Origin of the sequence: Pseudomonas hunanensis (assembly GCF_013393325.1) — a bacterium.
GTDB lineage: Bacteria > Pseudomonadota > Gammaproteobacteria > Pseudomonadales > Pseudomonadaceae > Aquipseudomonas > Aquipseudomonas putida_P.
Window position 1 is genome coordinate 1 of the sequence record NZ_QJRC01000089.1, and the last position, 55,824, is coordinate 55,824.

54 protein-coding genes, 2 pseudogenes and 1 riboswitch are annotated in these 55,824 nt (G+C 62.6%); of the genes and pseudogenes, 34 read left to right on the forward strand and 22 right to left on the reverse strand.

The features are described 5' to 3' along the window. Positions 1-69 precede the first annotated feature (69 nt). Positions 70-558, reverse strand: a complete 489-nt coding sequence (locus DM807_RS14185) for an Hcp family type VI secretion system effector (protein ID WP_179027474.1) — start codon at positions 556-558, stop codon at positions 70-72. Between the two features lie 467 nt (positions 559-1,025). Between DM807_RS14185 and hemA the strand changes: the two genes are divergently transcribed. The 6 genes from hemA (at position 1,026) to DM807_RS14215 (ending at position 6,374) form a co-directional block, all read left to right on the forward strand. Then, a complete protein-coding gene (gene hemA / locus DM807_RS14190) occupies positions 1,026-2,303 on the forward strand; it encodes a glutamyl-tRNA reductase (RefSeq protein ID WP_012270484.1) in 1,278 nt (425 codons plus the stop codon). Next, positions 2,300-3,382, forward strand: a complete 1,083-nt coding sequence (prfA, locus tag DM807_RS14195) for a peptide chain release factor 1 (RefSeq protein ID WP_012270485.1) — start codon at positions 2,300-2,302, stop codon at positions 3,380-3,382. The genes hemA and prfA overlap by 4 nt, the downstream gene beginning before the upstream one ends. Beyond that, complete coding sequence (prmC, locus tag DM807_RS14200) at positions 3,382-4,212, forward strand: peptide chain release factor N(5)-glutamine methyltransferase (RefSeq protein ID WP_179027475.1); 831 nt, start codon at positions 3,382-3,384, stop codon at positions 4,210-4,212. Before prfA ends, prmC begins: the two co-directional genes overlap by 1 nt. After that, complete coding sequence (locus DM807_RS14205; protein ID WP_012270487.1) at positions 4,206-4,961, forward strand: molybdopterin-synthase adenylyltransferase MoeB; 756 nt, start codon at positions 4,206-4,208, stop codon at positions 4,959-4,961. Before prmC ends, DM807_RS14205 begins: the two co-directional genes overlap by 7 nt. Continuing rightward, the gene (gene murI, locus DM807_RS14210) at positions 4,954-5,751 is read left to right on the forward strand and encodes a glutamate racemase (protein WP_012270488.1); all 798 of its coding nucleotides are present in this window, start codon (positions 4,954-4,956) and stop codon (positions 5,749-5,751) included. Before DM807_RS14205 ends, murI begins: the two co-directional genes overlap by 8 nt. 104 nt (positions 5,752-5,855) lie before the next feature. Continuing rightward, positions 5,856-6,374, forward strand: coding sequence for an acyloxyacyl hydrolase (locus DM807_RS14215; protein ID WP_041166373.1), 519 nt, complete (start codon positions 5,856-5,858; stop codon positions 6,372-6,374). A 56-nt stretch (positions 6,375-6,430) separates the two neighbouring features. Here the strand turns inward: DM807_RS14215 and DM807_RS14220 are convergent, their stop codons facing one another. The 5 genes from DM807_RS14220 to DM807_RS14240 all read right to left on the reverse strand — a co-directional run bounded on the left by DM807_RS14220 (position 6,431) and on the right by DM807_RS14240 (position 11,504). Further along, entirely contained in the window at positions 6,431-7,129 is a 699-nt protein-coding gene (locus DM807_RS14220; protein ID WP_069943240.1) for an SDR family oxidoreductase, read from the reverse strand. An 11-nt stretch (positions 7,130-7,140) separates the two neighbouring features. Continuing rightward, a complete protein-coding gene (gene phrB, locus DM807_RS14225) occupies positions 7,141-8,568 on the reverse strand; it encodes a deoxyribodipyrimidine photo-lyase (protein ID WP_060494164.1) in 1,428 nt (475 codons plus the stop codon). Beyond that, entirely contained in the window at positions 8,559-9,458 is a 900-nt protein-coding gene (locus DM807_RS14230; protein ID WP_179027476.1) for a MerR family transcriptional regulator, read from the reverse strand. The genes phrB and DM807_RS14230 overlap by 10 nt, the downstream gene beginning before the upstream one ends. After that, positions 9,448-10,416: a YbgA family protein gene (locus DM807_RS14235; RefSeq protein ID WP_012270493.1), complete on the reverse strand. Its 969-nt coding sequence runs from the start codon at positions 10,414-10,416 to the stop codon at positions 9,448-9,450. Before DM807_RS14235 ends, DM807_RS14230 begins: the two co-directional genes overlap by 11 nt. Before the next feature lie 101 nt (positions 10,417-10,517). Then, positions 10,518-11,504 (reverse strand): NAD(P)/FAD-dependent oxidoreductase, encoded by a 987-nt coding sequence (locus DM807_RS14240; protein WP_012270494.1) that lies wholly within the window; start codon positions 11,502-11,504, stop codon positions 10,518-10,520. 186 nt (positions 11,505-11,690) lie between these two features. Between DM807_RS14240 and DM807_RS14245 the strand changes: the two genes are divergently transcribed. Next, positions 11,691-12,596, forward strand: coding sequence for a TIGR01777 family oxidoreductase (locus DM807_RS14245; protein ID WP_069943243.1), 906 nt, complete (start codon positions 11,691-11,693; stop codon positions 12,594-12,596). A gap of 13 nt (positions 12,597-12,609) precedes the next feature. Further along, positions 12,610-13,623, forward strand: coding sequence for a ferrochelatase (gene hemH, locus DM807_RS14250; protein WP_060515592.1), 1,014 nt, complete (start codon positions 12,610-12,612; stop codon positions 13,621-13,623). A 118-nt stretch (positions 13,624-13,741) separates the two neighbouring features. On the opposite strand, the gene DM807_RS14255 is transcribed toward hemH, so the two are convergent. Together DM807_RS14255 and upp are read right to left on the reverse strand one after the other, a co-directional pair. Next, entirely contained in the window at positions 13,742-15,016 is a 1,275-nt protein-coding gene (locus tag DM807_RS14255) for a uracil-xanthine permease family protein (protein WP_012270497.1), read from the reverse strand. A gap of 2 nt (positions 15,017-15,018) precedes the next feature. Beyond that, positions 15,019-15,657: a uracil phosphoribosyltransferase gene (upp, locus tag DM807_RS14260; RefSeq protein WP_003247366.1), complete on the reverse strand. Its 639-nt coding sequence runs from the start codon at positions 15,655-15,657 to the stop codon at positions 15,019-15,021. Positions 15,658-15,819: 162 nt separating this feature from the next. On the opposite strand from upp, the gene DM807_RS14265 reads away from it, so the two are divergent. The 4 genes from DM807_RS14265 to DM807_RS14280 all read left to right on the forward strand — a co-directional run bounded on the left by DM807_RS14265 (position 15,820) and on the right by DM807_RS14280 (position 17,734). Continuing rightward, the gene (locus DM807_RS14265; RefSeq protein ID WP_012270498.1) at positions 15,820-16,377 is read left to right on the forward strand and encodes a hypoxanthine-guanine phosphoribosyltransferase; all 558 of its coding nucleotides are present in this window, start codon (positions 15,820-15,822) and stop codon (positions 16,375-16,377) included. A 2-nt stretch (positions 16,378-16,379) separates the two neighbouring features. Continuing rightward, on the forward strand, positions 16,380-16,853 hold the full coding sequence (locus DM807_RS14270) for a WbuC family cupin fold metalloprotein (protein WP_012270499.1): 474 nt from the start codon (positions 16,380-16,382) through the stop codon (positions 16,851-16,853). Positions 16,854-16,904: 51 nt separating this feature from the next. Next, positions 16,905-17,375, forward strand: coding sequence for a hypothetical protein (locus tag DM807_RS14275; RefSeq protein WP_012270500.1), 471 nt, complete (start codon positions 16,905-16,907; stop codon positions 17,373-17,375). Between the two features lie 68 nt (positions 17,376-17,443). Next, positions 17,444-17,734, forward strand: a complete 291-nt coding sequence (locus DM807_RS14280) for a PA4642 family protein (RefSeq protein WP_012270501.1) — start codon at positions 17,444-17,446, stop codon at positions 17,732-17,734. 56 nt (positions 17,735-17,790) lie between these two features. On the opposite strand, the gene mqo is transcribed toward DM807_RS14280, so the two are convergent. Both mqo and DM807_RS14290 read right to left on the reverse strand, forming a co-directional pair. Next, positions 17,791-19,299 (reverse strand): malate dehydrogenase (quinone), encoded by a 1,509-nt coding sequence (gene mqo, locus DM807_RS14285; protein WP_012270502.1) that lies wholly within the window; start codon positions 19,297-19,299, stop codon positions 17,791-17,793. A 600-nt stretch (positions 19,300-19,899) separates the two neighbouring features. Then, positions 19,900-20,133, reverse strand: coding sequence for a hypothetical protein (locus tag DM807_RS14290; protein ID WP_012270503.1), 234 nt, complete (start codon positions 20,131-20,133; stop codon positions 19,900-19,902). Positions 20,134-20,278: 145 nt separating this feature from the next. Here DM807_RS14290 and DM807_RS14295 point away from each other — a divergent pair, with 145 nt between their 5' ends. Beyond that, the gene (locus DM807_RS14295; protein ID WP_012270504.1) at positions 20,279-20,863 is read left to right on the forward strand and encodes a YajG family lipoprotein; all 585 of its coding nucleotides are present in this window, start codon (positions 20,279-20,281) and stop codon (positions 20,861-20,863) included. A gap of 57 nt (positions 20,864-20,920) precedes the next feature. Here DM807_RS14295 and DM807_RS14300 read toward each other — a convergent pair whose 3' ends face one another. After that, complete coding sequence (locus DM807_RS14300) at positions 20,921-21,127, reverse strand: hypothetical protein (RefSeq protein WP_012270505.1); 207 nt, start codon at positions 21,125-21,127, stop codon at positions 20,921-20,923. Positions 21,128-21,286: 159 nt separating this feature from the next. Between DM807_RS14300 and DM807_RS14305 the strand changes: the two genes are divergently transcribed. Then, positions 21,287-21,547: a hypothetical protein gene (locus DM807_RS14305; RefSeq protein WP_060494159.1), complete on the forward strand. Its 261-nt coding sequence runs from the start codon at positions 21,287-21,289 to the stop codon at positions 21,545-21,547. Between the two features lie 120 nt (positions 21,548-21,667). Here the strand turns inward: DM807_RS14305 and DM807_RS14310 are convergent, their stop codons facing one another. Next, a complete protein-coding gene (locus tag DM807_RS14310; protein WP_171577254.1) occupies positions 21,668-22,837 on the reverse strand; it encodes a 1-acyl-sn-glycerol-3-phosphate acyltransferase in 1,170 nt (389 codons plus the stop codon). 121 nt (positions 22,838-22,958) lie between these two features. Here DM807_RS14310 and DM807_RS14315 point away from each other — a divergent pair, with 121 nt between their 5' ends. From DM807_RS14315 to DM807_RS14330, 4 genes are all read left to right on the forward strand, one after another. Further along, positions 22,959-23,141 (forward strand): CPXCG motif-containing cysteine-rich protein, encoded by a 183-nt coding sequence (locus tag DM807_RS14315; RefSeq protein ID WP_012270508.1) that lies wholly within the window; start codon positions 22,959-22,961, stop codon positions 23,139-23,141. Beyond that, a complete protein-coding gene (locus DM807_RS14320; protein WP_012270509.1) occupies positions 23,141-23,401 on the forward strand; it encodes a putative signal transducing protein in 261 nt (86 codons plus the stop codon). The genes DM807_RS14315 and DM807_RS14320 overlap by 1 nt, the downstream gene beginning before the upstream one ends. 15 nt (positions 23,402-23,416) lie before the next feature. Beyond that, on the forward strand, positions 23,417-24,037 hold the full coding sequence (locus DM807_RS14325) for an SOS response-associated peptidase (RefSeq protein ID WP_060515594.1): 621 nt from the start codon (positions 23,417-23,419) through the stop codon (positions 24,035-24,037). A 76-nt stretch (positions 24,038-24,113) separates the two neighbouring features. Beyond that, complete coding sequence (locus tag DM807_RS14330; RefSeq protein WP_012270511.1) at positions 24,114-24,932, forward strand: M48 family metallopeptidase; 819 nt, start codon at positions 24,114-24,116, stop codon at positions 24,930-24,932. A 42-nt stretch (positions 24,933-24,974) separates the two neighbouring features. Here the strand turns inward: DM807_RS14330 and DM807_RS14335 are convergent, their stop codons facing one another. The 3 genes from DM807_RS14335 to DM807_RS14345 all read right to left on the reverse strand — a co-directional run bounded on the left by DM807_RS14335 (position 24,975) and on the right by DM807_RS14345 (position 27,844). Then, positions 24,975-25,559 carry a TMEM165/GDT1 family protein gene (locus DM807_RS14335; protein WP_012270512.1) on the reverse strand — a complete coding sequence of 195 codons (585 nt, stop codon included), beginning with the start codon at positions 25,557-25,559 and terminating at the stop codon, positions 24,975-24,977. Positions 25,560-25,645: 86 nt separating this feature from the next. Continuing rightward, a riboswitch (yybP-ykoY riboswitch) is annotated at positions 25,646-25,786 on the reverse strand. A 39-nt stretch (positions 25,787-25,825) separates the two neighbouring features. After that, a complete protein-coding gene (locus DM807_RS14340; protein ID WP_012270513.1) occupies positions 25,826-26,824 on the reverse strand; it encodes a methyltransferase in 999 nt (332 codons plus the stop codon). Between the two features lie 54 nt (positions 26,825-26,878). Next, positions 26,879-27,844, reverse strand: coding sequence for a 2-hydroxyacid dehydrogenase (locus DM807_RS14345; RefSeq protein ID WP_012270514.1), 966 nt, complete (start codon positions 27,842-27,844; stop codon positions 26,879-26,881). Positions 27,845-28,005: 161 nt separating this feature from the next. On the opposite strand from DM807_RS14345, the gene DM807_RS14350 reads away from it, so the two are divergent. The 8 genes from DM807_RS14350 (at position 28,006) to DM807_RS14385 (ending at position 40,537) form a co-directional block, all read left to right on the forward strand. Further along, positions 28,006-29,688 carry a fatty acid--CoA ligase gene (locus DM807_RS14350; RefSeq protein WP_060515595.1) on the forward strand — a complete coding sequence of 561 codons (1,683 nt, stop codon included), beginning with the start codon at positions 28,006-28,008 and terminating at the stop codon, positions 29,686-29,688. Positions 29,689-30,019: 331 nt separating this feature from the next. Continuing rightward, positions 30,020-31,906, forward strand: a complete 1,887-nt coding sequence (locus DM807_RS14355; RefSeq protein ID WP_012270516.1) for a DUF1302 domain-containing protein — start codon at positions 30,020-30,022, stop codon at positions 31,904-31,906. Positions 31,907-31,931: 25 nt separating this feature from the next. Then, the gene (locus DM807_RS14360; RefSeq protein ID WP_012270517.1) at positions 31,932-33,296 is read left to right on the forward strand and encodes a DUF1329 domain-containing protein; all 1,365 of its coding nucleotides are present in this window, start codon (positions 31,932-31,934) and stop codon (positions 33,294-33,296) included. Positions 33,297-33,588: 292 nt separating this feature from the next. After that, positions 33,589-36,306 (forward strand): winged helix-turn-helix domain-containing protein, encoded by a 2,718-nt coding sequence (locus tag DM807_RS14365; protein WP_179027477.1) that lies wholly within the window; start codon positions 33,589-33,591, stop codon positions 36,304-36,306. Between the two features lie 159 nt (positions 36,307-36,465). Next, a complete protein-coding gene (locus tag DM807_RS14370) occupies positions 36,466-38,073 on the forward strand; it encodes a tetratricopeptide repeat-containing response regulator (RefSeq protein WP_012270519.1) in 1,608 nt (535 codons plus the stop codon). Then, positions 38,070-38,762, forward strand: coding sequence for a sensor histidine kinase (locus DM807_RS14375; protein ID WP_012270520.1), 693 nt, complete (start codon positions 38,070-38,072; stop codon positions 38,760-38,762). Before DM807_RS14370 ends, DM807_RS14375 begins: the two co-directional genes overlap by 4 nt. A 298-nt stretch (positions 38,763-39,060) precedes the next feature. Continuing rightward, positions 39,061-39,705, forward strand: coding sequence for an MBL fold metallo-hydrolase (locus DM807_RS14380; RefSeq protein ID WP_060515248.1), 645 nt, complete (start codon positions 39,061-39,063; stop codon positions 39,703-39,705). A gap of 109 nt (positions 39,706-39,814) precedes the next feature. Continuing rightward, positions 39,815-40,537 (forward strand): YiaD family glycine zipper/OmpA-like lipoprotein, encoded by a 723-nt coding sequence (locus DM807_RS14385; protein ID WP_012270522.1) that lies wholly within the window; start codon positions 39,815-39,817, stop codon positions 40,535-40,537. 37 nt (positions 40,538-40,574) lie between these two features. Here DM807_RS14385 and pta read toward each other — a convergent pair whose 3' ends face one another. Both pta and DM807_RS14395 read right to left on the reverse strand, forming a co-directional pair. Further along, positions 40,575-42,662, reverse strand: a complete 2,088-nt coding sequence (gene pta / locus DM807_RS14390) for a phosphate acetyltransferase (RefSeq protein WP_012270523.1) — start codon at positions 42,660-42,662, stop codon at positions 40,575-40,577. A 31-nt stretch (positions 42,663-42,693) separates the two neighbouring features. Then, positions 42,694-42,996 carry a DUF3565 domain-containing protein gene (locus DM807_RS14395; RefSeq protein WP_041166374.1) on the reverse strand — a complete coding sequence of 101 codons (303 nt, stop codon included), beginning with the start codon at positions 42,994-42,996 and terminating at the stop codon, positions 42,694-42,696. On the opposite strand from DM807_RS14395, the gene DM807_RS14400 reads away from it, so the two are divergent. After that, positions 42,995-43,480, forward strand: coding sequence for an FKBP-type peptidyl-prolyl cis-trans isomerase (locus tag DM807_RS14400; RefSeq protein WP_012270525.1), 486 nt, complete (start codon positions 42,995-42,997; stop codon positions 43,478-43,480). The two genes, DM807_RS14395 and DM807_RS14400, sit on opposite strands and share 2 nt — an antisense overlap. Before the next feature lie 145 nt (positions 43,481-43,625). Further along, positions 43,626-44,108 (forward strand): glutathione peroxidase, encoded by a 483-nt coding sequence (locus tag DM807_RS14405; protein WP_012270526.1) that lies wholly within the window; start codon positions 43,626-43,628, stop codon positions 44,106-44,108. 127 nt (positions 44,109-44,235) lie between these two features. On the opposite strand, the gene DM807_RS14410 is transcribed toward DM807_RS14405, so the two are convergent. Beyond that, on the reverse strand, positions 44,236-45,426 hold the full coding sequence (locus DM807_RS14410; protein WP_060515250.1) for a glycosyltransferase family 4 protein: 1,191 nt from the start codon (positions 45,424-45,426) through the stop codon (positions 44,236-44,238). 307 nt (positions 45,427-45,733) lie between these two features. On the opposite strand from DM807_RS14410, the pseudogene DM807_RS28125 reads away from it, so the two are divergent. After that, positions 45,734-46,333 (forward strand): annotated as a pseudogene (locus DM807_RS28125) (PAS domain-containing protein); the annotation flags it as partial. Between the two features lie 174 nt (positions 46,334-46,507). Next, positions 46,508-46,921 (forward strand): annotated as a pseudogene (locus DM807_RS28130) (methyl-accepting chemotaxis protein); the annotation flags it as partial. A gap of 36 nt (positions 46,922-46,957) precedes the next feature. Here DM807_RS28130 and cysZ read toward each other — a convergent pair. Beyond that, entirely contained in the window at positions 46,958-47,686 is a 729-nt protein-coding gene (cysZ, locus tag DM807_RS14420; RefSeq protein ID WP_012270529.1) for a sulfate transporter CysZ, read from the reverse strand. A gap of 322 nt (positions 47,687-48,008) precedes the next feature. Here cysZ and trxB point away from each other — a divergent pair, with 322 nt between their 5' ends. Beyond that, complete coding sequence (gene trxB / locus DM807_RS14425; RefSeq protein ID WP_003247318.1) at positions 48,009-48,971, forward strand: thioredoxin-disulfide reductase; 963 nt, start codon at positions 48,009-48,011, stop codon at positions 48,969-48,971. Positions 48,972-49,029: 58 nt separating this feature from the next. On the opposite strand, the gene nadC is transcribed toward trxB, so the two are convergent. Next, positions 49,030-49,878 (reverse strand): carboxylating nicotinate-nucleotide diphosphorylase, encoded by an 849-nt coding sequence (gene nadC, locus DM807_RS14430; protein WP_012270530.1) that lies wholly within the window; start codon positions 49,876-49,878, stop codon positions 49,030-49,032. Between the two features lie 242 nt (positions 49,879-50,120). On the opposite strand from nadC, the gene DM807_RS14435 reads away from it, so the two are divergent. The 3 genes from DM807_RS14435 (at position 50,121) to ampE (ending at position 53,767) form a co-directional block, all read left to right on the forward strand. Beyond that, complete coding sequence (locus DM807_RS14435) at positions 50,121-52,280, forward strand: DUF1631 domain-containing protein (protein WP_179027478.1); 2,160 nt, start codon at positions 50,121-50,123, stop codon at positions 52,278-52,280. 87 nt (positions 52,281-52,367) lie between these two features. Continuing rightward, positions 52,368-52,940 carry a 1,6-anhydro-N-acetylmuramyl-L-alanine amidase AmpD gene (gene ampD, locus DM807_RS14440; protein WP_179027479.1) on the forward strand — a complete coding sequence of 191 codons (573 nt, stop codon included), beginning with the start codon at positions 52,368-52,370 and terminating at the stop codon, positions 52,938-52,940. Then, positions 52,937-53,767, forward strand: a complete 831-nt coding sequence (ampE, locus tag DM807_RS14445) for a regulatory signaling modulator protein AmpE (RefSeq protein WP_179027480.1) — start codon at positions 52,937-52,939, stop codon at positions 53,765-53,767. The genes ampD and ampE overlap by 4 nt, the downstream gene beginning before the upstream one ends. A gap of 39 nt (positions 53,768-53,806) precedes the next feature. Here the strand turns inward: ampE and DM807_RS14450 are convergent, their stop codons facing one another. Both DM807_RS14450 and cra read right to left on the reverse strand, forming a co-directional pair. Beyond that, positions 53,807-54,583, reverse strand: a complete 777-nt coding sequence (locus tag DM807_RS14450) for a TatD family hydrolase (protein ID WP_060493631.1) — start codon at positions 54,581-54,583, stop codon at positions 53,807-53,809. A 2-nt stretch (positions 54,584-54,585) separates the two neighbouring features. Then, positions 54,586-55,581: a catabolite repressor/activator gene (gene cra / locus DM807_RS14455; protein ID WP_012270535.1), complete on the reverse strand. Its 996-nt coding sequence runs from the start codon at positions 55,579-55,581 to the stop codon at positions 54,586-54,588. Positions 55,582-55,824 lie beyond the last annotated feature (243 nt).

Here is a 55,824-nt window from a genome sequence, read left to right on the forward strand (position 1 = left end):
GCCTTGAGTGTGTGGTAGTTCTGCATTTTGGGGTTGATGAACGCGCGAGCTTCGGTCATGGCAATTTCCTCACGCGTATTTCTTGTTGCCGATCCGGTCCCAACCGCCGGCAATATTGCCGCCGCCCGAACCGTCGATACGCTTCTGTAAGGTGTAGGTGGTCTTGATCCTTCCGTAATCGAGGCGAACCACCTCGATCGGCACGCCATCGGCAGCACTCTGTGTGTAGTCTGCAATGATTACTTCTTCGAGAATAATCTCGTAATACTTGAGCTTGTCGCCGCCCGCGCGGCACAGTGCGAGTTTGACCTCCTTGAGATGCTGCCCTGCGCAGCTGGCCTCCATGAGCTTGCAACTGGCGCTGTCGAGAAACTTGGTAAAAGTGAAGTGGCTCACCTCGGCGCGCCCCGAAGTGGCGCCCCCTGCCGAGCTGGCAGTGGCGGAAGTGCTTTGGCTTACACCGAAATCGTAACCGGTGACTTCAATCCATTTGCTGTGCTTTTCATCCAGAGCTTCGCCCGCGATGTCGTCGATTTTTATATAAGCGTCAAATGCCATGCTTATCTCTCTTTGGCAATCATTTTCAGGGGGGCTGGTGGGGAACTTGACCCGGTCAGTGATTGGCAAGGCTAGGTACGGATATTGGGCAAGGCAATAGAGAGGGCTGACTTTAGGAAATGGACTACAAGGTTGTGGATAACTTTGCCAAGGGTGTATCGCTAAGTTTAATTAATAGGTGTTTTTTGTAGGAAATTTGTCCACATTACCAGCGCGCAGGTCGAGGAGCGCGGCGCGGGGAGGTGACCGGAGATAATCGCTTTGCCTGCCCTGGCCTCTTCGCGGGCAAGCCCGCTCCCACAGGATTCGTGCTTGCATCGGCTGCGGCGCTCTGCCGAGAGGGCTGCGGACAGAGCTGCCTTGGAGCCCGGTCGGCCTGGGCTATCACGACAATAGCGAACGGTGGTTGTCCTAAAACCTGCGAAAGAGGACAATTATCGGCTTCCCGTCACAACCAGCGACCTTGCATGGCCTTTCTTGCACTTGGTATCAACCATAAGACTGCCTCGGTAGACGTACGCGAGCGCGTGGCGTTTACCCCAGAGCAGCTGGTAGACGCCCTGCAGCAGCTCTGCCGACTGACATCCAGCCGCGAAGCGGCGATCCTGTCGACCTGCAACCGCAGCGAGCTTTATATAGAGCAGGACCACCTGTCCGCCGATGCCGTGCTGCAATGGCTGGCCGACTATCACCGCCTCAGCCTCGACGAGCTGCGTGCCAGTGCCTACGTGCACGAAGAGCACGATGCCGTGAAGCACATGATGCGCGTGGCCTCTGGGCTGGACTCGCTGGTACTCGGCGAACCACAGATCCTCGGCCAGATGAAGTCCGCCTACGCCGTGGCCCGCGAAGCCGGTACCGTCGGGCCGTTGCTCGGTCGCCTGTTCCAGGCCACCTTCAGTGCCGCCAAGCAGGTGCGTACCGACACCGCCATCGGCGAAAACCCGGTGTCGGTGGCGTTTGCCGCGGTCAGCCTGGCCAAGCAGATCTTCGCCGACCTGGGCCGTAGCCAGGCCTTGCTGATCGGCGCCGGCGAAACCATCACCCTGGTCGCCCGCCACTTGCACGAGCAGGGCGTACGCCGAATCGTGGTGGCCAACCGTACCCTGGAGCGCGCCAGCATCCTGGCCGAGCAGTTCGGCGCGCATGCGGTGCTGCTGGCAGACATCCCCCAGGAACTGGCCAACAGCGACATCGTCATCAGCTCCACCGCCAGCCAGCTGCCGATCCTGGGCAAGGGCGCGGTCGAAAGCGCACTGAAACAGCGCCGGCACAAGCCCATCTTCATGGTCGACATCGCCGTACCACGCGACATCGAAACCGAAGTAGGCGAGTTGGACGATGTCTACCTGTACACCGTCGACGACCTGCACGACGTGGTGGCGGAAAACCTCAAGAGCCGCCAGGGCGCAGCCCAGGCCGCCGAAGAGCTGGTTACCGTGGGGGCAGAGGACTTCATGCTGCGCCTGCGTGAACTGGCGGCGGTGGATGTACTCAAGGCCTACCGCCAGCAAAGCGAGCGCCTTCGCGACGAAGAACTGCAAAAGGCCCAGCGCCTGCTGGCCAACGGCGGCAACCCCGAAGACGTGCTGGCCCAATTGGCCCGGGGCCTGACCAACAAACTCCTGCATGCCCCCAGCGTGCAGTTGAAAAAGCTCTCGGCCGAGGGGCGCGTCGATGCGCTGGCCATGGCCCAGGAACTCTTTGCCCTCAACGAGGGCTCGACGGACAAATCCCCGCAATGAAAGCGTCGCTGCTGAACAAACTGGATATTCTCCAGGACCGCTTCGAAGAACTCACCGCACTGCTCGGTGATGCCGAGGTCATTTCCGACCAGACGCGCTTTCGCGCGTATTCCCGCGAATACGCCGAAGTCGAGCCGGTCTACGCTGCTTATAAAGAGTGGTGCAAAGTCCAGGGCGACCTTGAAGGTGCCCAGGCGCTGCTCAAGGACAGTGACCCGGACCTGCGTGAAATGGCCGTGGAGGAAGTGCGTGAAGCCAAGGAACAACTGCTGACGCTGGAGTCGCAGCTGCAGCGTATGCTGCTGCCCAAGGACCCCAACGACGGCCGCAACGTGTTCCTCGAAATCCGCGCCGGTACCGGTGGCGACGAGGCGGCAATCTTCTCCGGCGACCTGTTCCGCATGTATTCGCGCTACGCCGAGAAACGCGGCTGGCGGCTGGAGATCTTGTCCGAAAACGAAGGCGAGCACGGCGGCTACAAGGAAATCATCGCCCGCGTCGAGGGTGAGAACGTCTACGGCAAACTCAAGTTCGAGTCCGGCGCACACCGCGTCCAGCGTGTGCCCGAGACTGAATCCCAAGGCCGTGTCCATACCTCCGCGTGCACGGTCGCGGTGCTGCCCGAGCCGGACGAGCAGGCAGCCATCGAAATCAACCCGGCCGACCTGCGCGTGGACACTTACCGTGCCTCCGGTGCTGGCGGCCAGCACGTCAACAAGACCGACTCGGCGATCCGTATCACCCACTTGCCCACCGGTATCGTGGTCGAGTGCCAGGAAGAGCGCTCGCAGCACAAGAACCGCGCCCGCGCCATGTCCTGGCTGTCGGCCAAGCTGAACGACATGCAGACCAGCGCCGCGCAGAACGCTATTGCCAGTGAGCGCAAGCTACTGGTGGGCTCCGGTGACCGTTCCGAACGCATCCGCACCTACAATTATCCACAGGGCAGGGTGACCGATCACCGCATCAACCTGACCTTGTATTCCCTGGACGACATCCTCAGCGGTGGCGTAGAGGCGGTGATCGAACCGCTGCTGGCCGAATATCAGGCCGATCAACTGGCCGCCCTGGGGGACTGATGACTATCATCGCCAGCCTGCTGCGCAACGCGCAGTTGCCCGAATCGCCTTCTGAGCGGTTGGATGCCGAACTGCTGCTGGCTGCTGCCATCGGCAAGTCGCGCAGTTACCTGCACACCTGGCCTGAGCGTATCGTCAGCAGTGAAGATGCCGAGACCTATGCCGGCTACCTGCAGCGCCGTCGTGGCGGTGAGCCTGTGGCCTATATCCTTGGGCAGCAGGGCTTCTGGAAGATCGACCTGGAAGTGGCGCCGCATACCCTTATCCCGCGGCCCGATACCGAGCTGCTGGTCGAGACGGCCCTTGAACTGCAACCCGCTGCGCCAGCCAAGGTGCTGGACCTGGGGACCGGTACCGGTGCCATCGCGCTGGCGCTGGCCAGCGACCGCCCGGCCTGGCAGGTCACGGCGGTGGACCGGGTGGAGGAGGCTGCAGCCCTGGCCGAGCGCAACCGCCAGCGCCTGGGGCTGGACAACGCCCAGGTGCGGGTAAGCCATTGGTTCGACAGCCTGGCCGGCGAGCGTTTTGACCTGATTGTCAGCAACCCGCCCTACATCGCTGCCGAAGACCCGCACCTGGTGGCCGGGGATGTGCGCTTCGAGCCCAGCAGCGCGCTGGTGGCCGGTGCCGATGGCCTGGACGACCTGCGCGTGATCGCCGCGCAAGCCCCCGCGCACCTTTTGCCGGGTGGCTGGCTGCTGCTGGAGCACGGCTACGATCAGGCCTCTGCAGTACGTGCCTTGCTGGCTGAACAAGGCTTTGTCGAGGTGGCCAGCCGCACGGACCTGGGCGGCCATGAACGCATTACCTTGGGGCGCTTGCCATGCTGACTGATCAGGAATTGCTGCGTTATAGCCGCCAGGTATTGCTGGCTCAGATCGACATCGACGGCCAGCTGCGGCTTAAGAAGAGCAAGGCGCTGATCGTAGGGCTCGGTGGCCTGGGCTCCCCGGTTGCCCTGTACCTGGCCGCCGCCGGGGTGGGGGAGCTGCACCTGGCGGACTTCGACACCGTCGACCTGACCAACCTGCAGCGCCAGGTGATCCATGACAGTGCCAGCGTCGGCATGACCAAGGTCGATTCGGCCTTGCAGCGCCTGCAGGCGATCAACCCGGAAATCGCCCTGGTCGCTCACCGTCAGGCCCTGGACGAGGATTCGCTTGCGGCCGCCGTGGCGGCGGTCGACCTGGTACTGGACTGCTCCGACAACTTCTCTACCCGTGAGGCGGTCAATGCGGCCTGTGTCGCCGCCGGCAAGCCGTTGGTCAGCGGGGCGGCAATCCGCCTGGAAGGGCAACTGTCGGTGTTCGACCCACGCCGTGACTACAGCCCTTGCTACCACTGCTTGTACGGGCACGGCAGCGAAGCCGAACTGACCTGCAGCGAAGCCGGTGTCATCGGCCCGCTGGTGGGGCTGGTGGGTAGCCTGCAGGCGTTGGAGGCCATGAAGCTGCTGGCCGGCTTCGGCGAGCCGCTGGTCGGCCGCCTGCTGTTGATCGATGCACTCGGCACCCGTATCCGCGAGCTGCGCGTCAAGCGCGACCCGGCTTGTGCTGTCTGTGGCAAGCGCGATGGCTGAGCGCTCGGCGCCGGTCGGCGTGATGGACTCGGGGGTCGGCGGCTTGTCGGTGCTCGCCGAGATCCAGCGCCTGCTGCCCAACGAGACGCTGCTGTATGTGGCCGATTGCGGCCATGTGCCTTACGGCGAGAAGTCGCCGGATTATATCCGCCAGCGCTGCCGACACATTGCCGGGTTCTTCCATGAGCAAGGCGCCAAGGCCATGGTGCTGGCCTGCAATACCGCCACCGTGGCGGCGGTAGCAGACCTGCGCGAGTTGTACCCAACCTGGCCTTTGGTGGGCATGGAACCGGCCGTGAAGCCTGCTGCGGCTGCTACCCGTTCGGGCGTGGTCGGTGTACTGGCAACCACTGGTACCTTGCAGAGTGCCAAGTTCGCAGCTTTGCTCGACCGCTTCGCCAATGATGTGCAGGTGATTACTCAGCCTTGTCCGGGGCTGGTCGAATTGATCGAGACCGGTGACCTGACCAGCCCGGTGTTGCGCCAGATGCTGTGGGGGTACGTGCAGCCACTGCTGGCTGCAGGTTGCGATACGCTGATCCTCGGCTGCACCCATTACCCTTTCCTTCGCCCGTTGCTGGCCGGCATGGTGCCGGCGGACGTGGCTGTCATCGATACGGGCGCTGCCGTAGCACGCCAACTGCAGCGGCTGCTGGGGGCAAATGATCTGCTGGCCGAAGGCCCGGCCGGCGATGCCCGCTTCTGGACCAGCGCTGATCCAGAAATCCTAAGAAAAATCCTACCTGTGCTGTGGCATAAGTGCGGCGATGTGCAAAGCTTTGCGTTGTGAAAAAAACGTGAAAAACAGCTGAACTATCGTTCCACTGCCGCTTTCTACCGCTTTGCCTGACATGAGGCGGACTAATAACAGCATCAGGAAGAAGGATGTTTCTCATGAAGAAACTGCTGGGCTTGGCGGCGGCTGCCGCTTTTACCTTGGGGCAAGTGGTATCGGCGCAAGCAGCCGATGTGTCGTTCTCGGTGGGGCAGACCGGTGACTCGACCATGGTCTACCGTCTGGGGCTGCAATCGAATTGGGATGCCAGCTGGTGGCAGACCAGTGTCGGCCGCCTGACCGGCTACTGGGATGGGGCCTACACCTACTGGGATGGCGACAAAACCGCGAGCAACCATAGCCTGTCGTTCGCGCCAGTGTTCGTCTACGAATTTGCCGGGGAGTCGGTGAAACCCTATATCGAAGCGGGGATCGGCGTGGCGGCGTTCTCCAGCACCGAGCTGGAAAGCAATGAGCTAGGCTCGGCCTTCCAGTTCGAGGACCGCATTGGTTTTGGTCTGCGCTTTGCCGGCGGGCATGAGATCGGAGTGCGGGCGATTCACTATTCCAACGCGGGAATCAAGCAGCCCAACGATGGCGTAGAGAGCTACAGCCTGCATTACCGCATGGCGCTTTGAATTCGCCTGCACCGGCCTCTTCGCGGGCTTGCCCGCGAAGAGGCCGGTTTGAGGCCTTATCGCGTCAAAGGCCACAGGCTACTGATGTCCAGCGTCTCCAGTACCAGTTCTGGTTCTTGCTGCGGCAACCGTCGCAGCAACTCCTCAGCGACACTCTGTGCCGTCCACTCCTCCGGTATCGCCTGTGCCGACGTCACCGGCACCTTGAGCGACTGTGGCGCCACGATGGTCAACGCTATCCCTTGGTCCATCAGGGCCTTGCGCTGCTCGCGCAGCCACTGCGGTGTGTTGTTCCACCCTGCGGTCGTTTGGGTGGGCGCATACAGCTGCAATGCCGAATAACGGTTGAACACCGCCATCACTTGCGCTGAGACGCCCTTCGCCAGCAAAGGCAATGCCTGTGTGAGGCAATGCTCGCCCGCTAGTTGGTTGCTGGTGACGATGGCCTCTATCAGTTCGCTATCGGCCAAATTGTCTGCCAGGTAATCGCAGGTACCGGCGTTGATGATCAACCCATCCAGCGAACACCACGCATGGCATATTTGTTGGCAGGCCGCTACTGCTTGTCCTTCGGCATGCAACTGCCAGGGCAGGCGCAAAAAGTGCCGACCATGCCGTGCTGCCAAAGCATTCAACTCATCGCTTTCCTTTGCGCTGGCGGCAACGCGATGCCCTTGTTCGAGCAAACGTTCCACCAAAGCCAGACCAAGTCCGTTGCTGGCGCCTGTAACCCAAAAACTTCGTGAGTTAGCCAAGACGTTGTCCTCTAATCCTGCCGACGTGGTAGGCCTTTGAAGGCTTCCAGTGCACGCTGGCGACTGCTGCCGAGATTGACCATTGGACGGTGATACGAATTATTAGCAAAAAGATCATCAGATTTCATCGGCTCATGGATAGTTTTCTCATCCATGTCGCGTAATTCGGGCAGCCAGTGCCGGATGAAGCGCCCCTGTGGGTCGAAACGCTGAGACTGAGAAACTGGGTTGAAAATGCGGAAATAAGGCACAGCGTCGGTGCCGGTGGACGCGCTCCACTGCCAGCCGCCGTTGTTGGCGGCCAGGTCGCCGTCTATCAGGTGGCGCATGAAGTGTCGCTCGCCCTTGCGCCAGTCGATCAGCAGGTTCTTGCTGAGGAACATGGCCACGACCATGCGCAGGCGGTTGTGCATCCATCCGGTGTGCAGCAGTTGGCGCATGGCCGCATCGATGATCGGGAACCCGGTGCGGCCCTGTTTCCAGGCTTCCAGGTCCGCCGGGGCGTCACGCCAGGGCAGGGCTTCGGTATGGGCGCGAAAGGCGCGGTGGCGCGAGACCTGTGGGTAACCGTTCAGGATGTGCTTGTAGAACTCGCGCCAGAGCAGCTCGTTGATCCAGGTCTGCACGCCCGTACTGCCGCTGTCGAACTCGCCCCGGTTGCTGGCCAGTGCGCCGTGCAGGCATTGGCGCGGCGAGATCACGCCAGCGGCCAGGTAGGTGGAGAGTTGGCTGGTGCCGGGCTTGGCAGGCAGGTCACGCAATTGTTGGTAGTCGTCGATGGTTTCGTCCAGAAAGCGGGACAGGCGCGCCTGCGCTTCGGCCTCACCCGCCGGCCAATGCTCACGCAAGGCGCGCGTGGGGGTTTCAAAACCGTCTACGTGTTGTGGAATCGGGTCACTTTGGATTTGCAGCGGTGCCTGACGCTCCACCCGGCGGGCCAGGGCAGGCAGGCTGCGGTGCAGGTGTTCCAGGCAGGTCTTCTTGAACTGGCTGAAGACCTGGAAGTAGTCGCCGCTGCGGGTAAGGATGGTGCCAGGGCGGAACAACAGCTGGTCGAGGTGGCTGCAGGCCTGGATGGACGACTTCTCCAGCAGCGCGCGGGTCGCATCGTCGCGTTGCTGTTCGTTGATGCCGTACTCTTCGTTCCAGTGCACGCTTTGCACCTGGTGTTGGCGGCATACATCGAGCACCGCCTGGGGGGCCTGGTCCCAGGTGTCGATCTTGCGGATCAGCAGGGGGATATTCAGGCCTTCGAGCGATTGGCGCAGGGCGCGCAAGTTGCGCAGCCAGAAGTCGACCTTGCAGGCGGCGTCGTCATGGGCTTGCCATTGCCCTGGGCTGACCAGCCACAGGGCGATGGTCGGCCCGCGCTCGGTGGCGGCGCTGAGTGCAGTGTTGTCATCGATGCGCAGGTCGCTGCGCAGCCAGGTCAGGTGCATGGGGTATTCATCTCTACAGGCTGACGGTCATGGGCTTGAAGCAAGCGCAATGCCGCCTGCGGGGTATCGAACAGAAAAACATCGGGCAGCGCGCAAGCCTGCAAGCGGGCTTCGTGCAGGGGCAGCGTAGCGCCGCCCAGCAGCGTGATACCGGGCATGCCTTGCAGGGTGCGTAGCAGCGCCTTGTCATCGATGCGTGGGCCCAGATGCAGTAGCACGGCCCGTGGCTTGAGCGCATTGACCGCGTGGTGCAGTTGCGGGCCGGCGACTGGGTGCTCGAACACTTCGACCGGCACGCCGTTGCTGGTGAACAGCCAGGCGCACAACCACAGGCCTGGGCTGAAGGCCCGCTCGCAGTCCTCCACCAGCAATACGGCGGGGCCTTGCAGCAATTGGTTGTCGTGGTAAATGCGGGCGCCGAGCTTGCTGCGCAGCCAGCTGTGGAAAAACACTTGCTCAAGCCGCGCATTGAAGTAGTTGCGCCACCGCAGGTCGAGCAGATCGAGCAGTGGCAGCAGCAATTGCTCGCACAGGGTGACGGCCGGGTACAGGGCCATGGCCTGGTTGAGCTGTTGGTCCAGCGTGCGCTGCGACAGGTTGGCGATGGCCTCGGTCAATTGGAACTGCCTGGCCTGCCAGTCGCCTTTGGGTGGCGTGCTGGAGGGTTTGTCGAGCAGCTCGCGTACTTGACCGACCGATGCGCCTCGCTGCAACCAGCCAAGGATCGCCTCGACCCGCTCGAGCTGTTCCAAGGGGTACAGGCGATGCCCCTTGGCGGTGCGCTGGGGTTTGAGCAGGCCATACCGGCGTTCCCAGGCGCGCAAGGTGACCGGATTGACGCCGGTACGGCGGGCCAGTTCACCGATGGGCAGCAAGGTTTCAGACTGCATTGCGCAAGCCCAGGCTTTCAGGGTGCGGTTGCAGGTAGGCCTGCTGCTGCAGGTACGGGTCAGGGTGCTTGCGCAGATGGTGCTTGAGCAGGGTCAGGGGCACTACCAGCGGCACGACGCCCTGTTGGTACTGGCCGATGACCGTCTGCAACTCGGCCTTGTCCTGCTGCGTCAGGGCATCCTTGAAGTAACCGCTCAGGTGCTGCAGCACGTTGCAGTGGGTGCCGCGGCTGGCGCAGCGGCGCAGGGCCTGCATCAGTTGGCTGAAATAGCGCGGGCCGAAGCTGAGCGGGTCGTCATCCTTGCTCATGCTGCCAAGCAGGCGGCCGAGGGTGCGATAGGCCTGCGGGTTGTTGGCCATCAGCAAATACTTGTAGCGCGAGTGAAAGCGCACCAGGGCGCCACGGCTCAGCCCTTCGGCCAGCAGGCGCTGCCAGTCGGCGTAGGCGTATACGCGGCTGATGAAGTTCTCGCGCAGCACGGGGTCATGCAGGCGGCCTTCTTCTTCAACGGGCAGGTCCGGGCGCAGAGCGCAGAAAGCGTGGGCATAGACGCCACGCCCGCCATGCAAGGCTGGGTGGCCGTTGGCCTGGTAAACCTTGACCCGTTCCAGGCCGCAAGAAGGTGACTTCTGCATGAAAATGTAGCCGCAGATGTCGTCGAGCTCAGCCGCCATTTGTTCGCCATAGGTGCGCAGCGGGCCGGTCAGGTCCATGCCAGGGTCGCGGGTGCCGACCACTTCGGGTTGTTCGGGGTTGCCTACCAGGCGAATGGGGTCACGCGGAATGCCCAGGCCGATTGCCACTTCCGGGCACACGGGCAGCCATTCGAAGTGTTGTTCCAGCTGTGTACGGCAAAGATCGGAGGCCTTGTGGCCGCCGTTGTAGCGCACGCTGTGCCCAGTCAGGCAGGCACTGATGGCGATACGCGGCTTGCTGCAGGCGAAAGAGTCGAGCATGGCTGCCTCCGAAAAAACCTGTACATTACTAAAAACTTGTACAGGTTTATTCCAGCACAGCCCAGCCGTTATGCAAACCAGTATTTTTGTATAGCGCTACATCACTCAAGGTGTTCGAGCAAACGTCGCGCGGCTTCCTGGCCACTGAGCCACGCGCCTTCGACACGCCCGGAAAGGCACCAGTCACCGCAGGCGTACAAGCCCTGATCGGCATCGGCCAATGCGCCCCATTCATGGTTGCTGCTGGGGCGGGCGTAGAGCCAGCGGTGCGCCAGAGCGAAGGTGGGCGCCGGTACCACGCAGCCGACCAGTTCGGCGAATTCGCCCCACAGCTGTTCGATCACTTCTTCCTTGGACAGGTCGATGTGCTGCCGGCTCCAGTCCGAGGTGGCGTGCAGTACCCAGGTATCCAGGTGCTCGTCGCGGCCGGGTTTGCTGCGATTGCGGGCCAGCCAGTCGAGTGGGTTGTCCTGCACGAAGCAGCCTTGCATCGGGGTATCCAACGGTGACTGGAAGGCCAGGGCGACGGCCCAGGTCGGCTCCATCTGTACACCGGCGGCCACGGCGGCCAATTTAGGGGTTGCCGCCAGCAGTGGTGTGGCCTGCGGGGCCGGTACGGCGATTACCACGCGGCTGTAGGGGCCATGGCTGCAGCCTTCGGTATCCTGCAGGTGCCAATACTGCTTGCCGCGAAACACTTCCGCTATACGGCAGCCGAAGTTGACCGTCACGTCCTTGAGCAGGCCACGGGTGATCGCACTCATGCGTGGCACGCCTACCCAGCGCGTCTGCTCGTCGGGGGAGGGGGTGAGTTCGCCATCACGGTAGTTGTACAGCTGCGGCTTCCACTGCTCGGCCCAGCCAGCGGCAACCCATTGTTGCACCTGATCGACAAAGCGCCGGTCACGGGCGGTGAAGTACTGGGCGCCGAGGTCGAGTGCGCCAGCCTCGCTGCGCTTGCTGGCCATGCGCCCGCCACTGCCGTGGCCTTTGTCGAACAAATGCACGGATTGTCCGGCCTTCTGCAAGGCCTGGGCGGCTGACAAACCGGCGATACCGGCCCCGATGATGGCGATAGGTACTGTCATGATGGCCTCTTCAAACCTTGCTGTGAGCAGACTACGCTGTCAGGCAAACCTGTACAATGCAGAACTTTTGTATAAGGTTATTCCGCTTTGGTGGTAGGTTGGCCTATGTTTATCCGAGAGCGTCGGGTCAAAAAAGTGCCTTGATGTTAAAAATAGACCACCGCCGCACTCTGCGAGGACACAGCCATGCATATATTGCTGACAGGTGGCACCGGTTTGATTGGCAAGCATCTGTGCCAGTACTGGCTTGGCCAGGGGCATCGGCTCACGGTATGGAGCCGGCGTCCTGAGCAGGTGGCGAAAATTTGCGGTAGTGGCGTGCGTGGCATCGCCCGCCTGGAGCAACTGGAAGCAGACGATCATCTTGATGCGGTGGTCAACCTTGCCGGTGCGCCAATCGCGGATAGGCCCTGGACGGCGGCCCGGCGCAACGTGCTGTGGGCCAGCCGCGTCACCCTCACCGAGCAGCTGCTGGCGTGGCTGGGCTCCCGTGAACAGCGCCCGCAAGTGCTGATTTCCGGCTCTGCGGTAGGCTGGTACGGTGACGGCGGCGAACGCGAGCTGACCGAGGCCTCACCACCGGTGCGGGAAGACTTCGCCAGCCAGTTGTGTATTGCCTGGGAAGAGACGGCACAGCGTTCTCAAGCGCAAGGAATCCGCGTGGTATTGGTGCGCACCGGGTTGGTGCTGGCCAGCGATGGCGGCTTTTTGTCGCGCCTGCGCGTGCCCTTCAAACTGGGGCTGGGTGGGCCTTTGGGCGGTGGGCGGCAGTGGATGCCCTGGGTGCATATAGACGACCAGGTCGCCCTGATTGATTTTCTCTTGCAGCACAAGGATGCCAGCGGTCCTTATAATGCCTGCGCCCCAGAGCCGGTGCGCAACCGTGAGTTCGCCAGGCGGCTGGGCCGTGCGCTGCATAGGCCGGCGCTGCTGCCTGTACCGGCGCTGCTGCTCAAGGCCGGCCTTGGCGAAATGTCGACCTTGCTGCTGGGCGGCCAGCGGGCGCGCCCGGTGCGCTTGCTGGCGGCGGGCTTCACCTTCCGCTTCAACGATCTGCAATCGGCGCTGGACAACCTGTCCAGCCGCCTCTGACATAGGACGCTGCATGACCGATCACGCCCTGCTGCTGGTCAACCTGGGTTCCCCGGCCTCCACCTCGGTGGCCGATGTGCGCCGCTACCTCAACCAGTTCCTGATGGACCCCTATGTGATCGACCTGCCTTGGCCGGTGCGGCGCTTGCTGGTGTCACTGATCCTGGTCAAGCGCCCGGAGCAGTCGGCACATGCCTATGGTTCGATCTGGTGGGAGGAGGGTTCGCCACTGGTGGTGCTGACCCGTCGCCTGCAGGCGGCAATGGTCGAACACTGGCCCCATGGCCCGGTGGAAATCGCCATGCGCTATGGCCAGCCGGCTTTGCCCGAAGTATTGGAGCGCCTGGCCGCCCAAGGCGTGCGCAAGGTGACGTTGGCACCGCTTTATCCACAGTTCGCCGACAGTACGGTGACCACGGTGGTCGAGCTGGCGAAACAGACGGTCAGTGAGCGCGGGTTGCCGTTGCAGATGCGCGTGCTGCGGCCGTTCTACGATCACCCTGACTACATCGAGGCACTGGCTGCCAGCGCCCGGCCGTACCTGGAGCAGGATTACGACCACCTGCTGCTGAGCTTCCACGGTTTGCCGGAGCGGCACCTGAAGAAGCTGGACCCGACCGGTAATCACGACTTCCAGGCAGCTGACTGCTGCAAGGATGCCAGCGCCGAGATGCGCGCTGTGTGCTACCGCGGGCAATGCCTGGCTACAGCCAAGGCCTTTGCTCAGAAAATGGGCATACCCGATGGTAAGTGGTCGGTGTCGTTCCAGTCGCGGCTGGGGCGGGCCAAGTGGATCGAACCCTATACCGAGGCGCGGTTGGACGAGCTGGGCAAGGCGGGCGTGAAGAAGCTGCTGGTGATGTGCCCGGCGTTCGTCGCCGATTGCATCGAAACGCTGGAAGAAATCGGCATGCGGGGCAGCGAGCAGTTTGTAGAGGCTGGCGGGCGAGAGCTGGTGCTGGTGCCGTGCCTGAATGATCACCCGGAATGGGTGAGGGTGTTGGCGGATATGTGTGAAAAGGCCTGAATAGCTGGGGGCTGCTCTGCAGCCCTTTCGCGACACAAGGCCGCTCCTACAAGCAGATCGCGATCCCCTGTAGGAGCGGCCTTGTGTCGCGAAAGGGCTGCAGAGCAGCCCCGCGATCTTAAGGCAACTGGTCATCCAGCTTCTTGTGCTTCCAGCCATCGTTGCCCGGCAGGATCAGATTCAGGGCAATAGCCACGATGGCGCACAGGGCGATGCCCTTCAGGCCCCAGTCATCCGGGCCGTCACCACTGCCGATCAGCACGCCGCCGATGCCGAACACCAGGGTCACCGACACGATCACCAGGTTGCGTGCTTCGGCCAGGTCGATCTTGTGGCGGATCATGGTGTTCATGCCCACTGCCGCAATCGAGCCGAACAGCAGGCACAGGATACCGCCCATCACCGGTACCGGAATGCTCTGCAGCAGCGCGCCGAACTTGCCGATGAATGCCAGTGTGATGGCGAAAATCGCCGCCCAGGTCATGATCTTCGGGTTGTAGTTCTTGGTCAGCATCACCGCGCCGGTCACTTCGGCGTAGGTGGTGTTGGGCGGGCCGCCGAACAGGCCGGCTGCAGTGGTAGCCAGGCCATCACCCAGCAGGGTGCGGTGCAGGCCGGGTTTTTTCAGGTAGTCACGGCCAGTCACGCTGCCGACCGCGATCACCCCGCCGATATGCTCGATCGCTGGCGCCAAGGCAACCGGTACGATGAACAGAATGGCCTGCCAGTTGAACGCAGGTGCGGTGAAATTGGGAATTTCCAGCCACGGTGCAGCGGCGATCTTGGCTGTGTCGACCACGCCAAAGGCGAATGACAGGGCAAAGCCCACCAGTACGCCGGAAATGATCGGTACCAGGCGGAAAATGCCTTTGCCGAACACGGCGACGACCAGGGTTGTCAGCAGGGCTGGCATGGAGATCAGCATGGCGGTCTTGTACGGCATCAGTGCCGCGCCGTCGCCACCCTTGCCCATCGCCATGTTGGCGGCGATTGGCGCCATGGCCAGGCCGATGGAGATGATCACCGGGCCGATCACCACCGGTGGCAGCATGCGGTCGATGAAGCCAGTGCCTTTGATTTTTACCATCAGGCCCATGAAGGTGTACACGAAGCCTGCAGCCATCACGCCGCCCATGGTCTCGGCCAGGCCGAACTGGCCCTTGGCGAGGATGATCGGGGTGATGAAGGCAAAGCTCGAGGCCAGGAACACCGGCACCTGGCGGCCGGTGACCAGCTGGAACAGCAGCGTGCCGATGCCGGCGGTGAACAGCGCGACGTTCGGGTCGAGGCCGGTGATCAGGGGCATCAGCACCAGCGCGCCGAATGCCACGAAGAGCATCTGCGCGCCCGAAACGACCTGGCGCCACAGCGGGTCGTTGAAGCCGTCCTGCATGGTCAGGCGTCCTTTTGCTTGGTGCCGAAGATCTTGTCACCGGCATCGCCCAGGCCCGGCACGATGTAGCCGTGTTCGTTCAGGCGCTGGTCGATCGAGGCGGTGTAGATCTTCACGTCCGGGTGGGCTTTTTCCACCACTTCGATGCCTTCTGGCGCGGCGACCAGCACCATGGCGCGGATCTCTTTGCAGCCGGCCTTTTTAAGCAGGTCGATGGTGGCGACCATCGAGCCGCCGGTGGCCAGCATCGGGTCGATGATTAGGGCCAGGCGCTGGTTGATGTCCGGCGCGAGCTTTTCCAGGTAGGTGTGGGCTTCGAGGGTTTCTTCGTTACGGGCAACACCGACGGCGCTGACCTTCGCCCCAGGGATCAGGCTGAGCACGCCGTCGAGCATGCCGATGCCGGCGCGCAGGATCGGTACTACAGTAATCTTCTTGCCGGCGATTTTTTCAACCGAGACCTTGCCACACCAGCCATCGATCTCGTAGGTTTCGAGGGGCAGGTCCTGGGTGGCTTCATACGTCAGGAGCGCGCCGACTTCCTGGGCGAGTTCGCGAAAATTCTTGGTGCTGATATCGGCACGGCGCATCAGGCCGAGCTTGTGGCGGATCAGCGGATGGCGGATCTCACGAGTGGGCATAGGGGGGCTCCGAAAGGCGGGCAAAAAAACCGCGCTAGATTAATCTATTCAGCCTGTGCTGTCGTCTGGTCATTCTGGACGTTAGTCCATAAATGCTTGATCTGTGACGAGCGGATGCGTACCTTTGCCCGCTTTTCCAAAATGCACCCCCCGGAGAGCGCCATGTCCGCCGATCTCGAGCATATCCGTCAAGTCATGCGTGAAGCTGACTGCCTGTACACCGAAGCCGAAGTCGAAGCGGCCATCGCCAACGTCGGCGAGCAAATCTGCAAGGACCTGCACGACAAGAACCCCGTGGTGTTCTGCGTGATGAACGGCGGCCTGATCTTCTCCGGCAAACTGCTGACCCACCTGCAGTTCCCGCTGGAAGCCTCGTACCTGCATGCCACTCGTTACCGCAACCAGACCAGCGGCGGTGAGCTGTTCTGGAAGGCCAAGCCGGAAGTCTCTTTCATCGATCGCGACGTACTGATCGTCGACGACATCCTCGACGAGGGCCACACCCTCAGCGCCATCATCGAGTTCTGCAAGCATGCCGGCGCGCGCTCGGTGTACACCGCAGTGCTGATCGACAAGGATCACGACCGCAAGGCCAGCCCGGACCTCAAAGCCAACTACGTAGGCCTGCCTTGTGTCGATCGCTACATCTTCGGCTATGGCATGGACTACAAAGGTTACTGGCGCAACGCTAACGGCATCTTCGCCGTAAAGGGGCTGTGACCATGCGCCAGCCTGCGTTCATCGACCAATCGCTGTTCGCCGGGCTGGCCGAAAAGGCTGCTGCCAACCCGCGTGGGCGGCAGCACCACAACTTCCATGAAATGGAAGATCCCTGCCACCGCATGGCGGTCGGGCTGCAGCCGAGCACCTACATTCCACCGCACCGCCACCTGAGCGACGACAAGGCGGAGACCTTGCTCGTGCTCAAGGGGCGCTTCGGCCTGTTGATCTTCGACGAGCAGGGCGCCGTGACCGACAAGCGGGTGCTGCAAGCGGGTGGCGACTGTCTGGGTGTGGACCTGGCGCCCGGTACCTACCATGGGTTGGTGGTGCTGGAGCCGGACAGCATCCTGTTCGAATGCAAGGCCGGCCCATACCGGCCGGTGGGCGAAGGTGAACATGCACACTGGGCGCCACGTGAAGGCGAAGACGGCGTCGCCCAATACCAGGCCTGGATGCTTGCGCAGTTCGATTGATGTTGCTTGTACCCGGCATGCTAGAGTGCTCCTTCATACAAGGAGCCTCACATGCGTGCGATTCTTCCCCTCCTGCTGGCCGTCAGCCTGCCACTCGCCGCCGCACCACTGCACAGCCAGTTCCTGCCACCCGATGATCAGTCCCTGCGCCAGGAAGCACCGACCAGCCAGCAATTGCTGCAAGTGACCGACTATTCGGTGGTCGTAGGTGCCCAGCGCCAGTCCGACCAGCAACCGATCCCGATCACCTCGTCGTTGCAGGTGCGCCTGAAGGGCAAACCGCTGAGCAAGGGCGCGACCATCGCTCAGGTGCTGCTGACCTTCGACGGTGAAGCCGCCAAGAGCCTTAAAAAGCCCGTGTATGACGAAAAAAGCCGCACCTTGAGCCTGAATTACCCGGTTAGCGATTACCGCGTAATCATGGACCTGTTGCGCAACGAAACCCTGTACGTGCAATTTCTCACCTACGGCAACGGCCACATCTGGGCCGACCTGCACACCGGTACCGTACGTACGCGTTGAGGCGCGTAGCCTGCGGGGGGTAAACTGCCGGCCTTCGAAATTCCGTGATGGTCCAGTTGGAGTCGGCAATGCGTAAAGACAAGAAACAGGTAATCGGTGACGAAATCAGCGACGACTACATCAAGTCGTTCCTTCAGTTCGAGCCGGCCGATGGTGTGACCTCGCCGTCGGCGCACAAGCTGGTCAAAGCCTACCGTGGCCTGCGCGTCGACGATTTCGAGCGATTTGTCGGTTTCTTCGTCGAAGCAGGCCTGGACTTGGATGGCAAGGACGAGCACGGCAAAACCTTCGTCGAGCAGATTGCCGACCAGCGCAATGCACCTGAGTACATCGAGATTATCGACAACGCCCGCGGCTGACCAAGGTCCAGCCACAAAAAAACGCCCCGAGGGGCGTTTTTTCGTTACCGGGCGGATCAGGCGTAATGCTTGGCTGCCGGGCTGCTTTCTACCAGCTCCAGCGCCACGTCGTTGTCGGCGCTGATCTTGTGGTACAGGGCGGCATCGGTTGCCAGGGTCTTCTCGCGAGCCGGGAAGATTTCTTTGAGCTTGGCAGCCCAGGCACCCTTGGCCTGCTCGGGGAAGCAGCGCTCGATCAGTTCCAGCATGATCGACACGGTCACCGAGGCACCCGGCGATGCGCCGAGCAGCGCGGCCAGGCTGCCGTCCTGGGCCGAGACCAGCTCGGTACCAAACTGCAGCACGCCGCCTTTTTTCGGGTCTTTCTTGATGATCTGCACGCGCTGGCCAGCCACTTCCAGGCGCCAGTCTTCGGCCTTGGCCTGTGGATAGAAGCGACGCAGGGCTTCCAGGCGCTGCTCCATCGACTGCATCACTTCGCTGACCAGGTACTTGGTCAGGTCCATGTTGTCGCGGGCCACGGCCAGCATCGGGCCGATGTTGCCCATGCGCACCGAGAGCGGCAGGTCCATCAGCGAACCGTGCTTGAGGAACTTGGTGGTGAAGCCGGCATAGGGGCCGAACAGCAGCGAAGTCTTGCCGTCCACTACGCGGGTGTCCAAGTGCGGAACCGACATCGGCGGGGCACCTACGGCGGCCTGGCTGTACACTTTGGCCTGGTGCTGCTTGACGATTTCCGGGTTGTCGCAGCGCAGCCACTGGCCGCTGACCGGGAAGCCGCCGAAGCCTTTGCTTTCCGGGATGCCGGACAATTGCAGCAGCGGCAGGGCCGCGCCGCCAGCACCGAGGAAGACGAAGCGGGCGTCGACTTCACGGCTGCCGCCGCTGTTGACGTCCTTGATGCTCACGGTCCAGCCGCTGCCATTACGGCGCAGGCCGACAACCTTCTTGCTGTATTTGACCTGCGCGTCCGGCGAGTCACCCAGCAGTTTGAGCAGCTTGTTGGTCAGTGCCCCGAAGTTCACGTCGGTGCCTTTGGCCACGCGGGTAGCGGCGATGTGCTGGTCGGCCGGGCGGCCAGGCATCATCAGCGGCATCCAGTCGTTCATCACGGCCTTGTCTTCGGTGTATTCCATCTCATGGAAGGCGTGGTGCTGCTTGAGCAGCTCGAAGCGCTTCTTGAGGAAGGAAACACCCTTGTCACCCTCGACGTAGCTCAGGTGTGGGACAGGGTTGATGAAAGCACGCGCCGAGCCGAAGTTGCCCTTCTTGCTCAGGTAGGCCCAGAACTGGCGCGAAACCTCGAACTGGGTGTTGATGTGCACGGCCTTCTTGATGTCGATGCTGCCATCGGCGGCCTGCGGCGTGTAGTTCAGCTCGCACAGGCCGGCGTGGCCGGTGCCTGCGTTGTTCCAGGGGTTGGAGCTTTCCGCGGCTCCGGAGTCCATCGCCTCGACGACCTCAAGCTTCAGGGTCGGGTCAAGCTCCTTGAGCAGTACGGCCAGGGTGGCACTCATGATGCCCGCGCCTACCAGTACCACATCAACCGATTCGTTCTGCGCCATTTAACGCGTCTCCACAATCTACAGCTACCTAATTGACAGCATAGGACCTGGGTTTGCCAGGGTCGCCATGTCCGACTTTTCGCAGTTCTTGCAACTTCCGCGGACACCGCCAATCAGTCTTCGGGTTCGTGTATTGAACGCCGTTTGCCACAGGTGCGGCAATTCGACTTATGGTCAAGGTGTCGTGCGTGCGTTATGGAACGGTTCAGACACTCATACGGGATGAGCGCATTTGCCGCCTGTTCAGGGCTGTTCGGGACACATCTGCCGCTTTTGCACATGCCAGACTGTTCATTTGCTCGCCACACTCTTGTGAAGTTGTGAAAACCGTTTTTTCACGCTCTTTTGGAGACGTGAACCTCAAAAGGGGACTGCGCGATGGCAACCCGCAGGTTCATGCAGTGTGAAGGGCCGGAAAAGCAGGCACGACAGCCGATGCAAGACCTGAGTGGAAGGCTCTCTGTGGGCGAAGCGGTGAAGTTGCCGGGGTCAATCGGCGAGTGCGGGGCCCGATCAGGAGACGTCCTTATAATCGGGGGGAGATTATAGCGATGTCGCGGGCAGAAATGTCGCCATTCGTGGTTTTTATTGCAGCGTTTGTCAGGCCGCGAGGAGGCGTTGATGCCAACGGCGGCTTGCACGCGCGCAAACACGGGCGTCGGCGGGCAGCTCGCGGCCCAGCCAGGCCAGCTGAATTTCACCGACCTGGACCCAGCCGCTGCCGCTTGGCGCCTGGCTGCATTGCTTGAAGGCCAGGCATTTGCCTTGGGCGTCGAGGCGGGCGTAGGCGTTGTGGCGCGGGCGTTGGAAGAGCAGAGTCCAGAGCGAGGCCATGGCAGTGAGTCCTTTGCGTTAGGGCTTGGCGCAAGGATAAGGGCGTGGCCATGAAACGATTGTGACAAGCGAGGCTGGCCGATGACTGGTCTGTGCCTGGCTAGGTATACTGTGGGCCTTTGCCGCATTTTCTGGAGAAACGCGCATGTTGCAACGTCTGTTGTTCGGTTTGATCGCCGTGGCCAGCCTCAGCCTGGTCGGTTGTGCCCACAGCCCGCAACAACTCAACCCGCAACCCACGCTCAAGGCCCAGCTCGCCCCGGTCGGCCATGGCCAGCCAGTGGTGGTCCGGGTAGTTGATGGCCGCCCATCGCAGTCCCTGGGCACTCGCGGTGGCATGTACCCCGAAACCAGCACCATCAGCGTCAGCGGTAACGACGTGGTGCCCAAGCTGCAGGCTCAAGCCGAAGCCGCTGTGCGCCTGCTCGGCTTCACCCCGACGGCGAACGCCTACAACGCGCCACAGCTGACCGTGACCCTGGCCGAACTGAAATATCAGTCGCCGAAAGACAACCTGTACGTGACCGAGGCCACCATCGGCGCCACCTTCCGTGCCGACGTACGTAACGGCGGTCGCAGCTACAGCGGCCGTTACGGTGCTTCGCTGGACCAGCGTTTCGGCATGGCGCCGAATCAGGACACCAACACCCAACTGGTGGGCGACGTGCTGAGCGATGCCTTGACCCGCATGTTCAAGGACCCAACCATTGGGCAGGTGCTGGGCCAGTAAGCGTTTAGGCGCATAAAAAAAAACCGCTGCCAGGCAGCGGGTTTTTTTATTGCTGGCTCAAGCTGCTGCTATGTGGAAGTCGAGCAAGCTGAAACCAGTCCCGGTATCCACCTCGGGCAAGTCTTCATGCACATGCCCGCCCAGCGCACAGTAGACCAGCCACTGGCGGTCCTGCACATTGATGGCAAAACCATCGATCAACGCCTGTTGTTCATCGCTCTGGGCAACGAGGTAGAGGCGGTCCTGGTTTTCGGCGTGCAGCATGAACAAGCTCCGGGTCATGAAAGGCCGACAGGGTGGCCTGCTCAGATGACGAGCGGATGACAGATGAAATTTAATGACACTTTGTCGCCCATACCGGGCGCCGGAGATCGACTTGGGTAGAATGCGGGCCTTTGCCGCTGCTCACACCGAGGTCGCGTGATGTCCTTGCAAGTGCTCTGGGGGTTTTTGGCCGCCCATCCCACCAAGTTGATCAACCTGCTGGCGCTGCTGCTGACCTGCCCAGGCGGTTTGCTGCTGCACAGTGCACGGCGACGCGAGGCCGAGACCCGCGAATACATGGCTGTGGACGAAGGGGTAGTGGACGCGTTCGACCTGCGGGTGCCGAAGTACTTCTATATTCTCGGTTTTTCGTGCCTGGCGATGGCGTTGTTGCTGTCCTGGTTCAGTACCTGGGTCTGAGAACCATTGGGGCCGCTTTGCGGCCCATCGCGACACAAGGCCGCTCCTACAGGAGATCGCGGTCCCCTGTAGGAGCGGCCTTGTGTCGCGATTGGGCTGCAAAGCAGCCCCGACAATCCTTCAGGCCACAGGTGCCTGCTGCTTGACCTGATACTGGTTACGCACCGGCGTCGCATACTGCAACACCAGGTATGGCCGCTGCTCTTCAGGGCAGGCATCCAGACGGCGCTGCCATTCTTCCTTGGCTTTTGCCAGCTCATCCGTCGGGAACACCTTCTCGGCACTCGGCACCTGCAACGCCTCATCCTTGGCATCCCACATCGCATACGCCAGGTAATGCACCGGGAACAGCCGGTAGCCACCCAGAATCTGCCGGTCGATTTCCGACGCCAGCTGCTTGGTGTCTTCGTGGTATGCGGTCACTGGCGGGGCGAAGTTGATGTGCACCCGGCCCTTGTAGCCGGTAATGCCCTTGGCGATGCTGTTGTCGTCCTCGCCTGGCGCCTTCTTGTAGGTACCGGTGGTGGCGCGGATGTACAGCTCGCGGGCCTTGGCCTGGTCACACGGGTCGTATTCGTAGCTGATCGACACCGGCGTCAGGTTCAGGCTCTGGATCACCGCACCGAACGGCTCGTCCTTGCGGCTCATGTGGAACATCTTGAGGATCGCCGAGTCGGTGCGGTCGTCACCGTCCTTGGCCCGGCCTTCTGCCTGGGCGATCCAGATCGACGTAGCATCGTTGCGGATCGAGTGGTTGATATAGGCCGAAAGCAGCTGGTAAGCCGCCAGCTTCTCACGCCGGCCGCTGATCGAGCGGTGCACGATGAAGCTCTTGTTCAGGCGCATCATGTCGCTGACAAAGGGCTTTTGCAGCAGGTTGTCGCCAATGGCGATGCGCGGCGTGGGCAGGCCGGCATGGTACACCGCGTAGTTGACGAAGGCCGGGTCCATGACGATGTCGCGGTGGTTGGCCAGGAACAGGTAGGCGGTGCCGGCCTTGAGTTGTTCCACGCCGGAATAGGTAACGCCGTCAGTGGCGCGGTCGATGGTCTGGTCGACGTAATACTCGACTTTGTCCTGCAGGGTGGAAACGCAGGTGACGCCGGCGAATTCCTTGCGCAGGCGGCGTGCAATCAACGGCTTGAGCAACCAGCCGAGAGCACCAGCCGCACGCGGGAAGCGGAAGTGGGTGAGGATATCGAGGAATGCCGGGTCGCTGAGCAGGCGTGCCAGAACGGCAGGGACCTCAGCGTCGTCGTACGGTCGGATGGCATCGAATTCGCCCATCATGCTCTCTTGTTGGAAACGGCTAGGGTAATAGGTAGGGGCGGGCTCCGAAAAACGGCTCGGACGCACACAGGCCCTGTAAACAGACCGGCAATTATACGCATAAGTCACCCCGGAGGCCGCGATGCTGGAAACTGCGATCTACGATTGCCCTTATTGTGGCGAAGAAGTCGAAACCACGGTGGACCTGTCCGGTGGCGATCAGGAGTACATCGAGGATTGCCAAGTGTGCTGCAAGCCTATCCGTTTCGTGCTGCAGGTGCATGGCGAGGAGTGGATGCTGGATGTCTTTGGTGAGAATGACTGATGCGGCGGATCTACGAACCGGAAAACCTGCTCGAAGCCGAAATGCTGGTCGGTATGCTGGCCAGTGAGGGCGTCGACGTGCAACTGGTGGGCCGTGACTTGATGGGCGGTGTGGGCGAGCTGCCGCTGCAAGGGCTGCTGGGGCTTGCGGTGGCCGATGAGCAGGCCGAGTACGCACGGCAACTGATCGATGCGTACAATGACGCCCAGCCACTGGTTGGCGACGAACCGGAGAGTTTCCCCGGTACCTTGATCTGCTAGGTTCTGAATTCGCCCATGTGTGGACGTTACGCCCTGTTTCGCTGGCCCCAGGCCCTTGCCAGTCTGCCGGGCTTTCCCGTCGGTCAGCCGGCCCAATGGAATATCTCGCCCGGGGCTTCGGTGCTGATCCAGCGTCAGCTCGACGGCCAGCAGCAACTGGTCAAGGCGCGCTGGGGGCTGACCCCGGCCTGGCTCACCGACCTGTCCCGCACCCCGGCCCACGCCCGCGCTGAAACCCTGGCAGAGCAGCCGATGTTTCGTGAAGCATTTCGCCAGCGCCGCTGCCTGATGCCGGCCAACGGCTTTTACGAGTGGCGGGGCAGCGTGCGTAAGCGCCCATACTGGTTGACCCCGGGGGAGGGCGCCTCGCTGTACTTCGCGGCGGTGTGGGAAGCCTACCCGGTGCAGGACCAGGTGTGGCTGAGCTGCGCGGTGGTGACCCAGGCGGCCATGAACCAGCGCCGTCCGCTGATACTGGATGAGGCCGGGCAGGCGGCCTGGCTTGACCCGGATACGCCAATTGCCCGCCTGCACGAGCTGCTGGCCAGCCCGCCTGCGGTGTTGCGTGAGCGGGCCTTGGCCAATTTCGTCAATGACCCGAAACTGGATGCGCCGGAGTGCCTCACCCCGGTTTGATAAATCTTCCCTGTGGCTATGGCAGCCAATGGCGACTCGGCCTAGGATACGCCGCATGTGGATAGGGAGTGTTTTCATGCGTAAGTCTTTTGTCGTCAGCCTGCTGAGTGCTGGCATCCTGCTGGCCGGCTGCCAGGCGGTGAACACCACCAGCGGCGGTGCTGTTGGCGTCGAGCGTCAGCAGTACATGTTCAGCATGCTCTCGACCGATGAGGTCAACCAGATGTACGCCCAGTCGTACCAGCAAACCCTGGGTGAGGCCTCGAGCAAGGGTGTGCTCGACAAGTCCAGTGCCGATGCCAAGCGGGTGCAGGTCATTGCCAACCGACTGATCGCCCAGGCGCCCAAGTTCCGCCCGGATGCCGCGCAGTGGGACTGGCAAGTCAACGTGATCAAGAGCGACGAACTCAACGCCAACTGCGGCCCGGGCGGCAAGATTATCGTCTATACCGGCCTGATCGATCAGCTCAAGCTCAGCGATGCGGAAATTGCCGCAGTGGTAGGGCACGAGATTGCCCACGCCCTGCGTGAGCACAGCCGCGAGGCCATGTCCAAGGCGTACGGTGTGGAAATGGCCCGCCAGGGTGCCGGTGCCATCTTCGGCCTCGGCCAGAGCAGCATGGCCATGGCCGACACCGTGGTGAACTACGCCATGACCTTGCCCAACAGCCGGGCCAACGAAAACGAGGCCGACCTGATTGGCCTGGAGCTGTCGGCGCGTGCCGGTTATGACCCGAATGCCGCGATCACCTTGTGGAACAAGATGAGCAAGGCTTCCGAGGGTGCACCGCCTGAGTTCATGAGCACTCACCCGGCGTCGGAAAGCCGCATTGCTTCGCTGCAGGCGGCAATTCCGAAGGTGATGCCGCTGTATCAGGCCGCGGCCAAGCCGTAACTGTGTGAACCCTGGGGCCGCTTTGCGGCCCCGCTTCCCTGCTTAACCTACCCAGCCACTGGCCTTCATTGCCGAGTACACGGCCACGATCGCCAGGACGAAGAACGCCGTGGCCGCCAGGCGACGAATCAGCGTCAACGGCAGTTTGTCTGCCGCGAAGTTACCCGCCAGAACCACCGGCACGTTGGCAATCAGCATGCCCAGGGTGGTGCCGAGGATGACCATGATCAGGTGCGGGTACTGTGCTGCCAGCATCACCGTGGCAACCTGGGTCTTGTCACCGATTTCGGCCAGGAAGAACGCAATCAGCGTGGTCAGGAACGGCCCGAAGCGGCGTGCCGGGTTCTCGTCGTCATCCATCTTGTCCGGTACCAGGGTCCACAGCGCTGTGGCGGTAAAGCTCGCGGCCAGGATCCAGTGCAGTGCCGAGTCGCTGAAGAAACTGCCGAACCACGCCCCTACGGCACCGGCCGCCGCATGGTTGGCCAAGGTGGCGGCGATGATGCCGGCGATGATCGGCCAGGGTTTGCGAAAGCGAGCCGCGAGAATGAGCGCGAGCAGTTGCGTCTTGTCGCCGATTTCGGCGAGGGCAACGATAGCGGTGGGGACCAGCAGAGATTCCAGCATCAGGATTCCTACGGGGCGGGTCGACACGGCTATGACACGTACAGCCTCCCCGCCCCGGGTAAGGTGTGCGTGTCATAGGTCTTGTCAAACCCTGGATCCGTCTATGCGGATCTCTCCATGCAGGCTGGCATGGCGGGTCGCACGCGCCATGGTCTGTGGACCAAGTATGTTGACGCGTACCGGGCGAGCTGGGTGCTCGAGGGAGACTACTCCCCTAGGACGGTGCGGATTCTGCCTAGGCAAAACGCTTTCGGCAAGCGCTGTTTTTATCCGTGCGTTGCCTGATAGATGCGGAAACCATCGGCCTCGTCGCGTACCTGGCAGTTGCCCAATGCCCCTTCGATCAGCGGCTGGTAGCGCAGGAAGCTGTTGGCCACCAGGCGCATTTCGCCACCTTTTCGCAGATGAACGGCTGATTTTTTCAGCAAGTTCTCCGAAGCCTGATAGTTGGTGTGTACGCCGGTGTGGAACGGCGGGTTGCTCAGGATAAGGCTCAGTTCGGTGGGGGCTGCGTCAATGCCATCTCCGCTGATCACGTCGCCTTCCAGGCCGTTGGCGGCCAGCGTCAGGCGGCTGGCGGCCACGGCGAAGGCATCCACATCCAGCATGGTCACCCGGCTTTGTGGGTAACGGCGCTTGAGCGTGGCACCCAGCACCCCGGCACCACAGCCAAAGTCCAGCATGTGGCCGTCGGGTAGGCCATCGAGGTGTTTGAGCAGCAGGGCGGTACCCCGATCGAGGCGACCATGGCTGAATACACCCGGCAGGCTGACCACTTGCAGCGGGCCGTCTTCCAGGGCCAGCTCGAAGCGCTCGGCCAGGCTTTCCAGCGGTTTTGCCTGCGGTGCCTGGTCGATGGTCACTTGCCACAGTTGGCAATGGCGAGCGCTGTCCAGCTTGCGTGGCTTGCCAAAGGCCTGCAGCTGCTTGGCCGCCCCTTCGATGCCGCCGCGTTTTTCGCCGACCAGGTACAGCTCGCGGCCGGCCAGGCGCGACGCCAGGGCGTTGAGCAGGTAGGCGGCCAGCTCGCGGGACTTGGGCAGGAACAGCACGGCACTGTCGAAGGGCAGGTCGGGCGGCTCGACCGCATAGTGGCTGCGGCCGGCAAAGCGGCTGTCGAGCATGGCCTGATCGCCGGCATGCCAGGTCCAGGCCTGGGCCTGGGGCAACTGGCCGAGCAGGTCGTCGGCGGGGGCGCCAGCGATCAGCAGCGGCCCCTGGAACAGCTCTGCCTGGCGGAGCAACACTTCACTGCGCGGGTCCATGGACGACGCCTCCTGGAAAAAAGTGGCGCAGTGTAGCAGAGGCCGGCGCCGGGCTCAGCTGACCACGCGGCGTGGCTGACCAGCGAAGAAGGCCTGGGCGTTTTCGCTGAGCTGGCCAACGATGCGCTGGCGCGATTCCACCGCGCCCCAGGCGCTGTGCGGGGTGATGATCAGGCGCGGGATGTCGGGTTGGAGCAATGGGTTGCCATTGACCGGCGGCTCCACACTCAGCACGTCGGTGGCCGCGCCGCCCAGGTGGCCACTGCGCAGGGCGTCGGCCAGTGCCTGTTCGTCGATCAGGCCACCACGGGCAGTGTTGACAACCAGTGCATTGCGCTTGAGCAGGCCCAGCTCGCGAGCGCCGAGCATGTGCCGGGTATGCTCGTTCAACGGGCAGTGCAGGGTCAGCGCATCGACTTGCGGCAGCAGTTCGTCAAGCGGCAACCGGTCGGCGCGCTCCGGGCGACCGGGAATCTGCCCGCTCAGCACGCGCATGCCGAAGGCTTCGGCCAGCCGTGCCACCGCGCCGCCCAGTTCGCCGTGGCCGAGCAAGCCGAGGGTTTTGCCTTCCAGTTCGACGATGGGGAAGTCCAGCAGGCAGAACTGGCTGGCCTTGGCCCACTGGCCGTCGGCAACCGCCTGGTTGTAGTCGCACAGACGCGTCGCCAGGGCCAGCAACAGGGCGAGGGTATGCTGAGCGACTGACGGCGTGCCGTAGCCCTGGCAGTTGCACACCGTGATGCCTTGGGCGCGGGCTGCTGCCAAGTCGACATTGTTGGTGCCGGTGGCGGCCACCAGAATCAGCTTGAGCTGCGGGTTGGCGGCCAGGGTCGCGGCGTCGAGCATGACCTTGTTGCTGACCACCGCGACGGCGCCCTGCAGGCGTTGGCTTACCTGGTCCGGGCGGGTTGCATCGAACAGTTCGAGCTCATCGAACTGGCTTCGTAGCGGGGAAAGGTCGAGGTCACCAAGATCCAGGGATTGGTGGTCGAGAAACACAGCGCGACGCGGGCTGGGCATCAGTAAGGCTCCGTTGGCAGGGCAGGGATGATCCATCACTCGGACAATGCCACTCATACCCCGCGTAGCCAAATCATTCCTTCGGCTGATTTAGCCGTCACATTGGCGAACTACAGTGGTTACCACATTTGTCTGGCCCGCTTTTCAGAAAAGGGATACCCATGTTGCAGACCCGCATCATCAAGCCCGCCGAGGGCGCCTACGCCTACCCACTGCTGATCAAACGCCTGCTGATGTCTGGCTGCCGCTATGAAAAGACCCGCGAAATCGTCTACCGCGACCAGTTGCGGCTCACTTATCCACAGCTCAACGAGCGCATCGCACGCCTGGCCAATGTGCTGACCGAGGCCGGGGTAAAGGCCGGTGACACCGTCGCGGTGATGGACTGGGACAGCCACCGTTACCTGGAATGCATGTTCGCCATTCCGATGATCGGCGCCGTGGTGCACACCATCAACGTGCGCCTGTCGCCCGAGCAGATCCTCTACACCATGAACCACGCCGAAGACCGCGTGGTGCTGGTCAATAGCGACTTCGTCGGCTTGTACCAGGCCATCGCCGGGCAGTTGACCACCGTCGACAAGACCCTGTTGCTGACCGACGGCCCGGACAAGACCGCCGATTTGCCCGACCTGGTCGGCGAGTACGAGCAACTGCTGGCCGCCGCCAGCCCGCGCTACGACTTCCCTGACTTCGACGAGAACTCGGTGGCCACCACCTTCTACACCACCGGCACCACCGGTAACCCCAAGGGTGTGTATTTCAGTCATCGTCAGCTGGTGCTGCACACACTGGCCGAGGCCTCGGTCACCGGCAGTATCGACAGCGTGCGGCTGCTGGGCAGTAACGACGTGTACATGCCGATCACTCCGATGTTCCATGTGCATGCCTGGGGCATCCCTTACGCTGCCACCATGCTCGGGATGAAGCAGGTGTACCCTGGGCGCTACGAGCCAGACATGCTGGTCAAGCTCTGGCGCGAGGAGAAGGTCACTTTCTCCCATTGCGTGCCGACCATCCTGCAGATGCTGCTCAACTGCCCGACTTCGCAAGGGCAGGATTTCGGCGGCTGGAAGATCATCATTGGCGGCAGCTCGCTCAACCGCTCGTTGTATCAGGCCGCTCTGGCACGTGGCATCCAGCTGACTGCTGCGTATGGCATGTCGGAAACCTGCCCGCTGATCTCCGCCGCCCACCTTAACGATGAGTTGCAGGCCGGCAGCGAGGATGAGCGTGTTACCTACCGCATCAAGGCCGGTGTGCCGGTGCCACTGGTCGAGGCAGCCATCGTCGATGGCGACGGTAACTTCCTGCCAGCAGACGGTGAGACACAAGGCGAGCTGGTGTTGCGTGCGCCGTGGCTGACCATGGGTTACTTCAAGGAACCGGAAAAGAGCGAGGAGCTGTGGCAGGGTGGCTGGCTGCACACCGGCGATGTCGCCACCCTCGACGGTATGGGTTACATCGACATCCGCGATCGCATCAAGGATGTGATCAAGACCGGTGGCGAGTGGGTTTCCTCACTCGACCTGGAAGACTTGGTCAGCCGCCACCCGGCGGTGCGCGAAGTGGCGGTGGTGGGGGTGGCCGACCCGCAATGGGGTGAGCGTCCGTTTGCCCTGCTGGTGGTGCGTGATGGCCACGCCATCGACGCCAAGTCGCTGAAGGAGCACCTCAAGCCGTTTGTCGAGCAAGGTCACATCAACAAGTGGGCGATTCCAAGCCAGATCGCCGTTGTTACTGAAATTCCCAAGACCAGCGTCGGCAAGCTCGACAAGAAACGCATCCGCCAGGACATCGTCCAATGGCAGGCCAGCAACAGCGCGTTCCTTTCCACCTTGTAATTACTTTGCGGGTCGTGTGCGTCAGAACGCGACCCGCATGCTAGAGAGGTTGGCGCCTTGCCAAATGGCAAAAATGCGCCATCCTTGAGCACTGCCAGCACGCAATCGGGACAAATAGCAGCGAGTTGGCGGCATGGAGCGCAAATCACACTTTAGAGGGATCAAGCGCCTGTGCCTTGCTGGCTATAGTCGGGGCCAGGGGATTTTCAGGAATGGGGGAGGGCAACACGCGCAAGCCGTGTCGCCGCGGGTGCAAACCTGCAAACCGGTCGCTCGGGCCGTTCTTGAAAGGACTCACTGCCATAACAATAAAGTACATGGAGTAGCGTCGATGAAATCTGCAAACCTGTTCTGGCGCCGGGCCAAGTTGCCCTTGGCCGTCAGCCTTGCTTCCACGCTCGCAAGTCCTGCTTTCGCTGTCAGCTTCAACATGGGTGAAATCGAAGGCCAGTTCGACTCGTCGCTCTCCATCGGCGCCAGCTGGTCGACGGCCAACCCCAACAAGAACCTGATCGGGGTGAACAATGGCGGCAAGGGCCTGTCGCAGACATCCGACGATGGCCACCTGAACTTCAAGAAGGGCGAAACCTTCTCCAAGATCTTCAAAGGCATCCATGACCTGGAGCTCAAGTACGGCGACACCGGCGTGTTCGTGCGTGGCAAGTACTGGTACGACTTCGAGCTGAAGGACGAAGGCCGCGAGTTCAAGGACATCAGCGACTCCAACCGCAAGGAGGGCGCCAAGTCGTCCGGCGCCGAGCTGCTCGACGCCTTCGTCTACCACAACTACTCCATCGGCGATCAGCCCGGTTCGGTGCGCTTTGGCAAGCAGGTGGTGAGCTGGGGTGAAAGTACCTTCATCGGCGGCGGCATCAACTCGATCAACCCCATCGACGTGTCGGCGTTTCGCCGCCCAGGGGCCGAGATCAAGGAAGGCCTGATCCCGGTCAACATGTTCTACATCTCCCAGAGCCTGACCGACAACCTGTCGGCTGAGGCCTTCTACCAGCTTGAATGGGACCAGACGGTCGTCGACAACTGCGGCACCTTCTTCTCGCAGCCGGACATCATTGCCGACGGCTGTACCGACAACCTGCGCGTGCTGAACAGCAGCCGTACGGTGCCGGGCGCGGCCCAGCAATTCCTTGCTACCCAGGGCGTGAACATCAACGAAGAGGGTGTGATGGTGCGCCGTGGCGCTGACCGCGACGCGCGTGACAGCGGGCAGTTCGGCGTGGCCATGCGCTACATGTTCGAGCCATTGGACACCGAATTCGGTGCCTACTTCATGAACTACCACAGCCGTGCGCCAATCTTCAGCGCCACCGGCGCCCCGGCTTCGGTGTTCTCCGGTATCGCCGGCCTGCCGGCACAGCTGCGAGCCTTGGCACCCTTGATCGTGGCGGGTAATTCGCAGTACTTCGTCGAGTACCCGGAAGATATTCGACTCTACGGCCTCAGTTTCTCCACCACCTTGCCAACCGGCACGGCATGGAGCGGTGAGATCAGCTACCGGCCCAACGCGCCGGTACAGTTGAACACCACCGATATCCTGTTTGCCGGTGTTCGTCCTCTGGGCGGCGCACTGACCAATGCTTCGCTGCTGGCGGGTACACCGGGCCAGGACCTGCACGGCTATCGCCGTAAAGAGATCACCCAGTTCCAGACCACCTTGACGCACTTCTTCGACCAAGTGATGGGCGCTAGCCGCATGACCGTGGTGGGCGAACTGGGCGTCACCCACGTCGGCGGCCTGGAGAATGCGCACGATACCCGTTATGGCCGCGACCCGGTGTTCGGCCCTGGCCCATTGCCGTCCACGGGCGGCGCGGACACCTGCCAGGCACTCAACGCCAGCACCATCGCCGGCGCCGGTGCCGGTGCATCCACCACCAACCTGAACCGCAAATGCGAGAACGATGGCTACACCACCAGCACATCCTGGGGTTATCGCGCCCGTGTCATTTGGGATTACAACGACGTATTCGCTGGGGTGAACCTGAAACCGAGCGTGGCCTGGTCGCATGACGTGTCCGGCTACTCGCCGGGCCCTGGCGCCAACTTCGAGGAAGGCCGCAAGGCTGTCAGCCTGGGCTTGGATGCCGAATACCAGAACACCTACACGGCAAGCCTGTCGTACACCAACTTCTTCGACGGCAAGTACAGCACCGTGGATGACCGCGACTTCGTCGCCCTCAGCTTCGGCGTGAACTTCTAAGCATTCAGATCCAGGACGACACGACATGAACAAGACCAGAAGTCTGCTGCAAGCCGGTGTGCTGGGCCTGTCCCTGCTGGCGACCAGTGTCATGGCTGCGGTATCCGCTGACGAGGCGGCCAAGCTGGGTAGCACCCTGACCCCAATGGGGGCGGAAAAGGCCGGCAATGCCGACGGCTCCATCGGCGCGTGGGAGCCGCTGTCGAAAACGGCGGGCAGCGTCGACGGCAAGGGCTTCCTGTCCGACCCGTACGGCAGTGACAAGCCGCTGTTCACCATCACGGCGCAAAACGCCGACCAGTACAAGGACAAGCTCTCGCCAGGCCAGCTGGCCATGCTCAAGCGCTACCCGGACACCTTCAAGATCCCGGTGTTCAAAACCCATCGAGGTTCAACCGTCCCGGCCGATGTGTTCGCGGCCATCAAGGAAAACGCCACCAAGACCACCCTGGTCGAGGGCGGCAACGGCCTGAACAACTTCCGCACGGCGGTACCGTTCCCGATCCCGAAAACCGGCCTGGAAGTGATCTGGAACCACATCACCCGCTACCGTGGCGGCAGTGTCAGCCGCCTGGTCACCCAAGCTACGCCGCAGCAGAACGGCTCGTTCAACCCGGTGTACTTCTCCGACCAGTTCGTCTTCCGTGACAAGATGAAGGACTACGACCCGAACAACCCAGGCAACATCCTGTTCTACTTCAAGCAGGAAGTGACCGCGCCCGCGCGCCTGGCTGGGACCGTGCTGCTGGTGCACGAAACCCTCGACCAGGTGAAGGAGCCGCGCAAGGCGTGGATCTACAACGCCGGCCAGCGTCGCGTGCGCCAGGCGCCGCAAGTGTCCTATGACGGCCCGGGTACCGCTGCCGATGGCCTGCGTACCTCCGACAACCTGGACATGTTCAACGGTGCACCTGACCGCTATGACTGGAAGCTGGAAGGCAAGAAGGAGCTGTACATCGCGTCGAACGCCTTCAAACTCGATGACCCCAAGCTGAAATATGCCGACATCATCAAGGCCGGGCACATCAACCAGGACCTGACCCGTTACGAGCTGCGCCGCGTGTGGCACGTGGTCGCAACCCTCAAACCGGGCCAGCGACACATCTATGCCAAGCGTGACTTCTACATCGATGAAGACACCTGGCAGGCTGCCGTCATCGACCAGTACGACGGCCGTGGCCAGCTGTGGCGCGTGTCCGAGGCCCACGCCCAGCCGTATTACAACGTCGAGGTGCCGTGGTACACCCTGGAGGCCATCTACGACCTGCAGTCCGGTCGTTACCTGGCCCTGGGCATGAAGAACGAAGAGAAGCGTGCCTACGACTTCGGTTTCAGTGCCAGCAAGGCCGACTTCCAACCAGCGGCGCTGCGCCAGTCGGGTATTCGCTAAGCTGAACACCACTAACTCCGTGTGATCCCCAGAACGCCCCGGCTTGCCGGGGCGTTTCTATTTTTCTGTTCTGGCCTCTACGCGGTCTTGCCCGCGAAGAGGCCAGAACAGGCAATAAATCTGCTGAATACCCACCCACACCCCCGCTACGGCCTCTGTCCATCAGCCATGTTGCTTTTTGTCGCAGTCTTTTCCGTGGCAATTGCGCCCATCATCTTCAAATGCGCCGCGTTACCCGCTAGTCTCGCAAACATCCATACCGCCGTAGTCTTCCAACCAGAACGAGCCGGCCATGACAGATCTGTCCCGTACGCATGGATTCGCGAGTCAGGCCCTGGGCCTGCTGGACGGGCGTTTCTTCCGGCCTCCGTTGCCGGACGGCCATGTGCCGCGCCAGCGTCTGTGTCAGCGTCTGCACGCCGGCCTGGGCGGGCGGCTGCTGCTGGTCAATGCCCCGGCAGGTTTCGGCAAAAGCTCCCTGGCCATCGAATTTTCCGAAGCGCTGCCCGAACACTGGCGCAGCTTGTGGCTAGGCCTGAGCCAGCGCGACGCCGACCCTGGCCGCTTCCTTGAACGCCTGCTCGAAGGCCTGCAGCAGTACTGCCCAGCACTGGGCGGCCAGGCCATGGGGCTGCTGAAAATGCGCCAGCGCCACCAGCCGTTCGCCTTCGAAGAGTGGCTCGACGGCCTGCTCGACGAGCTGGCGCTGTACCTGCAAGCCGATACGCCGCTGCTGCTGGTGCTGGACGACTATCACCTGGCCCAGGGGCCGGTGCTTGACCGCTGCCTGCAGTTCTTCCTCAATCACCTGCCCCCCGGCCTTGTGTTGCTGGTTACCAGCCGCCAGCGGCCAGACTGGCACCTGGCGCGCCTGCGCCTGTCACGGCAGCTGGTCGAGCTCAACGAGCAGGACCTGCGCCTCACCGCGGATGAGGCGCTGGCAGTGATTGGCCGCCAGCCCACGGGCCTGCGCGGTCAGGCCCTGGACAACCTTATTCAGCGCAGCGACGGCTGGGTGGCCGGGTTGCGCTTCTGGCAGCTGGCGGCCAGCGACAGCGCTGACGAGCAAGCCTTGCCCCAGGCGCTGCATGGCGGCGAGGGCCTGATCCGCGACTACTTGCTCGAAGAAGTCATCGACATGCTGCCCGTGGACGTGCAGGCCTTCTTGTACGAAACCGCCTGCCAGGAGCGTTTCTGCGCCCCGCTTTGCGATGCGCTGCGGGGCCGCCACGACAGTGCCGCGATCCTGCGCTTCCTGCAGGCGCATCAGGTGTTCCTGGTGCCGCTGGACGAGCATGGCCACTGGTTCCGCTATCACCACTTGTTCTCCGACCTGTTGCGCAGCCGCCAGGCCAGCGAGCCGCTAGCTGGCCTGCACCTACGGGCCTGCCGTTGGTTCGAAACCCAGGGCCTGCTGGACGAAGCTGTGGAGCAGGCCTTGCGTGCCGGCCACCTGGATGTCGCCGCAGACCTGGTGCAGAGCCTGTCCGAGGAGCAACTGCTGGCCGAACAGAACGTCGGTATGTTGCTGCGCTGGAAGATGGACCTGCCCGACAGCCTGCTGATCAGCACGCCACGGTTGATCGTGCTGTACAGCTGGGCGTTGGGCCTGGCTTGCCAGCTGGACGCAGCCGAGGAACTGGCCGGCTACCTCAGCCGTTTTCTACCCGCGCCTTCGGCAACCGCGCAAAAGTCGATGCTGGCCCAGTGGCTGGCGCTGAGTGGGGTCATTGCCCGTGGCCGTGGCGACCGCGAACGCACCCTGGCCTATTGCGGCGAGGCGCTACAGAGCCTGCCGAGCAAGCGTTATGGCCAACGCCTGGTGTGTTTGTCGACGCTGTCCAACCTGGCCATTGCCGATGGCGACTTCTGGCGGGCCCGAGGCTGGAACCGCGAAGCCCTGGAGCTGGCCCAACGGGTCGGCAACCCGTTGTTCGAGGCCCTGGCCCATTACGACCGGGCGCGAGTGCTGCACGCCCGTGGCGAGGTGCTGCGCGCACTGGACGAAGTGCGCCAGGGCCTGCAACGCCTGCAGGGGCTTTCGGCGCAGCGGCTGTATGCCGTGCGTGCGCGCCTGACGCTTTACGAAGGCTACCTGCTGGTCTCACGCCTGCAGCCGGCCCAGGGCCGAGCACGCTTGCGTGCAGGGCTGGGCGAGGCGCGGGCGTGCCGAGACATCAGTGTGCTCATCGGTCATTGCGTGATTGCCACGCTCGATGGCCGGGAAGGGCACTTTGCCGAAGCCTTTGCCGAATTGGCCGAGGCCGAGCGCCTGATGCATATCTGGGACGTGCCCCCGGTCTATTACCTGGCCATGATTACCCTGGTCAAATGCGAACTGTGGCTGGCCCAGGGGCGAACCGACCTGGCAGAGTCCTGGCTGCTGCGTCTGGGCCAGACCTACGGTGGCGAGCAATCGGCAGCAGCACCGGAGTTCCACCCGCTGCTGCCGTTGCATATTGCGTTGCAGCAGGCTTTGCTCGAGCGCATCCAGTTGCGTGGCGAGGATGCCGTGCAACGCCTGGCAAGCCTGGTAGCGCGTGGCCAGGCCAGTGGCGGCATGATGCTCACCGTCAGTGCTCTTTGCCAATGGCTTTCCCAACTGCTGGACGAAGGCAGGGAAGGGCAGGCCGCGCAGTTGCTGCCAGGTTTGCTGGAGGCAGCCCATGGCGGTGTGCTGCAACCGTTCCAGCCAATTCTGGAAAAGCACCCGCAATGGCTTCATGAGCAACTGCAGCCAGCGGCCGCTTGCCCGGTTCAAGCCGAACTGCTCAAGCACCTGCCGCCAGTGCCCTCCGCCAGCACAGGCACCGGCGAGGCGCTGAGCGGCCGCGAACTGGCCGTGCTCGAACTGATTGCCCAGGGCTGTTCCAACCAGCAGATCAGCGAGCGGCTGTTCATTTCCTTGCACACCGTGAAGACCCACGCCAGCCACATCAACAGCAAGTTGGGGGTTGAGCGACGCACCCAGGCGGTGGCAAAGGCAAAAACGCTGGGGTTGCTGGCGTGATACTGGCTCTGCAGGTCATTGCTCGTTAAAGTAATGGCATGAGGCCATGGTTTGTGGCCGGTAATGCTCTACCCTCATCTTTCCCGACCGGCTGCCGATACAGCGATCGGTGGCATCGCCTCGCGCGATTTTTCAATCATTCCAAGGCAGGTCGTGTTGATGCTGCAGTACGGGCAAAAGAGCTTTCTGATCGTCGACGATTTTACCGACTTTCGCACGTCGACCCGTTCCATGTTGCGTGAGTTGGGCGTGCGCGACGTGGACACCGCTGACAGCGGCGAGCAGGCGCTGCGCATGTGCGCGCAGAAGCGCTATGACTTCATCCTGCAGGACTTCCACCTGGGTGACGGCAAGAAGAACGGCCAACAGGTGCTCGAAGACCTGATCATCGACAAGCACATCAGCCATGAGTGCGTGTTCATCATGGTCACTGCCGAGAGTAGCCAGGCCATCGTGCTCAGCGCCATCGAGCACGAGCCCGATGCTTACCTGACCAAACCCTTCAACCGGGTTGGCCTGGCGCAGCGCGTCGAGAAACTGTTCCAGCGCAAGACGCTGCTCAAACCGATCCTGCAGGCGCTGGACCGCAATCGCCCGGCTGAAGTGCTGGCCGCTTGTGCCGAGTTGTGCAAGAAGGACCCGCGCCTGGCACCGCTGTGCTTGCGCTACCGGGCCGATGCCCTGCGCAACCTCAACCGTTTTGAGGAACTTGAAAAGTTCCTCAAGGCCATCCTGGCCAGCCGCCCGCAGCCGTGGGTGTACGCCGCGTTGGGTGCACTGATGCACAAGCGTGGCCAGAACGCCCAGGCCCAAGGTGTCTACGAGCAGGCGCTCAAGGCGTTCCCGATCATGCCAGGCCTTTACGATGGCATGGCCGAGGTGCTGGTGGCTCAGGGTGATACCCGACGCGCGCAGAACCTGCTTGAAGAAGCCGTACGTTTATCGCCTCTGTCTGTGCGTCGGCAATCGACGCTGGGCAAGCTGGCGCTGGAAAACGAAGACTTCGAGAGTGCATCGAAGGCGTTCCGCCATGCGGTGAATCAGGGCCAGAGCTCGCGCTACAAGGACGCCGAAAACAACCTCGGCCTGGTGCAGGCGCTGATGAGCAAGAACGCAGGCTTCGGCCTGGATGCCCGTACCCGTGTCGAAATCAACACCACGCTCAGCGAAGTGGCCAAGGAAAACCCCGAGGACCAGGGCTTGCAAGTGCGTGCGCGGATGATGAAGGCTGCCAGCCTGCAGCAGGCGGGCGACCCGGAAACAGCCGGCAAGCTGACCGAACAGGCGATCCAGCGCCTGGACAAGATGAACCAGTTCTTCTCGGTCGATTCGGCCCTGACCGTTGCTGCGCAGTTGCAGGCAATGGGGCAGGAAGCCGCCGCCATCGGCGTGCTGAAGAGCTGTGTGGAAAGTTATGGCGATGACCCGAAGGTCATGGAAAAAGTGGGCAAGCTGACGGACGACCCCAGCGTGCTCAACGCCATTACCGAAGCGGTCACCCTCAATCGCCAGGGTGTACGCAGTTACCAGGGAGGGCAGCTTGGCGAGGCGTTGCAACTGTTCCGCAAAGCGCTGGGTATGCAGCCGAAGAACATCAGCATCGCCCTCAACACCGCCCAGGCGCTGCTGCGCATCGGCGGTGACAACCCTCAGCCCGCGATCATGCAGGAATGCCAGGACGCCTTGACCAGCGTCGCCGGTATCCCTGCCAGCGACAATCGCTATGACCGTTACCGCAAACTGCACATCCGAGTGTTCGGCGCATGAATCAAGACAATCAGGGGCTGGATTTTTCCACGGTGATCGCCTCCACCGTGCACGACCTCAAAAGCTCTCTGTCAGCGCTGATCCAGTCCCATAGCCAGTGGGTGGAGCGCTTGCCCGAAGAGCTGCGCGGTGGTGCCGAGCAGGGGATCATGGAGCACGAGTTTCGCCACCTCAATGGCATGCTGGTACAGCTGCTTGGGCTGTACAAACTGGGCATCAACCAGTTGCCGGTGTGCCCGGACTACCACGAACTGGATGATTTCATTGAAGCGCAGTTGGCGGCGCACCAGGAAGTGCTCAAGCACAACGACATCCTCGCCACCTGGCGCATCGACACCGACAACCCGCTTGGCTTCTTCGATCGTGAGCTGGTGGCCTCGGTAATCGCCAACGTCATCACCAACGCCACCCGCTTTGCCGGGCACGCCTTGCTGATTACCATCGAAGAGGCCGACAACCAGTTGGCTATCTGCGTCAACGATGACGGCCCGGGTTATCCCAAGCACATGCTCGAGCGCCAGGAGGAGTACATCCAGGGCATCGACTCGACCAGCGGCAGCACCGGCCTTGGCCTGTACTTCGCGGCGCGGATCGCGGCACTGCATGAAAGCGGCGGGGTGCGCGGGCGGATCGAGATCTCCAATGGCGGGGCGCTGGGGGGTGGGTTGTTCAGGTTGTTCCTGCCTTAGGCCGGCAGAGCATGGCGTTGGATTTTCAGCGCCCTTCAGATCGAGCGCCGCCCGCGCGGCGCATCGCGAGCTGGTGCTCGCTCCTACGTTTGTTTCGGGCCAGTTATGCCTGTTACAGACGCGCGCGACCGCTTTTTTTCGTACGGCACAATATCAAGACATGCACCAGAGGGTTCGCGCGCAAATCTCGCTGGTACAATTGGCCCGAAACAAACGTAGGAGCGAGCGCCAGCTCGCGATGCGCCGCGCGGGCGGCGCTCGATCTCACAGGCGCTGCAGCGTCCAAGACAGGCCCTTCATGAAGACTGCCCCGACCACCCTCATCCGCGAAACCTTTCCCGTAGGCCCCTTGCAGTGCAACTGCACGCTGATTGGCGACCCATTGACCAAGAAAGCCATCGTCGTCGACCCGGGCGGTGACCCGGACAAGATCCTCGCGCGCCTGCAAGCCCACGGCCTCACGCTGGTAAGCATCATCCACACCCATGCGCACTTCGATCACTTCCTGGCCTCGGGCAAGCTCAAGGAGCTGACGGGCGCCACGTTGCACCTGCACAAGGACGACCAGGCCCTGTGGGACAACCTGGAGATGCAATGCCAGATGTTCGGCGTGCCTTACACGCCGGTACCGGCGCCAGACCGCTGGCTGGGCGATGATGAAGAACTGGCTTGCGGCTGCGGCGTGGCCCTTCACACGCCAGGGCATACGCCAGGCTCAATGAGCTTCTGGTTCGCCGACGCCAAACTGCTGATTGCCGGGGACACCCTGTTCCGCCGTGGCATTGGCCGCACCGATTTGTGGGGTGGTGACCAGCGGGCTATCGTTCGCTCCATCAAGGAGCGGCTGTACCGGCTGGACGAGGAGGCCATCGTGGTGACCGGCCACGGGCCTGACACTCGTCTGGGCGACGAGATGCGCGAAAACCCCTTCGTGCGTGCCTGATGGCACATGAAGGCACTTTCATGGAATTTTTCGTTGCCGATGCAATCCAAGGCTGGCATAGATCCCTTTGAGATCTGCCGCATTTACGAATTTTAGTAGGAGCTTGTCCATGTTCACCATGCGTCGTCTGATTATCGTCGCAACTGCCGCTGCCCTGATGACTGGCTGTGCCAGCCAGAATCCTTACGACAACCAGGGTCAGGCGCAGGGCTCCACTGGGATGAGCAAGACCGCCAAGTACGGCGGCCTGGGCGCGCTGGCCGGCGCCATCGCCGGTGCCGCCATCGACCACAACAACCGTGGCAAGGGTGCGCTGATCGGTGCTGCCGCAGTGGGTGCCGCCGCCGCCGGTTATGGCTATTACGCCGACAAGCAAGAAGCCGAACTGCGCGCGCAAATGGCCAACACTGGCGTGGAAGTGCAGCGCCAGGGTGACCAGATCAAACTGATCATGCCGGGCAACATCACCTTCGCTACCGACTCGGCCAACATCGCGCCAAGCTTCTACTCGCCGCTGAACAACCTGGCGGGCTCGTTCAAGCAGTTCAACCAGAACACCATCGAAGTGGTCGGCTTTACCGACAGCACCGGCAGCCGCCAGCACAACATGGACCTGTCCCAGCGCCGCGCGCAGGCAGTCAGCACCTACCTGACCTCGCAGGGTGTGGATGCCTCGCGCATCTCGGTACGTGGCATGGGCCCGGACCAGCCGATCGCCAGCAACGCCGACGCCAATGGCCGTGCGCAGAACCGCCGCGTGGAAGTGAACCTGAAGCCGATTCCGGGGCAGCAGTATGACCAGCAGCAAGGTCAGGTTCAGCAGTATCCCTGATTGATTCCTGGGGCCGCTTTGCGGCCCCAGTGATTTGCTAGCGCACCACGCTGGCCTGAATCGCCGTCAGGGCAATGGTATGCACGATATCGTCAACCTGTGCCCCGCGTGGCAAATCGTTCACTGGCTTGCGCAAACCCTGCAACATCGGCCCCAGGCTGACCCCGTCGGTGCTACGCTGCACCGCCTTGTGCGTGGTATTGCCGGTATTCAGGTCGGGGAACACGAACACCGTGGCACGCCCGGCCACAGGGCTGCCTGGTGCCAGCTCCCGAGCAATGGCCGGGTTGGCTGCCGCGTCATACTGCAAAGGCCCATCGATCAGCAACGCCTCTGCTGCACCTTGCGCCAGGCGAGTCGCTTCGCGCACTTTCTCGACTTCTTCATCGCTGGCCGAATCGCTTGAATAACTGATCATCGCCACCCGCGGCGCGATGCCGAAGGCCTGCGCCGATTCGGCGCTCTGGCGGGCGATCTCTGCCAGTTCGGCAGCACTGGGGTGGGGGTTCATCACGCAGTCGCCGTACACCAGTACCTGCTCGGGGAACAGCATGAAGAACACCGACGACACCAGGCTTGAGCCTGGCGCGGTCTTGATCAACTGCAGCGCCGGGCGGATGGTATTGGCGGTGGAGTGAACCAGGCCCGAGACCAGGCCGTCCACTTCGTCCAGGGCCAGCATCATGGTGCCGATCACGACCGGGTCTTCCAGTTGCTGCTCGGCCATCGGTGCGTTGAGGTTCTTGCTCTTGCGCAGCGCCACCATGGGCTCCACGTAGCGCCCGCGAATCAGCTCGGGGTCGAGGACTTCCAGGCCGGGCGGCAGGGCAATGCCTTGAGCGCGGGCCACGGCCTCGACATCTTCGGGCTTGGCCAGCAGTACGCAGCGGGCAATGCCACGGGCCTGGCAGATGGCTGCGGCCTGCACCAACAGCGGCTCGGCACCTTCTGGCAAAACGATGCGCTTGTTGGCCTGCTGCGCGCGCTGGATCAACTGGTAGCGGAACACTGCCGGCGACAGGCGCATTTCACGCGGGGTGCCGCAGCGTTGGTGCAGCCAGGCTGCGTCGAGGTGGCTGGCGACGAAGTCGGTGATGAACTCGGCGCGCTCGCGGTCGTCCACGGGAATCTCGCGGTTCAGCGAGTTGAGCTGGTTGGCCGTGTCGTACGAGCCGGTGCTGACCGACAGGATCGGCAGGCCGGCCTGCAGTGCGCCGCGGCACAGGCCAAGGATGCGCGCGTCGGGCTTGCTGTCGCTGGTCAGCAGCAGGCCGGCCAGTGGCACGCCATTGATTGCTGCCAGGCTGACGGCGAGGATGATGTCGTCGCGGTCGCCCGGCGTGACCACCAGGGTACCCGAGGTCAGCAGCGGCACGGTGTTGGCGACCGTGCGTGCGCAGATGATGATCTTGCTCATGCGCCGCTGCTCGTAGTCGCCGGCATTGAGCACCTGGGCGCCGAGCAGCTCGGCCACGTCGCGGGTACGCGGGGCGTTCAGCTCGGGTTGGTAGGGAATGCAGCCAAGCAGGCGGAAGTCATTGCCGCGCAGCAACGGCGAGTGTTCACGCAGGCGGGTGGCGAAGTCGGCCATGCTCTCGTCGGTGCGAACCTTGTTGAGGATCACCCCGAGCACTTTCGGGTCGCGCGGCCCGCCGAACAGCTGGGCCTGTAGTTCGACCCGGCCGGACAGTTCGCTGAGCACTTCGTTTTCCGGTGCCGATACCAGGATCACCTCGGCATCCAGGCTTTTCGCCAGGTGAAGGTTGACCCGCGCGGCGTAGCTGGCGTGGCGCGTGGGCACCATACCCTCGACCACTACCACGTCATTGCCGATACAGGCTTGCTGGTAGAGACGGATGATTTCCTCCAGCAACTCGTCCAACTGGCCATCGCCGAGCATGCGCTCGACCTGGGCCAGGCTCAGTGGTACCGGAGGGTTGATACCGTGGGTGCGAGCCACCAGTTCGGTAGAGCGCTCGGGGCCGGTGTCACCCGGGTGGGGTTGGGCGATCGGCTTGAAGAAACCGACCTTCAGGCCGGCGCGCTCCAGGGTACGCACCAGGCCCAGGCTGATGGATGTCAGGCCGACACCGAAGTCGGTCGGCGCAATGAAAAATGTCTGCATGCGTGCTTCTCGAAATAAGCGGTGCAAGAAATTAACGGCCAAGGGTAGCGCTATCGGCCCCTTGTGCGCACCAGCCGCACGCGAAAGGCTGGCCAATGTGCTGCGCGCGCTGGGCCGGGTCGAGCACCCAGGGGCGTGCCTGCCACGGCGGTTGGTGGCGCAGGTGCTGGGTGTGGCCGCAAGACAGTTCGGCCACCCAATGGCCTTCTTCGTCCTGATGGAAGCCTGTGATCCGACTGATGGGCCGTTGCTCGTCCGCGGTGCGTTCGCAATCGGACGATGGCTTGGTTACACTTGTCCGCTCTACATTCTTTTGCAAAAGGTCTTGCCCCATGCTGATCGCCGCCAACAAGGCTGTCTCCATCGACTATACCCTGACCAACGACGCCGGGGAGACCATCGACAGCTCCGCCGGTGGCGCGCCGCTGGTCTACCTGCACGGTGCCGGCAACATCATCCCAGGCTTGGAAAAAGCCCTGGAAGGTAAACAGGCCGGTGACGAGCTGAACGTTACCATCGAGCCGGAAGACGCCTACGGCGAATACCTGGCCGAGCTGGTCAGCACCCTGAACCGCAGCCTGTTCGAAGGCGTCGACGAGCTGGAAGTGGGCATGCAGTTCCACGCTTCGGCACCGGACGGCCAGATGCAGATCGTCACCATCCGCGACCTCGACGGCGACGACGTCACCGTTGACGGCAACCACCCACTGGCCGGCCAGCGCCTGACCTTCAAGGTCAAGGTTGTCGACGTGCGTGACGCCAGCGAAGAAGAAATCGCTCACCGCCACATCCACGGTGAAGGTGGCCATCACCACTGATTTTCTGCGCTAAGCTCAGAAAGTCGCCAGGCGCTCGGGCAAGCCGATTTGCCTTCCTACGGGAGGTGGACGGTTTGGACGAGCGCCTTTTTAGTGGGCGCAATTCGCCCCCGCGGCAACCGGGAACCTGAGAGGGGATTTCATCATGAGTGCATTTCACGACCTGAAACTGGACGCGCTGAACGGCGGAGAGCTGCCGCTCGCACCGTTCAAGGGGCAAGTGGTGCTGGTGGTCAACGTTGCCTCCAAATGTGGTCTCACGCCGCAATACAAGGCCCTGGAAAACCTCTACCAGGTTTACAAGGACAAGGGCTTCAACGTGCTTGGCCTGCCGTGCAACCAGTTTGCCGGCCAGGAGCCGGGTAGCGAAAAGGAAATCCAGGACTTCTGCAGCCTCAACTATGGGGTGAGCTTCCCGCTGGGGGGCAAGTTGGAGGTCAACGGCCCGCAGCGCCATTCGCTGTACCGTCTGCTGGCGGGTGAGGGGGCCGAGTTCCCCGGTGACATCACCTGGAACTTCGAGAAGTTTCTGGTGGGCAAGGATGGGCGAGTACTGGCGCGTTTTTCACCGCGCACGGCGCCGGATGACCCGGCGGTAGTCCAGGCCATAGAAAAAGCACTTGCCTGAAGTTTTACGCACTTCCTGTAGGCGCGGCCTTGTGCCGCGAAAGGGCCGCAACGCGGCCTCTCGATGGTTGCGGTAGTGCTGAAATCCGGGGGCCGCTGTACGGCCCATTCGCGGGGCAAGGCCGCTCCTACACTGATCGCGTGGGGCCCAAGCTTGAAGCAGGTGCGGCAGCAGATGGGTTCTGGGCTGAATGCAGATACCCCTCGAACTGCTCGACAATCGCGGGCCAGCCCTGACGGCTGGCATGCTGCCGCGCATTCAGGCGCACCCGGCGCAAGGTTTCCTCTTCTTCCAGCAGCCAGCAGGCGGCATCGATGAATGCGGCCTCATCCCCTGGCATGGCCAGCCCGCCACTGTGTCCATGGCGAATATGCTGCGCAGCTGCCGCCTCGTCATAAGCCACCACCGCCAACCCCGAAGCCATGGCCTCGAGCACCACGTTGCCAAAGGTCTCGGTCAAGCTGGGGAAAAGGAACAGGTCGCCGCTGGCATAGTGCTCGGCCAGCAGCTCGCCGCGCTGGGCGCCACAGAACACTGCATCTGGCACCTGCTGTTGGAGGCTGGCACGCTGCGGGCCGTCACCGACCATGATCAGACGCAAGCGCTTCTGTGGATAAGTTTTCTGCAATGCCTCGAGACAAGGCCGCAGCAAGCCAAGGTTCTTTTCCACCGCCAGCCGTCCGACATGCAATACGGCGATATCATCCGGGCCGAGCCCCCAGCTTTCACGCAACGCCTGGTTGCGCCGGGTCGGGTTGAACAGGCCGGCATCGACACCTCGTGCCAACAGTTCCAGGCGCTCGAACCCACGGCGTTCAAGCTCCAGGCGCTGGCTGACACTGGGTACCAAGGTGATCGCCGTGCGCCGATGGAACCAGCGCAGATAGTGGGTGAGCAGGCGCGCCAGCAGGCCCAGACCGTACTGGCCGGAGTACTGCGGGAAGTTGGTGTGGAAGCCGCTGACGACCGCGATACCCAGGCGCCTGGCTGCGCGTAGGGCGCTGAGACCTAGCGGCCCTTCGGTGGCGATGTACAGCACATCCGGGCGCTGCCGGCGCCAGCGACGCAACAGCTTGTGCATCGATACCTCGCCCCACTGCAAACCCGGATAGCCCGGCAGGGCCCAACCACGGCACAGCATCAGGTGCGGGTCGTTTTGCACGGGGGCTTCGCCGGCCTGGCGCGGCCGTACCACCTCGACTTCATGGCCGCGTTGGCGCAAGCCTTCACTGAGGCGGCCAAGGGTGTTGGCCACGCCGTTGATCTCGGGTGGGAAGGTTTCGCTGACCAGGGTAATGCGTAGGGCGGGTGTATTCATGACAAAAAGTTTCCGCCTGCAGGATTGCGCCAATGTGACTGCCATGTGACGTACAGATGACGCCTGACCGCTGACGCTTTCGCCTTTATGAATATTTCCTCGCACGGCACTCAAGAAGGTGTCATCGGCAGCCGATGAAGATGCATTCGACTACGTGATGCGCTCCAGGAGAGCGGTGATGTTCAACAACAAGCTCAAGCAAGAAATCCGGCAGTTGCGCGAAGACCTGATGTCCATGGAACAGGTCAAGAGTAGCCTCGACAGCGAGATGCTGGTACTGCAGCTCGACCCTCAAGGACGGATCGAGATGGTCAACGGCAACTTCGAGAGCGAGATGCTCTACCGTGCCGAACAATTGCTTGGGCGCAATATCGAGGACATCGTCCCGGCTCATGTGAAGACCCTCGACTTTTACCAGCGCATGAAAAGCGCGATCAGCCGGGGCGAGCACCTGAACGGCGCGTTCCGTCTGTTGCGCGGCAATGGGCAGGAGGCCTGGCTGCGTTCGATCCTGCAGCCGGTCAAGAACAGCGAGGGGCGCATCAAGTACTTCACCCTGCATTCCAGCGACCTTACCCGTACTATCGAGACCTCGCGCGAGCACGAAAGCCTGATCAAGGCGCTGATGCGCTCCACCGCAGTGATCGAGTTCGAGCTCGACGGCACCATCCTCACCGCCAACGACCGTTTCCTCGCCACCGTCGGTTATCGTCTGGAGCAGATTCGCGGTAAGCACCACCGCATATTCTGCGAGCCGGAGGAGGCCAACTCGGCCGGCTACCAGGCCTTCTGGGACAAGCTGCGCCGTGGTGAATACGTTGCCGAGCGCTTCAAACGCATTGATGCCCATGGCCGGGTGATTTGGCTGGAGGCTTCGTATAACCCGATTTTCGATGCCCACGACGTGCTGTACAAGGTGGTCAAGTTCGCCACGGTGATTACCGATCAGGTCAACCAGGAGCAGGCAGTGGCCGAGGCGGCAGATGTCGCCTACAGCACCTCCCTGGGTACCGATGTCAGTGCCCGCAAGGCCACCGAGGTAGTCACCCAGACCGTCAGCGTGATGCGTGGCCTGGAGGCCTCGATGCAAGAGGCGGCCGAGGGCATCCAGGCACTTGATACTCAGTCGCGGGTGATCGGTTCGATCATCAAGACCATCAGCGACATTGCTGGGCAAACCAACCTGCTGGCGCTTAACGCAGCCATCGAAGCGGCCCGTGCGGGCGAGCAAGGGCGGGGGTTTGCCGTGGTTGCCGACGAAGTGCGCCAACTGGCCTCGCGCACCAGCACCGCCACCGAGGAAATCGCTCGGGTGGTGCAGCAGAACGAGCAACTGGCGCAGGCGGCAGTGTCGATCATCGACACCAGCAAGCGCCAGGCCGAACAGGGGCTGGCGCTGGCGGACGAGACGGGCAGCGTGATTGTCGAGATTCAGGATGGGGCGAAGCGAGTGGTGGATGTGGTGGGGCAGTTCTCCAGCCGATTGGGGCAGTGACGCCCCAGCCCGGCAGGGGTATGGCGGGCGCGGGGATCAGTTGCGCTCGCGCACCCAGAACAACGTAGCCCCCGCCACCGCCGCCGGCATCATCAGCACGTTCACCCCCGGAATCATCAGCGCCAGGTAGGTGATGCCGCCAAAACCCAGGCTTTGCCAGCGCTTCTGGCGCAGCCAGGCGAGCATGTCCTGCCAGCTCATCTTGTTGTTGTCCGCCGGGTAGTCGATGTACTGGATGGCCATCATCCACACACCGAAGATGAGCCACAGCGGCGCCGCCACCACGTTGACCACCGGGATCAGCGACAGGATGAACAGGCCGATGGCCCGCGGCAGGAAGTACCCCAGCTTGCGCATTTCGCGGCTGAAGGTGCGCGGTACCATGGCCAGCAGTTCGCCCCAGCTGAACGCCGGGAAGGTGTCTTCGCCACGGACCACCACCTCGACCTTTTCCGCCAGGAAGCCATTGAATGGGGCGGCGATGATGTTTGCCACCAGGGTGAAGGTGAAAAACACCATCAGCAGCAGCAAGGCAACGAACAACGGCCAAAGGATGTAGCTGAGGAAGCTCAACCAGTCAGGCAGCGTTGGCATCAAGGCATCGAGCCACAGCCCGAACTGGTGGCCGGCGAAGTAGATCAGGCCACCGAACAGCAGCAGGTTGACCGTTAGCGGCAGCAGCACGAACAACCGCAGGTTGGGGCTCAGCACCAGTTTCAGGCCTTCACGCAGGTACTGGGGGCCAGAGAGGACAGGGGCTTGCATCTAGTTACTCCGCACAGAAGGAAAACGCGCTGACCTTACCGAGTTTGCCGCGCCGACGAAAGGCGGGTAGCGGGCGGGAAACGGGCTGTAACAAAAGCGTCAGGGGCATGGCTATCGATGAAATCGCAGCATAGACGATGCCTATGAGGTGGATTGTCGAAGGATATTTCCTTAATCTTTGCGACCTCGCTACAGTGCGCTCAACTTTCCGCTTTCTGGGCCTGCGCGTTGTAGCCTTCCCCAAGTGCTGCGTGGGTCCTTTTTAATTTTCCAGCTGGCGCAGCCGGTACACCGATACCGGCCCGCTCGACAGGAGTTCGACATGTCTGAAGTACGTCATTCGCGCGTCATCATTCTCGGTTCCGGCCCTGCCGGTTATAGCGCTGCGGTGTATGCCGCCCGTGCCAACCTCAAGCCGCTGCTGATCACCGGCATGCAGGCCGGTGGCCAGCTGACCACCACCACCGAAGTCGACAACTGGCCGGGCGACCCCCACGGCCTGACCGGCCCGGCGCTGATGCAGCGTATGCAAGAGCATGCCGAGCGTTTCGAAACCGAAATCGTCTTCGACCACATCAATGCTGTCGACCTGGCCAACAAGCCGTTCACCCTGCAGGGTGACAGTGGCAAGTACACCTGCGACGCGCTGATCATCGCCACTGGCGCCAGTGCTCGCTACCTGGGCCTGCCGTCGGAAGAAACCTTCATGGGCAAAGGCGTTTCGGCCTGTGCTACTTGCGACGGTTTCTTCTACCGCAACAAGCCGGTCGCCGTGGTCGGCGGTGGCAACACTGCCGTGGAAGAGGCGCTGTACCTGGCCAACATCGCCAGCAAGGTGACCTTGGTACACCGTCGCGAAACCTTCCGCGCCGAGAAGATTCTGGTCGACAAGCTGAACGCGCGCGTGGCCGAAGGCAAGATCGAGCTCAAGCTCAACGCCACCCTGGACGAAGTGCTGGGTGACAACATGGGCGTGACCGGTGCGCGCCTGAAGAACAACGATGGCAGCAGTGACGAGATCAAGGTCGACGGCGTATTCATCGCCATTGGCCACACCCCGAACACTTCGCTGTTCGAAGGCCAGCTGACCTTGAAGGACGGCTACCTGGTAGTCAATGGCGGCCGTGAAGGCAATGCCACCGCCACCAACGTCGAGGGCGTGTTCGCCGCCGGTGACGTGGCTGACCACGTTTACCGTCAGGCCATTACCTCGGCCGGCGCTGGCTGCATGGCGGCATTGGATGTGGAGCGTTACCTGGACGGGTTGGCCAACGCTTCGTTCTGATCCAGCAAGGCAACAAAAAACCGGCTCAGTGGCCGGTTTTTTGTTGCCTGCGTTCAGCTCACAGGCTCAATCGCATCGACAGGTCTACCGCCTTTACATCCTTGGTCATGGCGCCAATCGAGATGTAGTCCACCCCAGTCTCGGCAATCACCCGCAAGGTCGTTTCGTTTACCCCGCCACTGGCCTCCAGCTTGGCCTTGCCAGCGTTGATACGCACCGCTTCGCGCATTTCGTCCAGGTTGAGCTCGTCGAGCATGATGATGTCTGCACCAGCGGCCAGCGCCTCACGCAGTTCTTCCAGGCTCTCCACCTCGATTTCCACCGGTTTGCCCGGTGCGATGCGGTGCGCCGCCGCCACGGCTTGGGCTACGCCGCCGCTGGCAGCAATATGGTTTTCCTTGATCAGGAAGGCGTCGTACAGGCCGATGCGATGGTTGTCGCAGCCGCCACAGGTCACCGCGTACTTCTGCGCCAAGCGCAGCCCAGGCAGGGTTTTGCGGGTGTCCAGCAGGCGTACCTGGGTGTCTGCCACCAGGTCGGCGAGGAAGCGTGCACGGGTGGCGACCCCCGACAGCATCTGCAAGAAATTCAGCGCGCTGCGCTCACCGCTGAGCAGCGAGCGGGCCGGGCCTTCCAGATGGAACAGCGGCTGATTGGCAGTAGCCCGTTCACCGTCGGCCACCTGCCAGTGCACTGCAACACGCGGGTCGAGCTGGCGGAAGACGGCATCGACCCAGGCGGTGCCGGCGATTACGCAATCCTCGCGGGTGATGATGGTGGCCTTGGCCAGGCGCTCGGCCGGGATCAACTGCGCGGTGATATCGCCACTGCCGATGTCCTCCAACAATGCGCGGCGCACGTTGGCTTCAATTTCAGCGGTCAGGTCGGCAAGGCGTAGGTTCGGCATGTTCGGCTCCACAAGCTAGATGCCGGCGATTATAGGGCAGGGGGCTTGCGTGTACAGCCGCCTTGATGATGACCATTGGTCGGGCGTGGTGAGCAGACCGTGCAAAACAGGGTCACTGAACAGCCTGTAAAACGGCGCTGGCAGCTGTACGAAATTTTATCGATAATAGCGACCAGTATTTGGCGTCATAGCTTTGACGATGATGGGCCCGTCCGGGCAAGACACCCTGCAAGGAGTCCAGGATGCAAAAAGAAGGCAAGGTGGTGCCCTTGGCGGCAGCCATCGACCGAGGCGGGCGTGCGCCTCTGCCTTGCCTTCCGGTCTTGCTACTGCAAGTGCGCGACAAGGCTGCTCTGCAGTTGCGTCAGGGTTTGCAGGACTTGTTCGACAACGCCGACGACACCCTTTTCGAAATGGCCGACAAGGCCTTGGACTGCTGTGACCAGAGCCTGTACTTCGAGGCCATGCGCGACTTGCGCCTGAAGCGCAAAAGCATCGAACGTGGTTTTCTCGATACGTTCTACGACACCTTTGCGCGCATTGGCCAAATCGACCTGCTGGCTCAGCAGGTCGAGCCGGGCAACCTTTGCAGCAAGGCCCAACTGGAGCGGGCTGCCGCCATTGATGGCATGGTGGCGCGGGTGTTGTCACGCGATGGCATTGCCTTGCAGCAGTTGGGCTTGCGTTTGCAGGCGCTGCTCGACCGGCCGCTGTACGAGCCGCACAACCCGTTGGGGCCTGCCGCATTATGCAGTTACTTCCTCGATGCCGGGCGTAACCTTGGGGTTGGTTTGCGGGTCAAGCTGGTGCTGCTCAAGCTGTTCGAGCGCTATGTGCTGCGCGATGCCGATGTGATCTATGGCGAAGCCAACCAACTGCTGGCCGCCGCCGGTGTGCTGCCCGAACTGCAGCCGGCACCGCGGCGGCGGGCTGAAGACCAGCGCATGCGTGCACGGAGGGGGCACGCGAACCTTGGTCAGACGGTGGGCGCGGATGCGGCAGGGCAGGCTTTCTTTTCCTCGGTGCAGGCGCTGCTGGCCCCGGTGCGCGGGCAGTTCGCCCCGCGCTTGCAGGCAGTGTCTGCCGCCCAGCCGATCAGCTGCGCCGACCTGCTCCGGCTGCTATCGCATTTGCAGCACTACGTGCCCGCCACCCACGAGGCCGATGATTTCGAGCTCGGCCAGCAGCTTGAGCAACTGTTGTTGCGGGTCAGCGTGCGCAGTGGCACGCGCCGGCGCCTTGCCGTGGCCGACGAAGACATGATCAACCTGGTTGGCATGCTGTTCGCCTTCATCCACAACGACGACAACCTGCCGGCCAGCCTGCGGGCGCTGATTGCCCGCTTGCACATTCCGCTACTCAAGGTGGCCTTGTTGGACAAGGGGCTGTTCAGCCGCGCGAGCCATCCGGCGCGCCGGCTGCTCAACGAGGTCGCCGGTGCGGCGATTGGCTGGGAATACGGCAGGGAAGGGCAGCGTGACAGCTTGCACTTGCGGGTAGAGCGAATCGTCCAGCGCCTGCTCAATGATTTTGCCGAAGATGTCGGCTTGTTCACCGAGCTGCTCGACGACTTCCTCGCTTTCAACCAGGACGAGCGGCGGCGCAACGAGTTGCTGGAACAACGCACCCGTGATGCCGAAGAAGGCCGAGCCCGGACGCTGCAGGCCAGGCAACAGGTGCAAGATGTGCTCAACCAGCGCCTGCGCGGCCGAGTATTGCCGCAGGTGGTGGTACACATGTTGGTACAGGCCTGGAGCCAGGTGTTGCTGCTGGCTTGGCTGAAACAGGGCGAGAATTCCCAGGAATGGCGCGACGCGTTGCAGACGATGGACACGCTGCTGGCCAGCATCACTGCGCCCCATGAGCCACAAGCCTTGTTGCAGCAGGTGCCGGGCCTGCTCAAGGCGCTGCGTGAGGGCTTGGCCAGCGTGGCCCTGGACGCGCTGGCCACCCGCGAGTTCTTCCTGCAATTGGAGCAGTTGCACCTGCGCGCCTGCGCAGGTGCCCAGGTGCTGCCGAGTGGCGATGGGCAACCACTGGCTGATGTACGGGTGGCCGAAGACATTGTGCTGGCAATGGCCGAAGAGCCCGCCTGTGTGCCGCTGCAGATCGCCGACGGGCAAGCTGCAGCGTTACACCAGGCTCAGCGCCTGCGCATCGGCACCTGGGTCGAGGCGCTCGATGAAGACGAACCGCTGCGCTGCAAGCTGGTGGCACGTATAAACAGCAGTGACCGGCTGGTGTTCGCCAACCGCACCGGCATGAAAGTGCGCGAATGGAGCAGCACCAGCCTGGCCCAGGCACTGCAGCGGGGCGAAGTGCGCGTGCTGGATGACGGGCTGCTGTTCGAGCGTGCACTGGAGGCCGTGCTCGACGGCTTGCGGCAAGGGCTGGTGCAGTAGCGGCAGCATTACAATCATTCACATGCACACGGTGTTGGCCACAGGGCATACTGTTGTCTTGTTCATGGCGTTTTCAGGATCTGCCCCATGCAATTGGACCGTGCCACTGGCTGGTTCCACGGAATCGGAATCACCCACTGCCCCTCGCCGAACTTCAATGCGCGCCCAGAGGGCGAATCGATTTCCCTGCTGGTGATCCACAACATCAGCTTGCCCCCGGCCTGTTTCGGCACCGGCAAGGTGCAGCAGTTCTTCCAGAACTGTCTGGACCCCGATGAACATCCCTACTTTGCCAGCATCAACCATCTGACAGTGTCGGCGCACCTGTTCGTCGAGCGTGACGGTGCGGTGACCCAGTTCGTATCGTTATGTGACCGCGCCTGGCATGCGGGGGTGTCGAGCTTCGACGGGCGCGAGGGCTGCAATGATTTTTCCATCGGCATCGAACTGGAGGGCACCGACGACCAGCCCTATACCGATGCCCAGTACGCTGTGCTGGAGCAACTTACCCGGCACATCCGCGATGCCTGGCCGGCCATCGACCTGAGCCGCATCCAGGGCCATAGCGACATTGCCCCGCAGCGCAAGACCGACCCCGGCCCGGCCTTCGATTGGCCGCGCTACCGTCAGGCGCTGCAGCACAATGAGGATGAGGCATGAGTTTTCTGGTTTTGTTGCTGGCGCTGTGGGTCGAGAAGTTCTCGGCTTTGCGCCATCAGGTGCAGCGCGATGGGTTCTTCCTTGGCGAACTTGTACGCCTTGAGCGCAGCGGTAAGGTGCACCCGTGGTGGACGCTGGCCATTCTGGTCTTGGCGCCGGTCGCGCTGCTGGTATTGCTGCTGCATGTGCTGGAGCCAGTGGCCTATGGCTTGCTGGCCTTGCCGGTGCACCTGCTGGTGCTGATCTACAGCCTGGGCCGTGGCGATGCCAAGGCCTCGATGGGCCCGTTCCGCGATGCCTGGCGGCGGGGCGACGACCAGGCGGCGCTGCATGTGGCCGAGCGTGACCTGGGCCTGGTGGCCGATGAGCCGCACAGCCTGCTGGTACGGGTACAGGGCAACCTGCTGTGGCAGGTGTACCAGGGCTTTTTCGCGGTGATCTTCTGGTATTTCGTGTTGGGCCCCGGTGCGGCGTTGGCTTATCGACTGCTGGCACTGTGTGGCGAACACAGCAAGCAGCCGACGCTCAAGGCGCGTGCCGAGCAGCTGCGGCACATCATGGACTGGCTGCCAGTACGGGTGCTGGCGCTGAGCTTTGCCCTGGTGGGCAACTTCCTCGCCGTGACACGGGTAATGCTGCACGAGCTGCTCAACTGGCACATCAGCGCCGCGCACCTGGTGGCCCGGGTCGGGCGTATTGCCGATGACATTCCAGAGGAAGAAGACAGCCAGCGTGGGCTGGGGCGGCTGGACAGCCTGTGGGAGCTGCTGCTGCGCTGTGCGGTGTTGTGGTATGCCGGGTTCGCGCTGTGGACCGTGCTGGTTTGATTCATGGCCGCCGCCACAAAAACCACGCTCACCTGGATTTCACCAGCCAAACAACTCGCAGGCATTGCGGCTACTGGCCTGCGCCAGCTCTTCTACATCCAAGCCCATCACCTGGGCCAGCGCCCCGGCAATGTCCGGCAAGTGTTCCGGGCTGTTGCGCATCCCTGGGTGCATCACCGGCGCCATATCCGGCGCATCGGTCTCCAGCACCACGCTCTCCAGCGGCAGCCGCGCCAGCGTCTTGCGCAGCCGCAGCGCCTGCGGCCAGGTGCCGGCGCCGCCAAGCCCGAGACGGAAGCCCAGCTTGATGTACTCACGGGCCTCTTCGTAACTGCCGGCAAACGCATGGATCACCCCCGCCCGCACCGGTTTGTAACGCTTGAGCGTGGCAATAACCTGGGCATGGCTGCGGCGCACATGCAACAGCGCGGGCAGGTCGAAGTCGCAGGCCATTTGCAGTTGCGCTTCGAACAGGCCCTGTTGGCGCGTTTTGTCCAGGTCCTCAAGGTAATAGTCCAGGCCAAACTCGCCCACGGCGCATAGCCGCGGGTCGCCGCGCAGGCGCTCCAGCCATTGGCGTAATTGCGTCAGGTGCTCTGGGCGATGCTCGTCGAGGTACACCGGGTGCAGGCCGAGTGCCGCAAACAGGCGTTCATTGGCGCAGGCCAGGTCCCACACCCGTTGGAAATTTGCCTGATAAACCCCCAGCACCACCATCCGTTCCACCCCGCGTGCCGCCGCGTTGGCCAGCAGGCGCGAGCGGTCGGCGTCGAAGTCGGGGAAGTCCAAGTGAGTGTGGGTGTCGATCAGGCGCATTTTCAGGCCGCTGTGATGCGTTGCTTGAAGGTGCGGCCAACGGCATGCACGCCGGGTTCGTAGCGTTTTTCCTCAATTGCGGCCAGGGCCAGTTCCAGCGCGGTGGCGGCAATCAGGCCATGCTGCTGGGCCATGGCATTGACCGGTAGCGGCAGGAAGTCGAGCAGTTGGTTGTCGCCAAAGGTGCCCAGTTGCAGCTGACGCGAATCGGCAGGGCGTGCCTGCAGGGTGTCGAACACCCCTTGCAGCAGCACATAGGAGGTGGTCACCAGGGCATCCGGCAAGCCACCCAGGTCTTCGATCAGCTGCTGCATCAGGCGTTGGCCGCACTCGCGGCTGAACGCTTCGCCCTGGTAGCGGCGCACTTCGCCGGCATAACCTTGCAGGGCTTCGTCGAAACCGCCTGCGCGCGCCTGGCTGACCGACAGCTCGGGGCGTGCGCCGATCAAGGCAATGCTGCGTGGGGCCGAATTGAGCAGGCTGGCGGCCAGTTGGCGGCTGGCATCGCGGTCATCGCTGATCACCGAGCAGAAGTGCGCAGGGTCCAGGCGGCGGTCGATGGCGATCACCGGCAGGCCTTTGTCCTGCAAGTCACGGTAGCTGTCATCTTCTGGCGGCAGGCAGCTGGCAACGAACAATGCATCGCATCGGCGCGCACGGAACAGCTGCTGCAGTTGGCGCTCGCTGTCGGGCTGGTCGTCGCTGCTGGCGATCAGCAACTGGTAGCCGCGGGCGCGGGCGCCTTGCTCCAGTTGCTTGGCAATGCGGGCGTAGCTGGGGTTCTCCAGATCCGGGAGAATGAAGCCCAGGGTGCGGGTATGCCGGCTGCGCAGCCCAGCAGCCTGCGGGTTGGGGGTGAAGCCGTGGGCTTCGACCACCGCGCGTACCCGCTCGACAGTACTGTTGCTGATGCGCTGCTGTTCAGCCTTGCCGTTGATGACGTAGCTGGCAGTGGTCACGGACACACCGGCCAGACGGGCGATATCGCTGAGTTTCACCGAATTTTCCTTGTTATTACCGGGGCTGGCTGTAAGGCCGGACCGGGTAGTTTGACCCGGCACGGGCATCACGCGCAGACGACCATTGTCGCAATTGTCCGACAGGATGGGGCTTTTTACCGGGCAGATTATCGAGTAACGTGGCCGCCTGGTCAGGTTAAACGTTTCAGCTGCCGAATTTTCTGCCTCGGCTGCCATCCGTGCAAGGCTGCGGAACTGGCCCTTTATGTGAATTTCACAACA

Coding starts and splice junctions, on each gene's coding strand:
- DM807_RS14360 (WP_012270517.1), top strand. CDS start 31,932: ATGAACAAGACCAGAAGTCTGCTGCAAGCCGGTGTGCTGGGCCTGTCC.
- DM807_RS14405 (WP_012270526.1), top strand. CDS start 43,626: ATGAGTGCATTTCACGACCTGAAACTGGACGCGCTGAACGGCGGAGAG.
- DM807_RS14290 (WP_012270503.1), bottom strand. CDS start 20,133: ATGGCCTCGCTCTGGACTCTGCTCTTCCAACGCCCGCGCCACAACGCC.
- DM807_RS14235 (WP_012270493.1), bottom strand. CDS start 10,416: ATGCTCGACTCTTTCGCCTGCAGCAAGCCGCGTATCGCCATCAGTGCC.
- DM807_RS14270 (WP_012270499.1), top strand. CDS start 16,380: ATGCGCCAGCCTGCGTTCATCGACCAATCGCTGTTCGCCGGGCTGGCC.
- DM807_RS14450 (WP_060493631.1), bottom strand. CDS start 54,583: ATGCGCCTGATCGACACCCACACTCACTTGGACTTCCCCGACTTCGAC.
- DM807_RS14400 (WP_012270525.1), top strand. CDS start 42,995: ATGCTGATCGCCGCCAACAAGGCTGTCTCCATCGACTATACCCTGACC.
- DM807_RS14385 (WP_012270522.1), top strand. CDS start 39,815: ATGTTCACCATGCGTCGTCTGATTATCGTCGCAACTGCCGCTGCCCTG.
- DM807_RS14280 (WP_012270501.1), top strand. CDS start 17,444: ATGCGTAAAGACAAGAAACAGGTAATCGGTGACGAAATCAGCGACGAC.
- DM807_RS14355 (WP_012270516.1), top strand. CDS start 30,020: ATGAAATCTGCAAACCTGTTCTGGCGCCGGGCCAAGTTGCCCTTGGCC.
- murI (WP_012270488.1), top strand. CDS start 4,954: ATGGCTGAGCGCTCGGCGCCGGTCGGCGTGATGGACTCGGGGGTCGGC.
- nadC (WP_012270530.1), bottom strand. CDS start 49,878: ATGCCGAACCTACGCCTTGCCGACCTGACCGCTGAAATTGAAGCCAAC.
- DM807_RS14345 (WP_012270514.1), bottom strand. CDS start 27,844: ATGCCCAGCCCGCGTCGCGCTGTGTTTCTCGACCACCAATCCCTGGAT.
- DM807_RS14435 (WP_179027478.1), top strand. CDS start 50,121: ATGCAAAAAGAAGGCAAGGTGGTGCCCTTGGCGGCAGCCATCGACCGA.
- DM807_RS14330 (WP_012270511.1), top strand. CDS start 24,114: ATGCGTAAGTCTTTTGTCGTCAGCCTGCTGAGTGCTGGCATCCTGCTG.
- DM807_RS14325 (WP_060515594.1), top strand. CDS start 23,417: ATGTGTGGACGTTACGCCCTGTTTCGCTGGCCCCAGGCCCTTGCCAGT.
- DM807_RS14340 (WP_012270513.1), bottom strand. CDS start 26,824: ATGGACCCGCGCAGTGAAGTGTTGCTCCGCCAGGCAGAGCTGTTCCAG.
- prmC (WP_179027475.1), top strand. CDS start 3,382: ATGACTATCATCGCCAGCCTGCTGCGCAACGCGCAGTTGCCCGAATCG.
- DM807_RS14380 (WP_060515248.1), top strand. CDS start 39,061: ATGAAGACTGCCCCGACCACCCTCATCCGCGAAACCTTTCCCGTAGGC.
- DM807_RS14255 (WP_012270497.1), bottom strand. CDS start 15,016: ATGCAGGACGGCTTCAACGACCCGCTGTGGCGCCAGGTCGTTTCGGGC.
- DM807_RS14205 (WP_012270487.1), top strand. CDS start 4,206: ATGCTGACTGATCAGGAATTGCTGCGTTATAGCCGCCAGGTATTGCTG.
- phrB (WP_060494164.1), bottom strand. CDS start 8,568: ATGCACCTGACCTGGCTGCGCAGCGACCTGCGCATCGATGACAACACT.
- DM807_RS14240 (WP_012270494.1), bottom strand. CDS start 11,504: ATGACAGTACCTATCGCCATCATCGGGGCCGGTATCGCCGGTTTGTCA.
- DM807_RS14365 (WP_179027477.1), top strand. CDS start 33,589: ATGACAGATCTGTCCCGTACGCATGGATTCGCGAGTCAGGCCCTGGGC.
- DM807_RS14315 (WP_012270508.1), top strand. CDS start 22,959: ATGCTGGAAACTGCGATCTACGATTGCCCTTATTGTGGCGAAGAAGTC.
- upp (WP_003247366.1), bottom strand. CDS start 15,657: ATGCCCACTCGTGAGATCCGCCATCCGCTGATCCGCCACAAGCTCGGC.
- mqo (WP_012270502.1), bottom strand. CDS start 19,299: ATGGCGCAGAACGAATCGGTTGATGTGGTACTGGTAGGCGCGGGCATC.
- trxB (WP_003247318.1), top strand. CDS start 48,009: ATGTCTGAAGTACGTCATTCGCGCGTCATCATTCTCGGTTCCGGCCCT.
- DM807_RS14215 (WP_041166373.1), top strand. CDS start 5,856: ATGAAGAAACTGCTGGGCTTGGCGGCGGCTGCCGCTTTTACCTTGGGG.
- DM807_RS14310 (WP_171577254.1), bottom strand. CDS start 22,837: ATGATGGGCGAATTCGATGCCATCCGACCGTACGACGACGCTGAGGTC.
- DM807_RS14395 (WP_041166374.1), bottom strand. CDS start 42,996: ATGGGGCAAGACCTTTTGCAAAAGAATGTAGAGCGGACAAGTGTAACC.
- DM807_RS14410 (WP_060515250.1), bottom strand. CDS start 45,426: ATGAATACACCCGCCCTACGCATTACCCTGGTCAGCGAAACCTTCCCA.
- DM807_RS14320 (WP_012270509.1), top strand. CDS start 23,141: ATGCGGCGGATCTACGAACCGGAAAACCTGCTCGAAGCCGAAATGCTG.
- DM807_RS14335 (WP_012270512.1), bottom strand. CDS start 25,559: ATGCTGGAATCTCTGCTGGTCCCCACCGCTATCGTTGCCCTCGCCGAA.
- pta (WP_012270523.1), bottom strand. CDS start 42,662: ATGCAGACATTTTTCATTGCGCCGACCGACTTCGGTGTCGGCCTGACA.
- ampD (WP_179027479.1), top strand. CDS start 52,368: ATGCAATTGGACCGTGCCACTGGCTGGTTCCACGGAATCGGAATCACC.
- DM807_RS14185 (WP_179027474.1), bottom strand. CDS start 558: ATGGCATTTGACGCTTATATAAAAATCGACGACATCGCGGGCGAAGCT.
- hemA (WP_012270484.1), top strand. CDS start 1,026: ATGGCCTTTCTTGCACTTGGTATCAACCATAAGACTGCCTCGGTAGAC.
- DM807_RS14370 (WP_012270519.1), top strand. CDS start 36,466: ATGCTGCAGTACGGGCAAAAGAGCTTTCTGATCGTCGACGATTTTACC.
- ampE (WP_179027480.1), top strand. CDS start 52,937: ATGAGTTTTCTGGTTTTGTTGCTGGCGCTGTGGGTCGAGAAGTTCTCG.
- DM807_RS14350 (WP_060515595.1), top strand. CDS start 28,006: ATGTTGCAGACCCGCATCATCAAGCCCGCCGAGGGCGCCTACGCCTAC.
- DM807_RS14300 (WP_012270505.1), bottom strand. CDS start 21,127: ATGCTGCACGCCGAAAACCAGGACCGCCTCTACCTCGTTGCCCAGAGC.
- DM807_RS14265 (WP_012270498.1), top strand. CDS start 15,820: ATGTCCGCCGATCTCGAGCATATCCGTCAAGTCATGCGTGAAGCTGAC.
- cysZ (WP_012270529.1), bottom strand. CDS start 47,686: ATGCAAGCCCCTGTCCTCTCTGGCCCCCAGTACCTGCGTGAAGGCCTG.
- prfA (WP_012270485.1), top strand. CDS start 2,300: ATGAAAGCGTCGCTGCTGAACAAACTGGATATTCTCCAGGACCGCTTC.
- DM807_RS14305 (WP_060494159.1), top strand. CDS start 21,287: ATGTCCTTGCAAGTGCTCTGGGGGTTTTTGGCCGCCCATCCCACCAAG.
- DM807_RS14245 (WP_069943243.1), top strand. CDS start 11,691: ATGCATATATTGCTGACAGGTGGCACCGGTTTGATTGGCAAGCATCTG.
- DM807_RS14295 (WP_012270504.1), top strand. CDS start 20,279: ATGTTGCAACGTCTGTTGTTCGGTTTGATCGCCGTGGCCAGCCTCAGC.
- DM807_RS14275 (WP_012270500.1), top strand. CDS start 16,905: ATGCGTGCGATTCTTCCCCTCCTGCTGGCCGTCAGCCTGCCACTCGCC.
- DM807_RS14375 (WP_012270520.1), top strand. CDS start 38,070: ATGAATCAAGACAATCAGGGGCTGGATTTTTCCACGGTGATCGCCTCC.
- DM807_RS14230 (WP_179027476.1), bottom strand. CDS start 9,458: ATGCAGTCTGAAACCTTGCTGCCCATCGGTGAACTGGCCCGCCGTACC.
- hemH (WP_060515592.1), top strand. CDS start 12,610: ATGACCGATCACGCCCTGCTGCTGGTCAACCTGGGTTCCCCGGCCTCC.